Below are 56,203 nucleotides of genomic sequence, written 5' to 3' on the forward strand. Positions count from 1 at the left end.
CATTCACCCCGGGGACTCCGTCCAGGAAGCGCTCGACGGCTGCGCACCGGGCGCGGTGCTGCGCCTGGCGGAGGGGACCTACGAGGGCAGCCTGGTGATCGGCCGCCCGGACGTGGCGCTCATCGGCGCGGGCGCCGGCCGCACGGTGATCGTGCCCGGTGCCGTCGCGCCCAGTGCAGTGCCGGCACTGCACGACGCGCCCGCCGACGTGGTCAGCGGCATCACCGTGCACGACGTGTCCGGTGTGACCGTCGAGGGCCTGACCGTGCGGGGCTTCTCCGGGGCGGGCGTCTACGCGCACACCGCCACCGGCTTGCGGCTCGTCGACGTCGAGTCGGCCGGCAACGCGGTGTGGGGCCTGTACGTGCGCGAGTCGGCCGCGGTGGAGGTGTCGCGCTGCCGTGCGGAGGGCAGCCAGTACGGCGGTATCGCGCTGGCGTTCTGCCCGGCCGCCGACGCGGTGATCGCCGACAGCGAGAGCACCGCCAACGCGTTCGGCGTGTTCGTCGACAACTCCAGTCGCGCGCGGGTGCTGCGCAACCGCTGCCACGGCAACGCGGCGGGTGTTCTGCTGCTGCACCAGACCTACGAGGGTGAGCTGCCCGGCGGCGTCGCCGACGTGCTCGTCGCGGACAACGACATCACCGGCAACACCCTGGCCTCCGGTGGCGACGAGCCCGGCGTGCTCGGTTTCGCCGGACCGCCGATCTCCGGCGTCGGCATCGCCGCCATCGGCGTCCAGCGCGTCGCGGTCGTCGGCAACCGGTTGCACGGCAACGAACCCACCGGTCCGTCGGTCATGGGCGCCGCGCTGGTGCTGGCCTCGTCCGCGGACTGGGGCGGCTCCGACTCGACCGACAACTCCTTCGAGTGGAACACCATCACCGGCAACAGCCCGTTCGACCTGCAGATCGGCACCGACCCCGGCAACCAGCGCTTCCGCAACAACGTGGTGGGCGCCTCCCAGCCGGAGCGGATCGACGGGTGCGGATCTTGATCGAGAGGACGACATGACGCCTGCGCTGGTGTGCGAGCGCCTGGTCAAGCGCTACGGCGACAAGACGGTGGTCGACCGGGTCGGCTTCCACATCGACGAGGGGGAGGCGTACGGGTTGCTCGGTCCCAACGGGGCCGGCAAGACCACGACCATCTCCATGCTCGTCGGGCTGCTGCGCCCGGACGAGGGTTCGGTGCGGGTCGGCGGCATCGACGTCGACGAGGACCCGATCGCCGCCAAGCGGCTCATCGGGTACGTGCCGCAGGAGATCGCGCTGTACCCGGAGCTGACCGCCAAGGAGAACCTGCGCTACTTCGGCAGGCTCCACGGCCTGCCGCGGCGTGAGCTGACCTCGCGCATCGGCGAGGTGCTCGACCTGGTCGGCCTGACCGGTCGTGGTGACGACAAGGTGGACACCTACTCCGGCGGCATGAAGCGGCGCACCAACATCGCCGTCGCCCTGCTGCACCGGCCGCGCCTGCTCATCCTCGACGAGCCGACGGTCGGCGTGGACCCGCAGAGCCGCGTCGCGATCCTGGACCGCGTCGAGGCGCTGGTCGGCGAGGGCATGAGCCTGCTCTACACCTCCCACTACATGGAGGAGGTGGAGCGGGTGTGCACGCGGGTCGGGATCATCGACCAGGGCCGCGTGGTCGCCGACGGGACCAAGCGCGAGCTCGTCGCCGAACTGGGCGGCACGGACCGGGTGGAGCTGACGCTGGACGGTGACGTCACCGCGGCGTCCGAGAAGCTGCGTGCCGTGGAAGGCGTGTCCGAGGCGGTGGTCACCGGGTCGTCGTCGATCCGGTTGCTCGTCGCCGACGGGCGGCACCTGCTGCCCGCGCTGCTGGCCGCCGTCGGTGACGCGGGAGCGGTGACCGGTGTCGAGGTCGTCGAACCCGACCTCGAAGCGGCGTTCTTGCACCTCACCGGCAGCACCCTGCGGGACTGACGTGGACCGGGCTAGGGATGGGCGAAAACCTTGGGTAAGAGCACTTTGCGTGCCCTGCTGGTCGTGGGCGGCCATGAGCTGCGGTCGCGGCTGCGGGACGGCACGGCGCCGTTGATCGCGCTCGTCGCGCCGATCCTGCTCGCGACGATGTTCGGGTTGGCGCTGGGCGGTGACGACGACCCGCCGCTCAAGGCGACCATCGGCGTGGTCGACCTCGACGGCGGTGAGTTCCCGGCGAGCGTGCAGCGCGAGGCGCTGAACACCGACGAGCTCAAGGGCGTGCTGACCTTCCGCCAGTACCCGGACGAGGCTGCGGCGCGCCGTGCGGTCGACGGCGGCGAGTCGGGTGCGGCCCTCGTGTTCCCCGCCGGGTTCAGCGAGGGCGTCGGCGCGGGCCGCGGCGGGCAGGTGGCCGTGCTGGAGTCACCCGAGTCGCCGCTGGCGGGTGTGGTGGCGCGCAGCATGGTCGACCGGATCTCGGCCCTGGTCGAGGCCAGGACGCTGGCCGTGCGCGCCTCGCTGGAGGCGGGCGTGCCCGCTGACCGGGTGCAGCTGTTCGTCGAGGAGAACGGCAAGGCCGGGCCGGCGCTGTCATTGGTCGGCGACCCGGTCGCGGGCGGGCGGGTCGACCTGGCTGTGCACTACGGCGCGGGCATGGCGGTGATGTTCGCGTTCTTCGTCGTCGGCACCACCGCCCGCAGCCTGCTCAGCGAGCGGCAGAACGGCACGCTCGACCGGATGCGCGCCGCCCCGGTGCCCCTGTGGACGGCGCTGGTGGGCAAGAGCGCGGTCGGGTTCGGGCTGGCGCTGGTCAGCATGTGCGCGACCTGGCTGTCGTCCGTGCTGATCTTCGGCGCGAGCTGGGGCAACCCACTCGGGGTGTTCGGGTTGCTGCTGGCGCACGTGTTCGCGGCGACAGCGATCGTGATGCTGGTGGCCAGCCGCGCGAAGACCGATGCGCAGGCCGACGGCTACACGCTCGGCGTGGCGTTCGTGTTCGCGTTCCTGGGCGGCAGCATCGTGCCCGTCTACAACCTGCCGGAGTGGCTGCGCGGCATCTCGCTGATCACGCCCAACGGGTGGGTGTCGGCGGGCCTGTCGGAACTGGCGGGCACCGGCGCGGGCCCGTCCGCCGTGCTCGTGCCGATCGCCGTGGTCACCGGCATCGGCGTCGTCGCGGGCACGGTGGCGTTGCTCGGCTTCCGCAAGGGCAGGTTCGCATGAGTCCCCGTCCCGTCACCGCGCTGGTGCTGGCCAACCTGAAGCGCCAGCTGCGCGACAAGGTCGGCATGTTCTTCATCGTCGTCATGCCGTTCGTGACGATCGTGTTCGTCGGTCTGGCCCTGGGTGGCGACGCGGCGGACGCGAAGCTGCCGGTGGCCGTGGTCGCCGACACCTCCGACCCGGTGTCGGCGGCCGTGGTCGCCGAGCTGGAGTCCGACCAGGCGCTGGAGGTGCGGCGAGCGGAGTCCGCGCAGGAGGTCCGCGACGACGTCCGCCGCGGCGAGCTGGCCGCGGGGCTGGTCGTGACACCGGGCGACACCGAGCTCGAACTGGTCATGACCCAGACCAGCGGCAGCGGCATGGCCGCGCGCAGCGAGATCGACGTGGCGGTCGGCAAGGTGGCGGCGGTGCTGGAGGCGACCCGCGCGGCACGGGCGGCGGGCGCGTCATCGGAGCAGGCCGAGCAGTACGTGCGCAAGGCGAAGGAGGAGTCGGTGGCCGTCACCGTCGCCTCGACAGGAGGCGACGAGCCCGCCAAACCGACCGGCTTCGCCTACACCGCACCCGCGAACCTGCTGCTGTTCACGTTCGTCAACTCGATGGCCGTCGCCGCCGCACTGGTCGAGAGCCGCCGCATCGGCATGGTCCGCCGCTCCCTGGCCGCACCGGTGCGGCGGAGCCAGGTGCTGCTGGGCGAGGCGCTGAGCCGGTTCGCGGTGGCGCTCGCGCAGTCCCTGCTGATCATCGTGGTGAGCCGGTTCCTGTTCGACGTGCGGTGGGGCGACCCGCTGGGCGTGGGCGTGGTCGTCGCACTGTTCTGCCTCATCGCCACGGGCGCCGCGATGCTGGTCGGCGCCTTGGTGCGCTCACCGCAGCAGGCACCGGCCATCGGTCCCCCGGTCGGCATCGTGCTGGGCATGCTGGGCGGCTGCCTGTGGCCGCGCGAGGTGGCCGGCGAGGTGCTGGGCACGATCGGCTACCTGTTCCCGCACTCGTGGGCGATGGACGCGCTGCTCACCCTGTCCCGTCCGTCGGCGGGGCTGGGGTCGGTCCTGGTCGAGGCCGGGGTCCTGGCGGGCATGGCGGTGGTGGTGCTCGGTGTCGCGCTGGTGGTGTTCCAGCGACGGGCGCTGGCGTCGGTCTAGACGGGTGGGGTGTCGCCTCGGGCACCGGGACGCTCCCGGCGGACGGGTGGCCCGGATCTTGGCCGGCCTGCGCCGGTTCGGCCCTGTCGACCAGGTGCCGCGGGCACGACAGGAGGCCGGCCCCCGCGAGGGGTGCCGGCCTCACGCCGTCAGTTCGCCGCCAGGTCCCAGCCGGTCCAGCCGTGCCCGATCTGCGTGCCGACGCCGAACCCGCCGGTCCCGGTGCCGATCCACTGCCAGAGCGTGTTGTCCGACGTGCGGATGGCCACGAGGTCGGCTTTGCCGTCGCCGTTGACGTCCATCGACGTCATCTGCCGGAACGCGTTCCAGCCCTGCCCGACCTGCACCGCGGTGGCGAAGTCGGCGCCGCTGCGCTTCCAGAAGAACAGCTCACCGGCGGTGTCGGTCGCCCAGATGTCGCCGTCACCGTCCCCGTCGGCGTCCGCGGCGGTGTGCCGGAACAGCGAAGCCCAGCCCGCACCCACGAGGTCGCGCTCGGCGAACCTGCCGTTGCCGCGGCCGACGTAGAGGTACATCTTGCCGCCGTCGCGGGCCAGGATGTCGGTTCGGTTGTCGCCGTTCACGTCGCCGAACGCGACGTTCTCCATGGACGCCCAGCCGGTGCCGACGGTCGCCGCCGCGGCGAAGGTGCCGTCGCCGCGGTTGTTCCAGTAGTAGAGCGTGCCGTTGCTGATGGCCCACAGGTCCGCCCAGCCGTCGGCGTTCGAGTCGCCGATGCCGATCCGGGTGAACTTCCCCCAGCCCACGCCGAGTTGCACGCCGGCCGCGAACCCGCCGCCGGCACGGCCCTTGTAGATCCACGCGTTGCCGTTCGGGTCCACCCCCAGCGCGTCGTCGTACTTGTCGCCGTTCACGCTCTTGGACGCAAGCACTGGCGCCGGTGGAGAGCCGATGGCCGCGCGGGCGTCGTCCACGAACTCCTTGTAGCGGCCGGACTTGTAGGTCGACCACGGCGTCCAGTCCGTGCCCTGGTCGGAGATCCGGTACGCCTCCCGCGCGTTGCACGCGGCGTTGTAGGCGCAGGAGTCGCTGACCTCGGGGTGCCAGTAGTCGTTGATCTGCCAGAGGCCGCGGTCGACCGAGCTGTGGCTGTCGCTGTTCACGTACCGGGCGAGCGGGTCGCACCGGGACTCCGCCATGCCGACCGCCACCGCGACGACCAGCTTCTCACCGGTGAACCCGGCGGTGCGGCCGTTGGACACGCACAGGTCGATGTCACCGGCGGCCTGAGCGGGCAGGGCGAAACAGGTCAGAGCGGCGGCCGTGGCCAGGAGTCCGGGCAGGATGCGCACGTCAGTTCACCGCCAGGTCGAAGCCGGACCAGCCGTGGCCGATCTGCGTCGCCCTGCCGAACCTGCCCGCGCCGCCGCCCAGCCACTGCCAGAGCGTGTTGTCCGACGTGCGGATGGCCACGAGGTCGGCCTTCGCGTCGCCGTTGACGTCCATCGACACGACCTGGCGGAAGCCGTTCCAGCCGCTGCCGACCTGCTCGCCCGTCGCGTAGCCGCCGGAGTCCTTGCGCCAGAAGAAGAGCTCGCCCGAGCCGTTGGTCGCCCAGATGTCGCCGTCGCCGTCCGCGTCGGCGTCACCGCCCGTGTGCCGGGCGTAGCCCGACCAGCCCTCGCCGAGCAGCGACCGCGCGGAGAACGCGCCACTGCCCTGTCCGGTGTAGACGTACATCTTGCCGCCGTCGCGGGCGAGGACGTCGGTCTTGTTGTCCCCGTTGATGTCCACGAAGGACACGTACTCGTAGGCGTTCCAGCCGGGGCCGATCACGCGGGCCACGGCGAACGTGCCGTCGCCCCGGTTGTTCCAGTAGTGCAGCGAGCCGTCGCGGATTGCGAACAGGTCGGCCCAGCCGTCGGCGTTGGAGTCGTTCACGGCGATGCGCGAGAAGTCGTTCCAGCCGGTACCGATCTGGACAGCGGCGTCGAAGCCCCCGCCCGCCCTGCCCTTGTAGAGCCACGCGTTGCCGGAGGGGTCGATGCCGACCGCGTCGTCGTACCTGTCGCCGTTGACGCTCTTGGCCGCGCGGTTGACCGTGCCGCAGTTCTGGCTGACGTACGTCTCGGTGCCGCCGGCGTAGTCGAACGGGTCGCCGTGGAACGAGGCCGGCCGGATGTAGTCGGGATAGCTCTGGCCGCTTCCCCGGTTGCGGAACTCGAAGTGCAGGTGGGCGGACAGGCCCGAGGTGTTGCCGTCGGTGTTGCCGACCGTGCCGATCACCTGGCCCTGCCGCACGGTGTCGCCGTCGTGCACCGACTTCTTGTCGAGGTGCGCGTACAGCGTCGAATAGCCGCCGCCGTGGTCGATCTCCAGGTAGTTGCCGTAGGCGGAGGTCTCGCCACCCTCAGCGCTCACCGTGCCCGCCGCCGCGGCGAGCACGGGCTCACCGAGGTCCTCGTTGCCCGAGGTGCCGGACATGTTCCAGTCGATCTCGTTGTTGCGGTGCGCGCTGCTGGCGCCGGAGTTGCCCACCCATGACGTGCCGCAGATGAACGGCAGCTCGAGTGCGGGAGCGGCGGCCTGGGCGGTGGTGGGCACGAGCACCAGCGCGGCGACGGTGGCGGCGACGCCGGCGACCGCGCTGCTGATTCTGAGTAACATCGCGCAATTTCCGTTTCTTCCGGGAGATGAATCCCTGGATTACACGGAAATGACCTACACGGACCCTACACGCGGCAGATGGCGGTTCCCGCGGAGCAGGCCGCAGCGCTCAGCCGGTCCACGGGCGACCACGCGTGTCGATCACGGTGACGTCCCGCGGAACGCCGAAGGCGACGAGCAAGGCCTTCGACCTCGAGACCTGCAAACAGCGTCAGGCTCTGACCTACCTCTACGCAGGCCCTAGTCCCCCTGGTCGCCCCGCCGCTGACCGCGGCGGTGGGCCGCGCGGGCGATCGCGTGGCTGGACACGGGCGAGGTCAGCGCGATGAACACGATCGCGAGCACGGCGAAGGTGATCGTCGCGGCGTCCTCGGTCGCGACCGAGGACGCGAGGATCGCGATCACACCGGGACCGGTGGCCAACCCCTGGGCGTGCAGCTGGCCGTAGGTGCCGGGCAGCCGCAGGACGCCGACGAGGCTGATCGTGAGCAGCACCAGACCGAGCAGCAACAGCACACCGCCGACCACGTCGAGCACGACCGAGATCATCCGAACGGCCCTCCCCTGTCGAGGTACCGAGCCGTGGCCACGGTGGCGACGAAGGACATCAGGGCGAGCGCCACCGCGGCGTCGAGGTAGTACGGCTGGTCCCTCACGAAGCTCAGCAGGGCCAGCAACGCGATGACGACCACCGCGAGGAGGTCGAGTGCGACGATCCGCTGGAGCACGTCACGGGCGCGGGCCAGCACCAGGCCGCCGGCGACCAGCAGCAGTGTCACCCAGATGAGGGCGGGGACGATGACGAAGGCAGGCATGGGCGGTCAGGGGAACACGCGGCGCTGGCGCCGCTCGTAGGAGTCGGTCTGCGCGGCGATCACGGCATCGGGATCACGCGCGTCGAGCACGTGCAACAACATCGTCCCCTTCCGCTCGTCGATCTCGACGACGACGGTGTCCGGCACGAACCCGACCCTGATCCCCCAGGCCGCCGCCGCGGACGGCCCGCTGGGCGGTATCGGCACCTCGACGAGGCCACCGTGCGGCAGACCTCGCCCGACGAGGCACCGCACGGTGTCCCACGTGCCCTTCGCCAGGTCCACGACCGTCCCTCCGATCAGCGCCGGCACACCGGCCAGCCTGCGCGGCAACGACGAGCTCGGCGCCGGCTGCGACGAGCTCACCCTGGCGGCTGCCACCACCACCAGGGTCGAGAGCACCAGGCCGGTGGCGACGTCCCCCGGATGCAGGCTCGTCAGCACCAGCAGGTAGATCGTGGTGAGCACGACGACACGGACCAGCAGTGCGAGCATCCCTACCTCCCTCGTCATCCCGGGGCACCGGCCAGCAGGGCGTCGACCGCCTGACCGCTGAGCGCGAGCAGCGGTTCCGGCCACAGGCCGGTGGCCAGCACGAGCAGGGCCAGCACGGCGGTGATCAGCCGCTGTGGCAACGGGCTGCGCGCACCGGCCAGCGGCGGACCTTCGCGCCAGAAGCGGCGTTGGTAGACCTGGAACAGGTACACCAGCGAGAGCACGCTGCCGGCCACGAGGAGCACGACGAGCGCGACGCTGCCGGCCACGACCCCGGTGCGGAACAGTTCGAGCTTGCCGACGAACCCCGCTGTGGGCGGCACCCCCGCCACGCTGAGGGCCCCGATCGCGAACGCGGCAGCGACCAGCGGCCCGCGCGTCCCGGAGGCCAGGAACAGCAACGCCTTGTTCAGCGAGTTGACCACGCTGTAGAGCACCGCGGCGGTCAGCCCGACCGGTCCGCCCACCCCCAGGGCGACGAGCACGTACCCCACCTGTCCGATCGCGGAGTAGGCCAGCATCTCGGCGGTGTCGCCGCGACCGATGGCCAGCACCCCGCCGTAGACGATCGACACGGCACCCAGGACGGCGAGCGCCACTCCCGTCAGCCGCAGCTGTTCCGGGAAGATCCCGGCGCCGAAGCGCAGGAGGCCGTAGGCGCCGATGTTCGCCACCGCACCGCTGAGGATGGCCGCGACGGCCGGCCGGGAGCCGGCGTAGACGGTCGGCAGCCAGAAGTGGAACGGGAACAGGCCCAGCTTCACGCTGAACGCGATGAAGAACCCGGCCGCGATGAGGATCGCGGCGTTGGGGTTCACAGTCAGCATGCGCTGGGCGACCTGGTCCATCGCGAGGGTTCCGGTCACCCGGTACGCACCGGCCACGGACAGCAGGAAGATGAACGAGCCCAGGAGGTTCACCGCGGTGAACACCAGCGCGGCCCGCAGCTGGCGCCGTTTGCCCCCGTAGGCGCTGAGCGCGTACGACGCGGTCATGGCCAGTTCGAAGAAGACGTAGAAGGTGAACACGTCGGCCGTGACGAACAGACCGGTCAGCCCGGCGGCGAGCAGCACGACCAGACCGGGGAAGGTCCGTGACCGCACCCGGCCGATCGCCTCGTGCGCCGCGCCGGCCAGCAGCACGAGCACCGAGAGCCACGCGAACGCGACGCCCAGTGCGTCCGCGCGCAGCACGATGCCGACGCCGGGCGCCCAGCCACCGGTGACGACCTCGCTGCCGCCCCCGGTGAACACCTCGACGGCGAGGACGCCCAGCACGGCGAGCGTCACCAGGAGCGACACGACGGCAAGCCAGGTCACCACGCGCCGGCGCCCGTCGAACGCGACGAGCAGGACACCCGACACCCACGGCACGAGGAGCGCGACCGACATCAGCATCAGCGGACCAGCCCGTCCTCGGTGTGCGGCTCCCACTCCTCGTCGGGTCCGTTCTCGACCTCCTCGCGTTCGGCCCGCCGTTCCGCTTCCAGCCCGGCGTCGTGCTCGGACTCGGTCGCGGCCAGTTCGTCCTGCTCGGTGGTCCGGAAGACCACGATGGCCCGGTGCACCAGGGCGAACAGCATCGCCACCGTTGCCAGGCCGATGACCAGGGCGGTCAGCGCGAGCGCCTGGGGCAGCGGATCGCTCACCAGGTCACCGGGCCGCACCGCGATCGCCGCCTGACCTCGGCTCAGGCTCGACGCGAGCAGCGTGACGACGGCGCACTGCGAGATCAGCATGATGCCCGCCACCATGCGGATGAGGTCCCGTTTGAGCAGCAGGTAGGCGCCGGAACCGAACAGGACGGCGGCGGTGAGGGCGAAGGCGAGGATCACCGCGTGCGCTCCCCTCTCGGCCGGGCCAGGTGGTGCACCAGGATCGTCAGCACACCGACGACCAGCAGGAACACCCCGATGTCGAACAGCAGCGGGGTGAACAGCTCCAGTGCGCCGATCTTGACGACGTGTTCTCCTGGGCCGGGGCGGTGCGACACCGGCGGCCGGCCGAGCGCGAGGGGGAAGAACCCGCTGGCGAGAGCGAGGAGCAGACCACCCACGGCGAGCTTCGGCGCGTGGCGCAGCAACGGCAGCGCGGACTCCGCCGCCTCGGCCCCGAGGGCCACGTAGACCAGCGAGATCGCGAGCGCCACGATCACCCCGGCGGCGAAGCCGTCACCCACCTCGGCGTAGCCCTTGACGATCAGCGCGGCCGCGACCACGACGCTGGGGCCGGGCAGCCGCCGGGCGACCACCCGGACCACGGAGTCCGGGGTGTCGTCGTCGTCACCGGGGCTCACCACAGCCGCCCGCGCCGGATCAGGGTGGCCACGCCGACCACCGCCGCGAGCAGGACCGTGATCTCCACCAGGGTGTCCAAGCCGCGGAAGTCGGCCACGATCACCGTGACGACGTCGCCGCCGTGCGCGTCCGGTGTGAGCCGGATGTGCTCCGCGGACACGCTGTCCGGCGCCGGCTGGGACAGGAAGCCCCACACCGACACGAAGACGGCGAGCCCTGCGACGGCACCCGCGAGTGCGTCGCGCCGGCGTCGCCTGCGCAGCGGGACGGCCGGGTCCCGCACCGGGTGGGCGTCGGGCATCCTGGCCAGTGCCGCGACGAAGACCAGGGTCAGCATGGTCTCGACCACGACGGCGACCAGCGCGACGTCCGGGGCGCCGAGCAACGCGTACTGCGCCGCCAGTGCGAAGCCGACCACGGACAGGGCCAGCGCCACGGCGATCCGGGAACGGGACCTGGCGATGACCGCGGTCGTGACGACGACCAGCCCGAGCAGCGGCAAGATCACCCAGTCGACCCCCGCGACCGGGCCGACGACGTACGCGCCCGCGGTGGGGGTGGCCGCGAACGCCAGTCCGATCAGCACACCGGCCGGAACGAGCACCGCGGCGATGCTGGTGCGCAGGTCCCGCACCTCGCGGTCGTGCAGCACGGACGACAGCCGGTCCAGCCCGTGCAGCGCCGCCTCGTAGGCCCGTCTCGGTCCCCACCGCTCCCCCGCCGCGGCCACGGCCAGCGACACCCGGCCCGTGACCCGGGGCAGGGCCAGCAGCAGCCCGCCCAACCCCCACGCGGCGAGCGCCATCAGGTTCTCCGGGCGCGCGTCGAGGTGGTAGGCCGGGGACAGGGCGACCTGTTCTCCGGCAGAGACCCCTGCCGCGTCCTCCGCCAGCCGCGCGAACGGTTCCACCACCACGCCACCGATCACCGCGATCACGGCCAAGATCGCGACGGGGGTGACGAGCAGTCCGGAGGAGGTGACCACCTCGCCGCGCCGAGGCCCGAGGAACAGCGCCGTCCAGAACCGGCCGATGTAGGCGAACGTCAGCACCGCGGCGAGAACGGCCAGTGCGGCGGTCATCGGTCCGTGCTCCAACGCCGCGGTGAAGAACAGCTCGTCCTTGAAGAACCCGACTGTCAGCGGCAGCGCGGCCAGCGTTGCCGACGCGGCTCCGGCCGCGACGGCGAGCACGGGCATGCGGCGGCCGAGCCCGCCCAGCCTGGACAGCCGGTCCTCGCCGGTGGCCGTCGTGACCGCGCCCGCGGTCATGAACAGAGCGCTCTTGGCCACGCCGTGCGCCAGCACGTAGAACGCCGCGGCGCCGTTGCCCGCGGCTCCCCCGATGCCGTACATCATGACCACGTAGCCGTACTGCGAGATCGTGGAGTACGCGAGCACCTGCTTGAGCCGGTCACGCCGCAGTGCCAGCACCCCTCCCACGACCACCGACGTCGCCCCGACGACCAGCAGGCCGGTCAGCACGGCCTCGGTGCGGGCCAGCAGCGGGTGCACCCGGCCGATCACCAGCACACCGGCCGCGACCATCGCCGCCGAGTGCAGGTAGGCCGACACCGGGGTGGGCGCCGCCATCGCCCTGGGCAGCCAGAAGTGCAGCGGGACCTGGGCGCTCTTGGCCAGCGCTGCCACCGCCAGCAACGCGCCCGCGACGGCGGTGGTCGTCGAGGAGTCGTTGTGCGCCAGCAACTCCGGGATGGAGAACGTGCCGTGCCGCGCGTAGAGCAGCACCGCGGCCACGAGCATCGCCACGGCCGCGATCACGGTGACGAGCAACGCCATCAACGCCGAGGTCCGCGCTTCGCGATCAGCCCGGTCGAACCCGATGAGGAAGTACGAGCACACCGCCGTCAGGTCGAAGAACACGAACACCAGCACGAGGTCCTGAGCGGTCGCCAGGCCCACCATGGACACGGCGAACAGCAGCATCCACGGCCAGAACCGCCACCGCTCCACCACCGATCGGCGTTGGTGCTCCAGGTGCAGGGTCAGGTAGCGCGTGCCGTAAGCGAAGACGAGGGCGCCGACACCGGTGGCCAGCAACCCGTACAGGGCGCTGAGACCGTCGAAGGTGAAGCTCAGCCGCAGATTCAGGCTCGGGGCCCAGGGGGCGGAGAACCCGCCGCCTCCGGCCAGCCAGCCGAGCAGGCACAGCACGAACCCCGCGGCCGCGGCGGCGCAGGCCGTCCACCCCTGCCAGTCGGCAGCCGGCTCGGCACGGGTCTCGCCGTCGTCAGGTGGTGCCGCGCCTCCGCTTCGCACGGTCACGGCAACTCCTTCCGCAGGCGGCGGACGCTCCCGACCGTACTGGGTCCCAGACGGGTGCGCATCCGCTGTGAGCGCGTGTTGCCCGGTACCAGAGCCTGTGCCAATGTCGAGTCATGGACGTCCCGGTGCGCAGGCGTGACTTGCCAGGGCTGGGCAAGCTGTTCGAGATCGGCTGCACGAGCGGTGGCCGAGTCGCTGTCGTCGTGCAGAACAACGGCACGCGTCACCTCTACACGTTCGAAGAGGACGCGGAGGCGGCCAGCAGTGCCGTGCAGCTCGACGAGCTCCAGGCGCGGACGCTCGGTGCCGTGCTCGCCGGTGTCTACTTCGAACCGGCCGGTGGCAACCACGACGCACCCGCCGTGTTCGGCGCGGTGGCGATCGACTGGCTGACCGTGGAGCCGGAGGCCCGGTCCCTGTCGGTCAGCGAGCTGGGGCTGGACGGCCACGCCTCGGCGACGCTGGTCGCCATCGTGCGGGGCGAGCAGACCGTCATGAAACCGGAGGGTCACGAGCTGACGCGCTCCGGCGACCAGCTCCTCATCGTCGGGCACCGCGCCGACATCGCGGAGGTCCGCGCCAGGCTGCTCGGCGCCGCACAGGGCTGAGTCCGCGGCCCTACCAGTTCGCCGGTGGGTCGCTGGCCGGGAACGAGTCGCGGCCCCACACCTCGACGAGGTCGACCACCGGCGGGTCGGCGCCGATCACCGCGACCGGGCAGCGAGCGCCGTCGACGACCTGCTGGCTGACCGAACCGAGCAGCATCCCGCGCCACGCGCCGCGACCACGGGTACCGATGACGACCAGCCGCGCCGCCGCAGAAGCGGTCACCAGCACGCGCTCGGCGGGACCGTCTTCGACGGCGGTGACGACGTCGAGGTGCGGATGTGCCCGGCCGACCGCTTCGCGCCCCTCCTCCGCGATGTTCCGCGCGGCGAGGAGCCGCCGGTCGGAACCGTCGCCCGCGGACACGTCCCCGCCCGTGGCGGTGACGATCAGCAGCCCGCTCGACGTCGCGGCGGCGTGGTCCGCGGCGAAGCGCAGTGCCGCGGCGGCTTCCGGCGAACCGTCGAACCCGGCCACCACCTCGGGTGTGGCACCGGCGGGCCGGGGGCGGCCGTCGGACCTGACCACGACGACGGGGCAGCGGGCGCGGGCCGCGACCGAGAAGGCCACCGACCCGAGGAGCACCGACAGGGCCCGGCCGAACCCGCGGCTGCCGACGACCAGCAGCCCGGCGCTCGCGGCGGCGTCGGCCAACGCGTCGGCCGGCGCGGTCGCCAGGGTCACGCCCGACACGTGCAGGCGGGGCTGGAGGGCCCGCGCCTCGGCCACACCCGCGGCGGTCACCTCCTCGTCGGCTTCCAGCCCGCGGGGTGACGGGTCGAGAAGACCGGGAGCAGGCCCGAGCGTCATCCCCGGGTAGTTCGCGGCGTTCATCACCACCAGCGGCACCCGCCGCCGGGCGGCTTCCTCGGCCGTCCACGCCAGCGCCACGCGGGCGTGCCGTTTGCCGTTGTAGCCGACCACGACCGGCCGCTGCCGGAGGTGACCGAGGTGCTGTCCCAAGTGGTCGGAGCTCATCGCTCACTCCCTTCTGGTGCAACAGGAGCCGGTTCGGCGGAGGTCATCCGGTCACCTGGTTCCGCTGGACGTCAGGCAGACCGATGAGTTCGGCCGGGTGGTGCCACGAGCCCAGGAGGAACGTGCTCGGTGCCGCCTGACCGGCCGACCACGACGGGACTGCTCGCCCGTGTCGTCGTGCCGGCAGGCCGGGCAGAGCCGCAGCTGCGGAATCGCCTCCAGCAGACGGAACGGGATGTCCGCGTGGCAGGTCTGGCAGCGGCCGTAGGAACCGATGTCGATGCGCAGGAGGGCGATCTCGACGTCGGTGAGCGCGATCCTGGCAGCGGCGGTGATCTGTTCGGTCACCTCGCGCAGGGCGTGGTCGCCGGGCAGGGGGGCCGGTGCGTCGAGCTCCGCGAGCTGCTCGCGCCGGAACGCCCTTTCCCGCTCCAGCCGGTCCTTCAACGCGGGCAGGTGGCCGGTGAGCCGGTTGTGTTGCGCGGTCTGCACGATCGACACGCTGTGCATGGCACGACGCACGTCAACCTCCTTCGTCGAGGACTTCGGCCGGTTGACATCAACTCTGCCCCGCGCACCCCGGGTTCGGCAGCGCGTCCGGCCGGTCAACTCGTCCGTGATCAGGTTGCCGACCGTCGGCAACCTGATCAGGCCCCGTCGATGGTGTCGTCGCCCGGCCAGCCGAGCAGCCTCGCGCCCAGCACGCTGGTGTGCAGGGTGAACCGGTGGCCGGGGTCGGTGGGGTCGTAGCCGGTCAGCGCCTTGATCCGGCCGAGCCGGTAGGTGACCGCGCGCACGGACAGGTGCAGCTGCCGAGCGGTCTCGGTCGCCACGTCCCCGGTGGCGAAGTAGGTCTCCAGGGTGGCCAGCAAGGGCTCCGCACCGCCACGGGCCTTCCGGAGCGGACCCAGGACGGCGTTCACCAGGTCGACGATCGCCGGCTGGTCACGCACCAGCACGCGGTAGACGAGCAGCTGCTCGGCCCGGATCACCGGGGTGTCCAGGTGCAGCCGCGCCGCCATCGTCAGCGCTTCGCGCGCCTCCTCGTAGGAACGCGCGATGCCGTAGGACCCCGGGTACGCCCGGCCCACGGCCACCCGCCACGGCCTGCCCCGCGGCAACCGGTCGAGCTCGGCGAGCATCAGCGAGCCCAGGTCCAGCGCTTCGGACTCCCCCGGTGCGAGCACGACCACCAGTCCGTCCTTCGCCGCGACGAGGACGTCGCGGTCGCCGAGGAGGTCCAGCACGAGGCGTTCCAGCGAGCTCGTCGCCGCGTCGGCGTCCGGCAGCCGCCGCCGCGGTGCGGCCAGCGCGACCTGGTGCGGCCGGGTCAGGTCCAGGCCGAAGGGTTCCGCGCGCTCCACGACGCCACCGACGTCGGCATCACCGCGCAGCAGGTCGTCGACCAGCTCCCGCCGCAACGCCTCCTCGCGCCTGACCATCCGGCGCCGCGCGGAGTTGTACCCGTCCGCGAGGATCGCCACCGCGTCGGCGACCGCGTGCATCACCGCCTCGGCGGCGGCACGCACGACCTCGCTGTCGGTGGAACGGGCCACCACCGGGAGTTCCCGCCACAGCCGCCAGGACGCCGACAGGTACAGCTGCACCGCGGTACCGGCCGACACCCCCAGCTCCGCGGCACGGCGCCCGAGCGCCTCGACCGCCTCCAGCTCCGAACGCCGCGGCCGGCGCCCGTTCGCGGCGGCGTCGGCGAGCAACGGCAGGAAGTCACCCAGCAGCTCGACCGGCACGTCACCCGCCGCGGCACTCACGTCCCTGGCGACCGCGGCCAGCCAGGCGTCACCGAGCTCGTCCGGGTCCGCCTTCCGGCTCGTGCGCCGGCCCTTGGGGGTCATCGAGGCACCTCGCCACACTCCCGGCGGATGCTGATCGCTTGCCGCGTCATCGGAACCCCCGACCCGTCTCGAACCCGGCCCCGCCCGTCACGCGGCCCGCGCGACGAGGTCCTGACCTCGCGCCGTGCCGACCGGCTCGACAACGCTGTTGTGGCGCAGCTGAAGCCGATCGGCGAGCTCGCGCACATCGGGACCCCCGATGTTCGCCGGCCTCCGGCGCGACCATATGGGCGTTGCCGGGCGTCGGCAAACTGATCTCGCCCCACTCGACCGACGGGCGCTCCTGCCTTTCCCCGTCCTTGCACGCATGGTGGAAGCAGATGAGCACGCACATCTCGACCACACCTCCGGAGGAAGAGCTCACCGCAATGGACACGAACACGAAGACGTCGTCGCCCGGCCGCAGGGCACCGCTCGATCACGGCAACCCCTGGAACTCGGAACGGATCATCGCGCTCAGCCTGACGCCCGGAGCACCGATCAAGCACCTGGCCGTGTTCCTGGCGTCGGGCCTCGCGTTCCTCGTCGTCGGCCTGCTCTCGGGCACGGTGTACTGGGTCCTCGGTGTCGTCATGTTCGCCATCGGGATCATCGCGCACCACATGTCACCTGTGCCGGCAGGACGCTCGCGCAAGGGTGCAGCTCCGGTACCCAGAAGGCCATCAGCGGGCAGGGCAACGGTGTCCCGACCGGCTTCCCCGCGCCGCACGGCGTCTCAGCCGTCGTGCTCGCCGGGATCAGGGCACCAGGCTCGCCGCGGCGTCGGCGAAGGTGTCGACGAGGGGTGACCGGCGGGTCGCGAGCCAGGCCAGGCACACCTGGTTCGGCGCGATGTCCTCGACCGGGATGCCGATGACGTCCTGGCGGGTGTAGAACATCGCCGTCGACCGGGGGATGAGGCAGATCCCCGCTCCGGCGGCGACCAGTTCCAGCTTCTCCTCGACGCTGTCCACGCGCGGCACCTCCGGGCGGTCCCGCTTGCGCAGTTCCAGGGCGATGTCCCGCCACTCCGGGACGGCGGCGGGGTCCTGCAGCAGGTGCTCGTCGGCGAGCTCGGTGACCGACACGGACTCCTTCCCTGCCAGCCGGTGACCGGCGGGCACCATCACGACGCGGGGTTCGGTGAACAGCGGCCGCACGGTGAGCCCGCGCTGGTCGACCGGCAACCGGACGATGCTGACGTCCACGCGGCCGTCGTGGACGACCTCCACCTGGTCGTGCCAGCTCGTGCGCAGCAGCCGGACGCTGACCTCCGGCCGGTGGCGCGCCAGCGCCCGCACCGCCGGGGTGACCACGATGCCCGGCATGAAACCGATGGTGAGCACCGGCTTCGCCCCGGCCGCTGCCGTGACGCGGCGGTGCGCGGCTTCGGCCGCTGCCAGCAGGTCGCGGGCGTCGGCGAGGAGCTGTTCGCCCGCCGCGGTGAGGACCGTGCTCCGGCGGTCGCGGACGAACAGCGCCGTCCTCAGCTCGTCCTCGAGGGCGCGGATCTGGCGCGACAGCGCGGGCTGGGCGATGTGCAGCCGCGCGGCGGCCCGCCCGAAGTGCAGCTCTTCTGCCACGGCGACGAAATACCGCAACCTGCGCAGGTCGAAGTCCACGTCGCTCACCACCTCCGGTCCGATCGCCCCATCATCGCAGGCCGGTGATGCCGACGCGGCATCACAGCGCGCGGAACAGGTCTTGGACGCATGCCGGGTGCCGGGGCCACCGTGGAGGAGCAGCAGAACGCGGAGGAAGGAACAGTCATGAGGGTCTTCGTCACCGGTGGGTCGGGTTACATCGGCCGCGCGACGATCGGCGAGCTGGTGCGCGCCGGGCACGTCGTCGAGGCGCTCGCCCGCAGCGACCGCGCCGAGGCGACCGTGGCCGCGGCTGGTGCGAGCGCGGTCCGAGGTGCCCTGACCGACCTCGGCGTGCTCACCCGCGCCGCGGCGCGGGCGGAAGCCGTGGTCCACCTCGCCCAGGCCACCAGCGGAGAGGAGGACCTGGCGGCCGCCACCGCGATGCAGGACGGCGTCGGCGGCGGCACCTACGTGCACACCGGCGGCAGCTGGGTCCACGGCGACACCCACGGCGTGCAGGACGAGAGCGCGCCGTGGAACTCCCCGTCGATCGTGGCCTGGCGCAAGGCCGTCGAAGACGCGGTGCTGGCCAGGGCCGCTGACGGCGGACGGCCGGTCGTCGTGCGCCCCGGCCTGCTCCACGGCGGCGACAACCGCCTGATCGACATCTTCTTCGTCCAGCCGGGCAAGGAGAACGGCGCGATCCCGTACATCGGCGACGGCGGCAACCACTGGGCCTCATCCACGTCGAGGACCTCGCCCGGCTCTACGTGGCGGCGCTGTCGGCTCCGGCGGGCTCGGCGTACCTCGGCGTGAGCGGAACCAACCCGACCGCCAAGGAGGTCGCCGAGGCCTGCGCCCGCGGCGCCGGACTCGAGGGGAAGACCGCCTCCCTCGGCATCGAGCAGGCCCGCGAGCAGATGGGCCCGATCGCCGACGCGTTCGCGCTCGACCAGGAGCTCACCCCGGCCAAGGCGCGGCGCGAGCTGGGGTGGACGCCGGTGCACACCGACCCGCTGACCGAGCTCGCCGCCGGATGAACCGGGCGGCGGTCACACGAGGTCGGCGTAGGCGATGACGTTGTCCCCGTAGTCACCGGTGGCCGAGTCGAAGGCGCCACCGCAGGTGATCAGGCGCAGCTGCGGGGTGGTGGTCTCGCCGTAGACGGAGTCGGTGGGAAAGCGGTCCTTGGGGACGCGGTCGACCCGGCTGATCGTGAAGGTCGCGGTGCTGGTGTCGTGGCGGACGACCTCGACGCGATCACCGGACTTCAGCTTGGCGAGGTCGTGGAAGATGCCGGGCTGACCGTGACCGTCGACGTGGCCGAGCAGAACGGCGGGGCCGGTGTCGCCGGGTGCGGGGCCGTGCTTGTACCACCCGGCTTGGAGGGGTTGGTCCAGCGGTGGGACCTCGGCGGTGCCGTCGGGGTTGAGCCCCAGCGGGATCAGGGTGGAGCGGGCGCCGAGGGCGGGGATGCGCACCTCGACCGGTGCCGCGGCGGACGTCGTCGGTGGTTGCGCCGCAGCCGGTTGCGCGGCTGGTTGCGCGGCCGGACCGTCGTCGCCGGAGGGCAGGAGCAGACCGGCGGTGAGCAGGCCGGCGATCAGGAGTGCGGCCGCGGTGGCGGCGATGAGCGCGCGCTTGCGGGCGGTCACGGTGCCGCCGTGCCGTCGCCCGTGTCCACGCCCCCGCGCGGGATGACGCTGACCTGCCGGTTGCCGGGCAGTGCCGCCGTCGGCGGCGGGCTGCCGGGACTGGTCGGGGTGGCGCTGGTGGTCGGGACCGCCGTGGTGGTGCCGGGCGCGGGTTCGCGGATGATCACGTTGGTGCAGTCGGTGACCTTCCCCCGTCCCGCGTGGTCGGTGCCGTGGGCGGTGACGCACAACGGGTGGTTGCCCACGTCCAGCGGCGGGGTCTCGACGGTGTAGCGGACCTGGCGCGGACCGGGTTGGGGCAGCGCCGGGGTGATGTCGGTGATCGGCAGCTCCGGCCCGCCGTCCACGGTCAGCGTCAGACGCTGCAGCTCGGAGGGGAACAACGTCCCCAGCACGGCCGGCAGGTCCCCCACCTCGGAAGCTTTGACGCACGTGCCACCAGTGGCGTCCGCCATCCGTTTGAGGCTGCGCGGGCCGTTGCCGCACTCGGCATCCGGACCGAACGCCACGGTGTGGATGTCCACCCGCTCCGGCACCTGGGACAGCGCGCCCTCGAAGTTCTCCAGGGCGTGGTTGTCGCGGCCGTCGGACAGGAAGATCATGAGAGATCGGGGCTCCGTCGTCGCGTTCGCGGCCTCGGTGCCCGCCCTCAGACCGGCGGTGAAGTTGGTGCTGCCGTCCTGCCACTGCAGGGCCGCCAGCGCGTTCTGGAACTGCGGACCGGCGGCCTGCCCGGTCCAGAAGACCCGGCCGGTGGTGGAGAACGCGGCGAGGCCGACGGTGCCGACGCCCAGGTACGGCTGCTGCGCCACCTCCCGGTGGAACTGCGCGACGGCCTGCTTCTCCGCGTCCCACCCGGCCTGGCTGAGGCTGCCGGAGCTGTCCAGCACGTAGACCAGTGACGTCCTCGGCGTCGCGGTCCTGGTGCCGATCGACGCCGTGCCGACCACCGTGGTGGTGCCCTTGGGGATCACCGTGTCGGGCAGCGGCGTCTCGATGTCCACCGCGATGCCGATCCCACCGGGCAGCGTGCCGTCCACCGCACTCGCCGGCACACCGCCGGCCACCACCAGCACAGCGGCGGCCACCCCGGCTCCAAGCCTTCTCATCCGTCATGTCCTCACGTCGCGGAATTCGCCCTCCTTCAACGAGCCCGCGACGTATGCGGATATCCGCCGAACGGGTGTATTTCACGCAACACGCAAAAGGGCACCACCGCTCACGCCTGCAGCGAGGAGAGCCAGCGGTTTTTCGCTCATTTGGCGCCCTATTGCGGGATTACAGTGTGATCGGGCCAGGTCCCGGACGTGAGGAGGACTCGATGGAAACAGCAGGTCTGTTGTCAATGGTGCGGCGGTCCCTGACGGGCGCCGTGGTCGCGGTCGTGATGGCAGCCGGACTCGTCGCCACAGCGTCCACGGCCCAGGCAGCGACCGAGCTGCTGTCCTGCACGGGCAGCGGCGCCAACACGTACCAGCCGGGGGTCACCGCGCAACCCGGGGTCGTCGCCATCAACTCCAGCGCCGACTACGGTTCCTGCGTCTCCACCGGGTCCCCCACCATCACCTCCGGCGGGTACGCGATCGTGGCCAACGGCCTGGTGTCCTGCTTCGGCGGCGGTGTTTCCATCACCGTGACCATCACCTGGAACACCGGCGAGACCACCACCGTGGCCGCAGTCGGGCTCGTGGTGCTGCGTCCCGCGAACGAGGTCGTCGTGGTCTACCAGGGCACGGTGACCGCGGGCAGGTTCACCGGGGCCACCGTCGTGATGACCGCGGCGCTGCTCAACACCACACCGGCCCAGTGCTTCACCCCCGAAGGCGTCACCGGCACCAGCGGCCCCGCGAACATCACCATCACCCAGCTCGCCTGACCCGCCTGCGGACAGCGTTCCAGCACAAGCCGTTCAGCCGATTGAGAGCGGATGAGCGAATCGCAAAACTGGATTCGCTCATCACCATTTTCGGAGAACGGGAATCCTCATGCGTCTGCGTTCATCGATCGTCGCCGTGGTCGGCGGGCTGCTCGGCGCCGCAGGGCTGTTCCACGTACCCGCTTCGGCGTCCGCGGTGGACGTCAACTGCGCACTGGGCACCCAGGTCGGCACCTACTCCCCCGGCATGACGCTGCTGCCCAGGCACATCGACTTCACCGCCACCGGCACGCTGGGCGGCTGCGTGTCCCCCAGCCATCCCGAGATCACCGGAGCGACCTTCACCTCACTGGTCAGCGGCACGTTCAGCTGCCTGGCCGGCTCCACCACCCACACCTCGGCCTACCACTGGAACACCGGGCAGAGCAGCACCGTCCGAGGTGGCTTCGAGGTCAACCTCAAGCCCGGCGGCACCACGGTGCTCGTCCTGACCGGCACCGTGGTCGACGGACTGTTCGCAGGCGCGACCGTCGTCCAGACCAAGGTCCTGCCCGCCACCGACCTCACCGCCTGCCTCACCCCTGAGGGCTTGACCAGCGTCAGCGGCACGGTCACCTTCACCGCAGTCCTCTGAGCTGCCGAACGCCTGGTACCTCCTCTGCCACACGCATGGCCCGTACTCCGGCGAAGTGGCGCTCGCCGGAGCACGGGCCAGGTGGTGCAACGGATCACGCCCGGCGCATCACCGCGTGCAGAGCCCGTTGCAGACGTACAGCCAGAACGCGCAGCAGTCCGTGATGAATGCGCAGTTGTGCAGCTGGTACTCGCAGTGGTCACTACCGGGGCACTCGTCGTGGCACTGGTCCGAGCAGGAGCAGGTGACGTCCAGGTCGTCGTCCTCCTCCACCGGGGAGGAGACCGGGTCTTGCACGGGACCGAGCGTGATGAGCATGGCGTTCGCCTCGTCGCGGCCGAACTGCCGGATGGCCTTCTGCCGCAGTTCCCGCAGGGTTCGGTCGAACTTCGAGCCCGGTTCGGGAACGGAGGTGAAGGTGCACTCGTCGCGCACGATGGCCGTCGCCCGGTCCAGCACTGCGGTTCCGGCCGGGGTCAGTCCTGCGGCGTTCGCACGGTACTGGCTGAGGTGGTCCAGCCAGAGCTGCCGCTTCGTCTCGGGCGGGAGGTGCGGGTAGATCTGCCTGCGGTAGGTCATCGGGTAGGTGGAGAAGTCCGCGTACTGGCGCGGCAGCCGGTGCATGTTCGCCTCGACCCACGCCCGCGACTTGGACCGGCCGCTGCGGGCGAACGCGGGTACCTGCCCGGTGACGGCCAGGCCGGCCACCACGGCGGCACCGACGCCGAGTTGCAGGAACTGCTTGCGCCCCATCACGTCGCCGGTGCCTTCGGCCGGAGGTGCCGCGGAGACGCGGAGCTGTCCGAAGGCCCGGACCACCCGGACCGTCGAACGCAACCCCAGCCGTCGCACCAACGGCACGGCCATCGCCCGGCCCACCCATGCGCGGACCTCGTCCCCTTCGACCCGGAGGAGCGTCGGTGCCCACGGTGCCTCCGCACCCAGGGCCTGTTCCCGCCAGCGCAGAACGTCCGGGTTGCCCAGGGGGCGGACTTCGAGCTTTCCCTCGCAGGCCCGCTCGACCAACCGGGAGATCTGCCGGCACTGCCCGCAGGACCCGTCGAAGGCCAAGATCAAACGTGTTCGTGGTTCGTTCATCGTGCTAACCCCATCGTCGGCATGTCGCCTCGGCGCAGGGAACGTTCAGCGCCCCCTTTCACAGGCAGGGGTGGGCACAACCGCTGATTCCCCGGAGCAGCAACCGTTTGCCGGACTGACGTCGGTAGGTTGATGATCACCGCAACGGACCGACGTTCCACCGAGACCGGGTTCATGGTTACTTCGCCGATCTTGGTTTGTCCACGAACAGTCTTTGTTCATGACGCGGCGGCGTTCTTCACGTTCGACGACGGGATTTGAACAAGCCTCAGTTCAGCACGAACGTCCTGATGCTGCGGGCCGGCAACTGGGCGTTGAAAGTCCCGTTGGACACGGTGAAGTCGTTGTAGTGCGCGAGGGTCGCGGTCGCGCTCGTCAGCCAGGTCGAGACCGTCGCCGAACCGGTGTCGCGCAGGGTGAACACGTGGTCCACCGGTGACGTGTTCTTGTTGATGGCGACGATCACGATCCGTGTCCCGCTCTTGAACGCCGAGATGTAGACGTTCGACTGCGGGTTCGCGGTCGCGGTGATCCGGGAGTAGCCGGGGCGCACCCACTTCGAGAAGTGCGCCATGTTGGCGCCGCGCTTGCTGATCTGGCCGTCCTCGCGCATCGGGCCGTACGAGCGGCGGATGTACCACCACACATAGGTTTGGAAGCGGCCGTCCACCAGCGCGCGGTGGATGTTCTCCCCCACGTCGAGCGCCTGCGGCCACAGGTCGGCGGAGTCGGTGCTGTTCGGGTGGTAGACCTCGGTCATCCACAGCTCCTTGCCGCCGCCCTTCTGCTGGAACAGCGGGTAGGGGAGGTCCGCGGGGCGGGTGCCGTAGAGGTGCGCGCCGATGATGTCCACGTTCGCCAGCGCGGCGGGGTCGTTGAGGATGGGGTCGGTGAGGTTCTTGCGGTATTGGAACGACTCGGGGGCGATGACCCTGGCGTTGATCGAGCCCGCGTTCTCGCGGAGGAACCTGACGATCTCGGCAGGGGTCCACGCCGTCCATTCCTGGGCGTAGTCCGGTTCGTTCTGGACCGAGATGCCGTAGAGGTTCACCCCGTTGTTCGCCATGAATGCGACGAAGTCGTTCAGGTGCTGCGCATAGGCGCCGTAGGAGGAATACCGCAGACGTTTACCGCCGGAGAAGGTCTCGGTCATCGACGCAGGCGTGTTCCACGGCGACGCGATGACCTTGGCGCCGAGCTCGACCGCGCGCCGGGCCGTGGCGACCTCGCGGCTCCAGTTGGCGCGGTCCTCGTGGACGGGGATGCGCAGCACGGTGAACCCGAGCTGGCCCGCGCCGTTGCCGAACGCCGTCTCACGCTGGGCGGCAGTCAGATCACTGGTCCAGACGGTGTGGTTCATCCCGCCGAAGCCCAGGATCGTCTGCTGCACGTTCGACGGTTCGACGACCACCGAGGTGGCTGCCGCGGCCGGCGTCGCCCCCGCCGCCAGCACCGGCAGCGCGGCGCCCGCCACCAGCAGGGTCCGTCGCCGCACGGGCTGCGAACCCGCGGTGTCCGAGTGGTTTCGACGCTCTGCCATGACATCTCCAGGAAGTCGGCCTCAGGTGATTGGGAGCGCTCCCAGAATCAGTCCTAACAGTGGCGTAACACACAGTCAAGTCGAATGTCGTTCGATTGTGTCGAATTGCGGAGAAATTCAGCGCGGTGATTAGTCGATTTACGATTCGGCGATGGCGAGTCCTGGCCGAGGTCGCGGGCGGCCGGCACGACCGGTCCCGATCGTGCCGGCCGCGCGGAGGACCTAGGAGCAGCCGACCCGTGACGCCGCCATCACGACGTCGTCGAACCACAGCGTGTCGTCACCGCTGCCGTAGCTCTCCCAGCCGAGCCGCAGATCGGTCAGTGCGGGCTTCCACCCGCTGCGGCGCAACCACTGCGCGTCGACGTCCGGAGTGGACACACCGTCCACGCGCAGACCCGGCACCTCGGTGCCGTTGACCCAGGTCCGCAGTTCCGAACCGGTGATCCCGAACTCCACGCAGGTCCACCGGTCCACCGCCAGCGGGGTGCTCTGGGCGACCCCGTTGGGGCTCTGCTCCGGCAACGTGGCGTCGTCGGACTCGCGGTTCCACTGCAGGGCGCGGTTCTGGCCGCCCATGCGCAGGTCCTTGCCGCCGTCGGCGGTGTCCTTCATCGCCGCGAACGTCACGTGCGCCTCCGGCAGCGCGGTGGTGTGCCGCACGTAGAACCGGGTGTACAGGCTGGATCCGGTCGTCTTCCTGGGCGTCGCGAGGAACACGTGGTTGCAGTAGCCGGCGCGGCCGTTGACGCGGATCGACTTGCCGCCGCTGCGCGCGGTCGAGCTGTCGACGGTCGCGGTGCCGGTTCCCTGGCAGTTCGGGAACGTCAGCGACCAGTCACCGGCCGGCGTCGTCCCCGTCTGGTTCTCGAAGCCGTCGCAGAACGCGCCGCTCGGGCAACCAGGGGGCGGTTCCTGCGAGGTGGTCGTCGTTGTCGTGGTCGTAGTTGTCGTTGTCGTCGTCGGTGGGTTGGTGTCGTTGCACCGCACGCCGTTCAGGGTGAAGTCCACCGGTGTTTCGTTGACGCCCTGAAAGGTCCCCTGGAATCCGAACTGGACGGACGCCCCGGTCGCGATGCCGCGGTTGAACGCCTGGTTCCGCGCGGTCACGACCTTGCCGGACTGCGTGACGTCGGCGCTCCACCCGGAGGTGACGCGCTGGTCGCCGGCGAAGGTCCAGGTCAGCGTCCAACCGTCGATCGGGGCGCTGTTGTTGGTCACCTTGACCTGGGCGACGAAGCCGTTGCTCCACTGGTCGACCTGGTACCCGACCGCGCACGCCGGCGCGTCGACCGCCTGGACTGACACGGGGTTCGTGATGATCACGGCCGTCATGGCGGTTGCCACCGCCGCCGCCATGATCGCGAGACCGCTCTTTCTCCGGCGCATGTGCTGCTCTCCTGTCGTGGTCGACCGATGGCGGCGGTGAAGGCGTGCATCGCGGCAGCTCTCGCTGTTGTGGTGCTGCTGGCGGAGAAAGCGAGCGCGGACCACAGAGTTCGCCCTTCTTGAGCGATAAAGCAAGGCCCATCCGGGTTACCGGGACGCCGGAGTCGGCCGTATCGCTCTGCCGCACCGGCCAGTTGCCGCATCCCGTGCCCGCTGACTGGCCTGGCGCGCTGCCCTGGCGACCCTTGCCACTGCCGGCCGCGGTCACCACCGGCCTTCAGAACAGGCGGCCGTCCTGCTCCGGTGGAGGTTCTTCGAGGTCGAGCAGGTAGCGCTTGCGGCTCAGCCCGCCCGCGTAGCCGGTGAGGCTGCCGCGGGCGCCGACCACGCGGTGACAGGGCACGATGATGCTGATCGGGTTCCACCCGTTGGCGTTGCCCACCGCCTGAGCGGCGCCCGGATCGCCGAGCTCTGCGGCCAACTGGCCGTAGGTCCGGGTCTGGCCGTACGGGATCGACGTCAGCAGCGCCCACACGCTCCGTTCGAACGCCGAGCCCTGGGGCGCCAGTTCGAGGTCGAAGCTCCGCCGCTGCCCGGCGAAGTACTGGTCGAGCTGCCGGCGGGGCTCGTCGAACGCCGAGGGATCGGCGTCACCGAGGTCGCCGAGGCGCGGAGGTCGCAGGTGGCCGTCGAAGTAGAGGCCGATCAGGGCCGAGCCCTCGCCGACCAGGGTCAGCGGCCCGACCGGTGAGTCGACGACGGTGTGGTGAACGTGCACGGTGAATCTTGGCCTGGTGCACCATGTCCTGCCAAACACGCTGCTCGCCGGACTGCGCCTCCACGAACTCGTCAGGTCACTTCTTCGACGGAATCAGTCCCGCGCGGAACATCGCGATCACGGCGACGACGACGACCACGACCATCGGCAGGTAACGCAGCCAGAACTGGCCGGTCGCCTCTTCCAGAAAAGAGCCCGCCACACCTGCCAGCGCCCCGGCCAGTAGCAAGCCGAGCACGGCGAACGCGCGGTTCCGTCGACTGGACACCTTCATGTCGGGATGATCTCCATTCGTCATCGAGCCCGTTTGCTGATCAGGTTGTACCGCCCCATCAGCACGGGTGGCCTCACGCCGGTCGGGTTTCCAGCCTGGTCGTAGCTGAACCCGGTCGGCTGCGCACCATGTCCAGCAGCGCCTTCTGACCGGTGCGGGTGCCGGCGATCGTCGGGCGGGTCCGTCCGCGCTCAGCGGCCGTTCTCCAGCACCGACTCGACCAGCTCCAGCACGTGGTCGACGTCGTCGGCGAGGTACATCAGGTCCACCAGCACGTGCCGGACCTCGGTCTCCGCCTCCACCCGCCTGATCAACGCGGCCACGTCGGCCACCGCGGTGGCGGAGCGGACCGACGGGTAGATCCGCAGGATCACGTCCAGCTCGGCCGGGTCGCGGCCCGCCTCGGCCGCCATGCCGCGGATCGCCGCCAGCGGGCGGTTCACCGCCGCCTCGACGTCGGTGGTGCGGGGAGGCACCAGCGCGGGCAGCCACCCGTCACCGCGCAGGGCCACCCGGCGCATCGAGGCGGGCGCGAACGCCGCCAGGTAGATCGGCGGGCGGCGCACCGGTTTCAGCGCGGCACGGGTCGCGGGCAGCGTCCAGTGCCTCCCCCGGTACTCGGCCGGGTCGGCGGTCCACAGCTGCTCCAGCACGTCGAGGGTCTCGTCGAGGCGGGTGCCGCGTTCGGACATCGGGACGTTCACCGCCTCGAACTCCTCCGGCGACCAGCCGATCCCCAGGCCGGGCACGAGCCGGCCGCCGCTGAGCACGTCGAGCGAGGTCAGCACGCGGCCGAGCAGCGCGGGCGGGTACCACGGGGCGTTGAGGACGTTGCTGCCGATGAGCACGCGTTCCGTGGCCGTGGCGGCAACGCTCAGCAGCACGAACGGGTCCAGGACGGCACGGAACTCGTCCGGGAAGCTCTCGGCCCCGTTGTGACCGGTCGTGGGGTTGACCGGCGACAGCAACCGGTCGATCACCCAGAGGCTGTCCGCTCCCAGCCCCTCGGCCGCGCGGGCGAACTCGGCCACCCGCGGCGCCTGCCAGGCCACCCCGCCCGCCTGCGGCAACGTGAAACCGATCTTCACAACGCCCCCGAGCTCGACAGCGACGCGGCCATCAGCGGTTCACCGAGTCGCGCACGTAGTCGCGCAGCGTGCGCGGGGCGCGGCCGAGCAGCCTGGTCATGGTCTCGACCTCGACGGGGTCGGTCCCGATCGGCGCCGCGCTGAGCAGCTCGAAGCTGCGGATCCAGTCCACGAGCTTCTGGCCGGAGAGCCTGCGCTCGAACGCCTTGCGCCACTCGGGGTCGGCACCGGTGTAGACGACCTCGCGGCCGAGTGCCTCCGCCCAGATCCGCGCGCTCTGCTCGCCGTTCAGCGACTCCGGCCCCAGCAACTGGTAGGCGCCTGCCTCGAACCCGGGGTCGGTGAGCGCGTTCGTGATCACCTCGGCGGCGTCGCGCAGGTCGATCCGGTTGACCCCGCCGGGGTGCAGCGGCGTCGGGAACACGCCCGCCTCGATGTCCGCGCGGAAGACCTCGTCGTTCTGGTCGAAGTTGGTGAGGCTGAACATGGCGGGCCGGGTGTCGGTGCTCGCCAGGAACGCCGCGAGCGCCAGCTTCGGCCCGTAGGCCGGGATGGCACGGCTCGCCGCCGCACGCGCCTCGTCGTCCTCGACGTGGAAGCCGCCGAACGCCAGGCGGGCACCCGCGCGCTGGGCCTCCTCACCGAAGATCGTGGCGATCTCGACCTCGTTGGTCTCGTGCGGCGACACGTAGAACGCCGAGTCGACGCCCTTCAGCGCCGCCGCGACGGACTCCCGGTCGGCCAGGTCGCCCTGCACGACCTCCACGGTGCCGGGCAGGTTCGCCCGTTCCTTGTTGCGCACCAACGCACGCACGTCCACGTTGCGGCGCACGGCCTCTTCCAGGACAAGGCCGCCTACGGTGCCGGTCGCTCCGATGATCAAGGTCTTCGTCATGACGCACTCCGTTGATTGAAAGTCAGTGACTTGTAATCAATGAATACCGTCTCGCTGACTTCGAGTCAACGAGCTGTTAGCGTGGAGCTCATGACCCGCGCCGCCTCCGCCGCCGCCACCAGGGAGAAGGTCCTGGCCGCCGCACGTGAGCTGTTCATGACCTCGGGCTACGACGACGTCAAGGCCGCCGACATCGCACGGGCGGCCGGCGTCGCGCACGGGTTGGTGTTCCACCACTTCGGCAGCAAGCAGGGCCTCTACGGCGAGGTGCTGTGCGCCATCGGGGCCGAGGTGCTCAACCTGCACGTCAGCGACCCGGCCGTGCCGCTGGGCAGGCGGATCCGCCAGTCCCACAAGGCGCACCTGACGTACCTGGCCGCCCACCGCGACCTGGCGCTGAACCTCTTGCTGCAGCCGTGGGGCGTCGAGGAGTCGTTCGACCGCGTGCGCGACGACGGCAACCGGAAGCTGTGCGAGAACCTGGGACTGGACTTCGCACGACCGGCGGTCAGGGCCGTGATGCGGATGTACACGACGGCGGCCGACCAGCTCGCACGCGACCACCTGTTGAGCGAGCACGCGTTCGACGTCGACCAGGTCACGGAGATGCTCATGACCGTGCTCGCGGGCGCGCTGCGGGCGGCGCGGATCGCCGACCCGTCGCTGGAGGTCGAGAAGGCGCTGGAGGAACTGGCGCAACCCTAGCCCGACCGCCGCGGGCAGTGGCCCAGCACAGCTCGACCAGTAGTGGACCTGCCGCCCCGCACGACCTCACCCGAAGCTGGAACGCACTTCCACGACCCGGTGAGGACGAGCGATGAGCGATGACGAACGGCCGGCGCACGACGAGGACAAGACCGTCAGCCGCCGCCGGTTCCTGTACCTGACGGGTGCGGGCGGTCTGGTGCTGGCGGTCGCGAGGGCCGGCGGGACAGGACCCGGCGAGACGACGGCGGACGTCGCACTCACCGCCACCGCCACCCGCACGCTGCACCTGAGGCGCCGCGAGGACGCCCTCAACCTCAGGATCGACCTGTTCAACGCCGACCTGGCGGCGAACGGGACGGAGCTGCGCAAGGTCGCCGCGGGCAGTGCGTTCATGGTGGTGCACTTCCCGCCGCAGGCCGTGCTGGAGAAGCAGCTCGCCGCTCCGCTGACCAGTGGCGACCTGCCGCTCGCCACCAGGGTCGCCGGACCGAGCCGGCTGGCCTTCGACATCACCTCCGCCCTGCCGATGGCCACGACGGTGGACGCCCTGCTGGCGTGGGCCGCGTTCACGCCGCGGCTGACCGCGACCGCCACCGCCACGCAGACCGCGTCCGCGCTCGTGGCGCCGATCGACACCGAGACGGCGCTGGAGATGCCGTGGCGGGTGCTGCTGTCCCCCGACGAGAACCAGGGGTGGCGGCACTCCGCGGGACCGGTGACGCGCAACGGGTGGACCGAGCTGTGGCACACCCGGCTCGCGGCCAAGACCGGTCAGGAGAACGCCGAGGCCCGTGCGCTGCGGGCGATCTGGCTCGCGGACCCGCAGATGGCGTCGTGGGTGCGCACTCCGTCGTCAGTGCCCGAAGCCGACGACGTCCTGCACGTGCTCGGGCCGAGGCAGCGGTTCGCGCTCGTCCGCCTGAGCGCCGATCCGACGCTGCGCACCGGGCTCGACCCGTCCCTGCCCAAACCCGTCGAGGCCACCGGGGTCGCGTTGAGCAGCCTCGGCGCGACCTTCGAAGCCGAGGGGACGTGGAGGTACCCGTCCACGAGCTCGTTGCAGCTCAAGGGATGGCAGCACAGGGCCAGTCTCGGACGTGACCACCTGGTGCGCACCGAGAACGCGGGATTCCTGTTCCCGTACGGACATCGCGCCTCGCTGGTCGACGTCGCGGAACGCCGGTTCGGGCGCAGGCCCAACCCCGACGGCACGCCCGGACCGTGGTACGCCTACCTGCACCGGACCCAGCACATCGTCGTGCAGCAGACGAGACGCACCTACTGGGCCGACACCACGCTCGCACGGCGCGGGCGCGAGGTGCCGTTCGCCGCGATCGAGGTCCTCACGCGCATCACCCCGCCGCTGGCCACACCGCAGGACTTCGCCGGCGGTCGGATCGCCACCTCGTTCATCCCGAAGGCAGCGTCGGCATCGACGACGCCGCTCCCCTTCCACCTGCGCGGCGTCGACCACGACGGGCAGGAGGTCGACTTCACCGTTCCGGTGCTGTTCGTGCCGGACTCCACGACCACTTCGCAGAACGCGGACGACCTGCTCGACGCGATCCACACCGCCTACAACACCCGCACCACCACCGAGGTCCTCGCCCTGCGGACCGCGGAGACGGGCGGGCACAAGGTCGCGCTGGCGCACCGCGGCACCTACCCGCCCGGCAGCACCGCGAGCAACGTGGACCGGATCGTGTTCGGCTCCGCGAAGACGACCGGCCAGGTTCCGTTCCACCCCGTGCTGGAACGGGCCGTGGTGCGGTTGCCGGAGGTCGCCGCGCTGACCGGCGGGGCGGTGGGGGCGACACCGTTCGAGTACGCCGAGGCCTACCTCGTCAACGGGATCGACCACTCCACGAACAACCCCGGCGGGGTCTACCTCGCGCTGCACCCGGCAGCGCCGCAGACACCGCTCGCGTTCTCGGCCGCCGCCACCGGTGGCATGGCGACGCCGAGCGGTGACATCAAAGCCATGTCCGCTAAGAACGGTCCGGTCACCGTCGTGCCGGTCGACGCGGCCAAGGAGGTGTACGACCCGGCGAAGATGTTCGGTGACGTCACCAAGGCCAAGGTGCTCGGCGGCGTTCCCGTCAAGGACCTGCTGCCCGCGCTCACCTCACCGCCGGCGTCCATTCCGGACAACGCCCCCAGGATGAGCCACCGGCTGCGCGACGACATCGGCGCCCACGAGTGGACCATGCTCTGGACGCCGAAGATCGAGGCGGGACCCAAGGCGCTGCCGGTGTTCGAGCCGCTGGGGACGACCGACCCGCTCACCGTCCTCGCCGTCTACACGCACCCGGTCGACGCGGGCGTCGAGTCCGGCTACCGCGTCAACGCCGAGCTGCGCGACTTCGCCCTGCACCTGTTCGGCACCACCGGGCCGCGGCGGATCATCTCGCTGGAGTTCGACTTCCTGCGGTACTCCTCTGGCAGCGGCAGCAAGACGGCCGTGGACTGCGGGCTGCGCGAGGTCAGCTTCCACAACGCCTTCAAGTACGTCGAGGAACTGGCCGAGCTGTGCTCGTTCCTGGGCAGCAAGCTGGAGATCACCGCGGGCACCGGTGGCGTCGAGGCGGGGCTGCGGTTCGCGGTGCCGACGATCCCGCTGGGAGTGCTGCAGATCAGCGAGCTGACGGTGCACGCCGCCGTGGCCATCCCGTTCGACGGCAGCGCGGTGCGGGTGAACTTCGACCTGAACACCCGCGAACGGCCGTTCTCGTTGCGCATCTTCGGGTTCACCGGCGGCGGCTACGCCGGGGTGGCGCTCGGGGCCGACGGTCTGGAACGGCTGGAGGTCGGCTTCGTCTTCGGCGCGGCGCTGGCGCTCGACCTGGGCGTCGCCAGCGGCGGCATCGAGGCCCTCGGCGGCATCTCGTACCTGCTGGAGAAGGTCGAGGTCGTCGAGAACGGCACCGAGGTCGTGCGCCAGCAGGCCGGTCTCGCTGCCTACCTGCGGATGCGCGGCAGCCTGCGGTTCCTCGGCCTGGTGTCCGTGTCGGTCGAGTTCTACCTCGGCCTCACCTACCAGGAGAAGGCCGACGGCAGCTCGGTGCTCGTCGGCGAGGCGAGCATCACCGTGTCCATCGAGCTGTGGCTGTTCAGCGAGACGTTCACCGTCCGCACCCGCCGCGAGTTCGCCAAGACGCCCGCACCGTCGGCCCGGCGCGCGGCCCTCGCCGCCGCACCCGAGCTGCCGGCCCACCCGTTCGGCGCCGCCTTCACCCAGCAGGACTGGGCCGGGTACTGCGCCGCGTTCGCCCCCGTCGGAGCCTGATCATGAGCAAGCAGACCATCACCTGGACCGTCCTGCCCGGCGGGGTCACCACCGGCCTGGACCTCGTCCGGTTCTCCGTGCACGTCGCGCCGCGGCTGCTGCCCACGGCCGGCTCCGCGCAGCTGAGCGCCTTCCCCGACTGGACCGACTGGCCCGCCAGGGTGGCCGCGGCGGCGTTCCAGCTGGAGTTCCCCGGTGTCCTCGACCAGAGCGGCAGACCCGTGCGCGCCACGGCCAGACGCGTGTCCACACCGGTGAGCCGGCACTGGACCGCGTTGTTCACGCCCACTTCGCACGTCCAAGGGCACGCGCTGACCCGGTTCGCCCGCCGGCGCATCCGCTCCTACCCCACCCAGCACGTGCGCGACTTCGTGCACCAGCGCTACGGGCGGTTCGGCGCGCGGTTCCCCGAGGAGTTCCCGACGCTCGACGAGCTCACCGCCAGCGACGCGTTCGGTGCCGTCGGGTTCGAGTTCGACGGCGACCACTCCGGACCCGGCCTGGACCGCAAGCAACGGCTGCGCGACCGGCTGGAGGCCCTGTTCAGCCTCGACCCGCAGGACCCCGCGCGGTGGGCGGTGCCGTTCCGGCCGGGCGACGCCTCGACCGCCGACGGTGTCGCGCTGACGTTCCTGCAGGCCGAGCGGTTCCACCGCAGGCGCGCGCCGGTGACCGGCGACCTGCCGCCGCTGGCCGCGCCGAAGCTGGACTTCCACCAGGCCGTCGCGATGACCCGCGAGCACCACCACCTCCAGCGGCTGTTGGGACTGGTCCTCGACTTCGAGTCGGCCGATCCGGCCGTGCTGAACCTGGTGCGCGGCAACGAGCGGGTCACCGGTGTCCGGGTGGTCACCGACCTGAAACCGTTGCTGGGCAGCGAGTCCGAGGTGCACGTGCGGCCGCTGATGCGCTGCCGGATCGGCAAGGGCGCACGGCACGTGTTCGCCGCGAGCCCGCTCGACACCGACAGCGACCTGCGCGACGGGCTGCTGCGGGTCGGCGAGACCGACCGGTTCGCCGTGGTGCAGGTCGATCCCGACGCCGCGGCGCTGGCCGTGCGGCAGTTCGCCGACACGGTCACCCGGCTGCGGGTCGAGCGCGGCGGGCAGGTGGTCAAGCGCAGTGCGACCACACCGGACGAGCACGCGCTGCCGGCGTTGCGCACGGCCGGCTTCTCGGTGGGCCGGCTGTCGCGGGCGGTCCGGCTGGCGCAGAAGGTCGAACGCGGCCGGCAGGTCAACGACGCGGCGTTCACCTCCGGCGGTGACAAGATCACCGACGACGTCGAGCTCACCGCCGACGACGTCGTGCGCGGCTACCGGTGGGACGTGCGCGACGAGACCGCCGGCCAGTGGTTCTCCCTGATGTGGCGCGACGGCGCGTACGTGTTCGTGCGCAGCGGTGACGAGAACGTGAAGGTGCTGGAGGAGACGGCCGCGCAGACCGCGCCCACGACCTCCGGTGCCGGCGGCGACGAGGACCTGTACCTGCAGGAGTCGCTGGTGCACTGGGCGGGCTGGAGCCTCGCCGTCGGCCGGCCCGGCAAGTCGCTGGCCGGCGACAACGGGCTCGCCGACGGCAGCGGGTCAGCCGACCCGGACTTCCCGTTCCGCACCACGTTCGGTGCCCGTGCGCTGCCGCGGCTGCGGTTCGGGCGCCGCTACCGGCTGCGGGCGCGGGCGGTGGACATCGCCGGCAACTCGCTGACCACCGAGCAGGCCGACGCGCTCACCGACTCGGCGCTGAGCACCGCGGCGGAGACGTTCCGCCGGTTCGAACCGGTCTCCGCTCCCGAGGTGCTGCTGCGGTCGGTGCCGGGTGCGGCCGAGTCGCTGGAGGTGATGGTGCTGCGCGGCAACACCGGCAGCGACACGAACGTCGGCACCGCCGACCGGCACGTGCTGCCGCCGCGCACCACCGTCCAGGTCGCCGAGCAGCACGGCATGCTCGACCGGACCACCACCGGCCGGCCGGTGGACGCCGTCGCCTACGCCGACCTGGCCGCACGGGACGCCGCCGTGCTGGAGCAGCACGCCTCGGCGCGCACCCTGCCGGCACCCGCTGACCGGCACTGGTACTACGACACCGACCAGCTGCCCGTTCCCCACCTGCCGGAACCGCTGGCGCGGCGCATCCTCGTGCGCGGACTGCCCGGCGCCACCACGTCCACGACGATCACCGCGGCCGACCCGGCGACGTGGCCGAACGCCAAGGGTTTCCGCATCCGCCTCCAGCAGGGCACGGCGGGCTGGTCGTGGAACGGGACCGACCGCGTGCTGACCGTGCGGCTCATGCCGGGCGACAGCTACCGGCTCCAGCTCTCCGCTCAGTTCGACGCGGCCGACCTGGACCTGATGGCGCTGTGGCCGCTGGTCGAGCAGGGCGCTGCCGAGTGGAACGCCGCCCACCCCGGCAACCAGGTCAGCGTGACCGCGCTGCGGCAGTCGGTCGTCGGCGGCCGGCACTGGATGTTCACCCCGGCCAGGACGCTGACGCTGACGCACGCCGTGCGCACCCCGCTCGCCGTGCCGGGCATCGGCTCCGTCACCGCCCGGCGGCCGGTCGAGGGGCAGGCCGGCTCGACGCACGTGGTGCTCGGCCCGTCCGTGCAGGTCAGCCGCAAGAGCACCAGCAGCGTGGAGTTCGCCGGAAGCTGGCGGATGCCGGTGGACGACGGCGTCACGGAACCGGTGCCCGACCGCACGTTCCGGGCCGCGCCGATCACCGTGCCGGTCAGCCAGGTGCCGGGGCCGGCCCCGGCGACGGAGACCCTGGAGTTCCAGGCACGGCACGAGTTCGGCGACACCAAGCACCGGCGCGTGCGGTACGAGGCGCGGGCGGTGACCTGCTTCAGCGAGTTCTTCCGCGAACGCAGGGAGGTCGCCTTCAGCGGCACGCAGCACACCCTCGGCGTGCCGATCGACCCCGCCCACCTGGTCGTGGCCGACAGGGACACGCACCGGCAGTACCGGCAGGCCCCGCCGGGGAGCAGCCCGGAGCACGCGCCCGGCGACTACGTGGTCACCGACGCGGCCACCGGCACGTTCCGGCGCACCAACGGCGGCAGCCTCACCACGGGCCGCACGCTGGAGGTGTCGTTCGTCCGCCCGGACACGCGCAGCGCGCCTGCGGTGCTGGAGCAGAACATCCCCAGCACCGCCCGTCCGGCCGCGCCCAGGATCCGCCAGGTCCTGCCGGTCTTCCGCTGGGAGAACCCGGCGCCGGGCCAGAGCGTGCGGCGCGGCGGCGGGCTGCGGGTGTACCTGGAGCGGCCGTGGTTCTCCAGCGGTGACGGGGAGAAGCTCGCCGTGCTCATGTGGCCGGACACGGTCAACGACGCACCGGAGCACCTGCGCAACGTCGTCACGGCCTGGGGCGCCGACGCGGCGATGCACTCGACCGTGATGCCCGACGACGTGACCGCGAGCTCGTTCCCGCAGGCCGCGATCTACGGCACGGGCATGGCGGTGCCGGAGTTCCCGGACACCCAGCTGAAGTTCGCCGCGTACGACGTGGCCTACGACTCGGCGCGCGGGCTGTGGTTCTGCGACATCCGCATCACTCGCACCGGTGACGACCCGCTGAAGAGCTACTTCCCGTTCGTGCGCCTGGCGTTGGCCCGCTACCAGCCCAGCTCGATCCCCGGCCACCACCTGTCCGCGGTGGCGACCGCGGACTTCACCCAGCTCGCACCGGACCGGGCGGTCGTGGTCACCGGCAGCGGTTCCACCCGGACCGTGCAGGTGACCGGCCCCGGTCCCTCGCTCACCCACTCGGGCCGTCCCAACGAGGTCAGGGTGACCGTGGAGCGGCAGCTCGACGGCGTGACCGACCCGGTGCTGCGCTGGCAGCCCGCCGGCGGCGGCTTCGCCACCACGATCTCCACCCCGGTCAACGACAGCGGCGTCCACACCTGGACCGGCACGGTCACGCTGCCCACCGGGGCCGGGGCGCTGCGGCTGGCCGTCGAGGAGTTCGAGGTCCACCGCGACGGCAACGGCGGCACCGCCGCCACCCGCCTGGTCCACACCGACACCGTCGCACTGTCCTGAAAGGAGTGTGCCGTGCCACTGGGCATGACGGAGATCCTGCTCGTGCTGCTCGTCGTGGTGCTGCTGTTCGGCGCGAGCCGACTGCCGAAGCTGGCCAGGTCCATCTCGGACGCCCGCAGGGAGCTGCGCCGCGGCGGCGATGACGACAGCAAGTCCTGACACGGCACGGCGCCGTTCCCCTCCGCAGAGGGGAACGGCGCCGTGCCTGCTCGTCTCAGGCGCTGCCACCGCCCTCGCCGCCACCGCCCTCGCGCTCGGCGTCCTGCTGCGCCACCGGGTCGGCACCGATCACCGCTGCCGCCGGTCCCGCGGTGACCGCGAATGCCGCGGCCAAGGCCAGTGCGGCCGCCAGAACTGCTTTGCGGACGTTCATGAGAACCCCTCCCCTTCGTTCTTCCTGCGTTCGCCGCGCGGACTGCGCGGGAGTCGTCGAGCGGCCCGCACTACAGGCCGCACGCCCGGTCGGTGACGGCGTGGTCGGCGCGCAGCACGGTGGTGAGCGCGTCCAGTGCCGTGCGCAGCGCCCGGTCGGACAGGTGCCCGTGCCCGAACACCAGTGCGTTGCCCGCCGGGCGGCCGGGCAGGTGGTAGGCCGCCAGCACCGGCACCACCACGCCGCGCAGGCGCAGCTCGGCCTGCACCTGCGCGGCGCGGACGTGGTCGGGCAGGTGCACCACGACCACGCCCGGCACACCCGGTGCCGCGAGCCGCAGGGGCGCGAGAGCCGCGCGCACCAGGACGTCCTTGCGGGCGAACGACCGCTCCAGCCGCCGCAGCCTGCGCGTCACGTGCCCCTCGGCCAGCAGGTGCGCCATGGCGGACTGCGCCACGGCGGAGGGCTGGTCGTGGCCGCGGCGCACGCTGCGCGTCACCTCGTCGGCGCGGCTGCGGTGCACCAGCACGTAACCGACGTGCAGCGACGGGTCGAAGACCGTGCGGAAGTCGCCCACCACCACGACCCGCGGGCCGGCCAGGTGCAGCAGCCTCGGCAGCGGTGCCGCGGACGGCGCGATGTGGTCCACCGCCACCGCCACCACGTACCCGTCCTCGCGCCGGGCCCAGTCGGCCAGCTGGCCGCGGCGCAACGCGGGCAGCACCGCGCCCGCGGGCACCTGCCCGTCAGGTGAGACCACGACGGCCGTGCAGGACGGCGGCACCACACCGGTCCACTGGCCGTCCCGGTCCGCGGGCAGCGCCACGGCCGTGGCCCCCGCGTACTCGACCGCCTGCCCCAGCGCGGGCGGTGCCGGGTCCTGCACCGCGACGCGTCCGCGACCGGCCAAGGCGGCCAGCACGTGCTGCACGCCCTGCGGCACACCGGTGGTGATCAGCACCTCGTGGTCGTCCGCCACCAGGCCGCGCGTGCGGCGCAGGTGCTCGACCACCGCCTGGCGCAGCTCCGGCAGCCCACCGGCGGGCAGGTCGCACGTCAGCGGCGGCTGGAAGCTCGCGTGCCGCCACGCCGCACGCCACGCGGCCAGCGGGAAGTCGTCGCGGGTGGCCTGACCCGGCGTGCAGTCGACCAGCTCGGCACCGGCCTTCGGCGCGGGCAGCGTGCGCACGGCGGCCGTGCGGCCCGCGACGTAGGTGCCCGAACCGCGGCGGCTCTCCAGGTAGCCGCGCGAGTAGAGGATCTCGTAGGCCGCCAGCGCCACGCCGCGCGAGACGTCCAGCCGCTCGGAGAGCGTCCGGGTGGACGGCAGCCGGTGGCCGCTGGCCAGCTGACCCCGGTCGACCGCCGCGGCGAGCTGGTCGGCCAGCTGTTCCTGCAACGGCCTGCCGGTACCGCGGTCCAGCCCGATCGGGACCGTCAGGCTCTCCTGGTCGCGCATCGTTCCCCCTGTCCTGCGAACGCCTCCCCGGCCGCGTCCAGACCGACCCGCGTCGCCTCGACGATCCGCTCGAAGGGCACCCCGGCCCTGCGGAAGGTCAGCTCCAGGTGGTCCGGCGTGCCGCCGCCGAAGAGGCCGAAATAGGTGTCGTCGCCCGGTATCGCCAGGCAGCAGACGAACGCCGTGGTTCCCCTACCAGCGGCCACCACGGAGCACATCGCCGCGGCGACCTCCTCCGCGGCCGCGCCGGGCAGGTAGCACTCCACCAGGAACAGCTGACCCGCCGGCTCCGTCGTCATGCGGTCAAGCCTGCGGCGGGGACACCCCTGCGGGAATCGGGGAACGACCCCACAGTCAGTCCCGCGGCTCCCGCAGGAACCCCAACCGGCTCAGCTCGCGCCGGGTGCGCACACCGGTCTTGCGGTAGATCCGGCTCAGGTGCGCCTCGACGGTCTTGGTCGTCACGTACGCCGCCGCGGCCGCCTCGCGGTTGCTCAGCCCGCCGGCCACGAGCCGGGCGATGTGCAGCTCGGTCGCGGTCAGGCCGTGCTCGTCGTCGCGGCGCAACCCCAGCCGGCTCAGCTCCGTGTCGGCCTCGGCCGCCCACCGGCGTGCGCCCAGCCGTTCGAACTCCTGCCTGGCGGCCAGCAGCAGCTCCCGCGCCAGGAGCTTCTCCTTGCGGCGCCTCATGATCCGGCCGCGCACGAGGTCGGCGCGGGCCCGTTCGAAGGGCATCGGCAGCTCCGGCGCTGCCTCCGCCGCCTCCTGCGCGCCCGCGAGGTCCCCGCGCGCCATCCGCACCAGGGCGGCGGATCGGGCGGCCACCGCGGTGACCCACGGGCGGGGCGCGCGGTCGCGGCGCAGCTCCAGGTCCGCGAGCAGCGCCTCGGCCTCCGCGACCAGCCCCAGCTCCGCGCTCACCTCCACCAGGTCGCCGTACAGGGAGCTGAGCGGGAAGTCGCCCAGCCCGACCGCCGCGCACAGCTCCAGCGCGGCGAGCAGGTGCTCCCTGGCCGCCGCCGGTTCGTGCCGGGACAGCTCGGTGAAGCCCAGCACGGCCCGCAGGTGCACGGTGACCCACGAGTCGTCGAGGTCAGTGGCGATGCGCAGCCCCTCCGTCGCCGCCTCCCAGGCCTCGTCGTGGTCGCCGCGGTGGGCGTCGACGAGGGCGCGGGTGTAGAGGGCGTAGGCGACCCACGGTCGTTGTCCGGTCTGCTCGGCGGCGTCGACGGCTTCCGCTGCCTCCGCGGCGGCCAGTGACCAGTCACCCAGCCAGACGTCCAGCTCGGCCAGGTGCACCAGCTCGTGCACGGCGATCGCCTCGTCGCCCCGGTCCAGCGAGGCGCGGCGCGACAAGGCGAACTCCTGCCGCCCGCGCACCGGGTCGGTGTACTTGGCGACCACGCGCAGCAGGCTGCGGGCCGCCCGCGCGTCCCGGTTCTGGGCCGTCGGCGAGACCAGCTCCGCTGCCCGCCGCAGGTAGTCGTGGTGCAGGCCCAGTCCGGCGAGCAGCTTGTAGTAGGCGCTGCTGACGAGGATGCACGCCACCAGGTCGTCGGGCGCCTCCTCCTCGTGGCCGGTGATCTCGTCGAGCGCCTGGTGGGTGTTGCGGTAGCGCTCGGCGGTGTCGTTCTGGCAGAACAACGACCGGCGCAGGTACGTCGTCGCGCGCAGCACCGGGTTGTCCCCCGCGCAGGCCAGCGCCTCGTCGCTGAGCGCGGTCGCCTCCACCGGGCCGCCGCCGAAGAACACCGCGACCGCGAGCTCCAGCAACGCCACCGCGCGGTGCGGGCCGGCGGGCAGATCGGCCACGGCGGCCTCGAACAGCTCGCGGGCCCGTTGCGCGTCCCCGGCGGAGAACAGGCACTGCGCGGCGGCGACCCGCAGCCCGGCCCTGCGTTCCGGTTCGGTGACGTGACCGGCCGCCAGCTCCCACAGCCGGGCCGCGTTCTCGAGCGCACCGCGCTGCTGGGCCAGGTGCGCGGCCTCGCCCAGGGCGTCGGCCACCTCGGGAGCGGGGCCGCTCGCCCCGAACGCCAGGTGCAGGGCGCGGGTCTCCGGGTCGTCCAGCACCTCCGCGAGCCGCCGGTGCACCCGGCGGCGGCGCCCGTTCGGCGCGGCCGAGTAGACGGCGGACCGCAGCAGCGGGTGCGTGAACCGGACGGCGCCCGCCAGCACCTCCACCACACCGTGGTCCTCCGCGTCGGCCAGCGCCTCGTCCGCCGACTCGGCGTCGCCCATCGCGCGGGCGACCAGGTCGACGGTGGGCTGCGCCAGCGCCGAGGCGTAGAGCAGGGCCTCCCTGCTGTGGGCGGGCAGCGCGACCATCCGGTCGGTGAGCAGCTCACCCAACGCGCGCGGGGTCGGCAGCGGAAGTCCTGGCGCACCACCGTCGTCCAGCACACCGGCGAGCTCCAGCGCGTAGAACGGGTTGCCGCCGCTGGCCCGCTGGAGGCGGACGAGCGTGGGCCGGGGCAACGGCGCACCGACCGCACCGCGCACCAACCGGTGCAGCGCGCCGATGCTCAACCCGCTCAGCCGCAGGTGCACCAGGTGGTCCTGCCCGGCCAGCCCGAGCGGCACGGCACCGCCGTCCCCGTCGCGCACGGACACCACGACCGCCACGCGTTCCTCGGCCAACCGGCGCACCACGTACGCGAGCACCCGGCCGCTGGACTCGTCCAGCCACTGCACGTCGTCCACGGCCAGCACGAGCGGTGCGGCGGCGGCCAGCGAGCGGACGACGTTGAGCGCGGCCAGGCACACCGCACGCTGGTCACCCGCGCCCTCGTCGGCCTGGCGGCGCAGCAGCGCCACCTCCAGCGCGGTGCGCTGTGGTTGCGGCAGAAGCGTGAAAGCGCTGTCCGGCAGGCGGTCGAACAGGTCGACCAGACCGCCGAACGCCAGCTGGGCCTCCGACTCGACCGGACGGCACGACAGGACCGTGCAGCCGCGCTCCGCCGCGTCGGCCAGCACCCGCTCCCACAGCGCGCTCTTGCCGATCCCCGCCTCGCCGGACAGCAGCAACCGCGCGGTGCGCTCCTGCGCCCGTGCGAGGACCTCCGCCGCCGCAGCGAGTTCGCGCTCCCGTCCCACCAGCTGCGAACCGGCCACGCTCCCCCTTCCGCCCGCCACAACGGTAATGGCGCCGGTGATCTGCCGCGCGGATTTTTCGGCGACCTCCCGCAGTGGTCCACCCCTTCCGCGGGGGCAGTGGGCCTGTCCGGTCCGGCGTCGCGCGGCGATCGTTGTGCTCCCAAGCACTTTCGACGCACGAGGAGTGGTGAGCGATGTCTGCAGCGAAGGCGCGTGCCCGATGGGTGACCGCACTGGTCGTGCTCACCGCGAGCGGCCTGGTCACCGGCGCCCCGCCGGGAGCGCACGCCGCGCGAGGACCCGAGGCCTGCGCGCTGAGACCGAACCCGCACGTCTCCGACCGGCACCAGTGGCGCAGCTGCGTGTCCGTCTCGGCCGGGCTCGCCGCCCTGCCCGCCGTGGGCGAGTCCGCGGTGCTGACCGTGGAGGTCGCCGCCCAGTTCGCCCGCCCCGACGTGCGCGTCGAGGTGGACCTGCCGGCGGGCCTTGAATGGGAGCAGGTGCCCGCGGGCCTCGGCAGCCGCCAGGTCACCCCGGCCACGCCCGCCGACCGCGGTGGGGTGCGTCGCGCCGAGGGCGGCACGGCACTGGCCGCGGGCGGCACCCAGCGGTTCACCGGCCGGGTCAGGGCCACCGCGGCCGGTCCCGCCGACATCGCGGTGCGCGCGGTGTCCGCCGGTGACGAGCACTCCCCGATCCCCGCCGACCACGTGTACCTCACCGTCGCCGACCGCGGCGGCAAGTCCTCCCCCGGCATGGCGGGCTCCGCGCACACCACCACCGCACCGGCCGTGGTCACCGCCGGTCGCGTCGCCCCGCAGCTGACCCACCGCCCCGCCGCCACCACCCCCGCCAGGCCCACCGCTCAGGTCGAGGGGACCACCGCACTGGCCGGAACGGCCTGCGTCACCGGCGGCTGGGCCTACACCGACAACCTCGCCGTCGTCCGCAGCTCCCCCAACTACGGGGTGCAGGTGTGGGACCGCGACGTCAACGACGCCCACGACCTGCTCGGCGTGGTCGCCACCGACGGCGCGGGCAACTACTCCGTCTGCTTCGACAACACCGACACCGACGGCGGTCTCGCCAACGGCGGCCAGGACATCTACGTCCGGTTCGTCGCCGAGAACAACATGTGGCGGGTGCAGGAGACCGGCACCGGCACCGTCTACTCCTACGACAGCCCGGTCGCGGCCAACCTCGCCACGGGCACCACGCACAACTTCGGCCAGCTCCAGCCCGGTGACCCGCTGCACCAGCGCGGTGTGCAGGCCTACGACGCCATCAACGACTTCTGGAACTGGAAGCCGGGCGCCTGCTGGGACGCCAACGACGCCGGCGGCGCGACCTGCCCGCGGGTGGTCGTGAACTGGCGCTGGGACTCGGTCACCGGCACCTACTACGACCCGCCCACCCGGCAGATCCACCTGATGGCCAACGACCCGAACTCCCGCGACGTCACCGTGCACGAGGCCACGCACTCGGTGATGGACGACGTCTACGAGTTCAGCCCGGTGCCCGGCGCCGGTGGCCCGCACGGCGTCCACACCCACGGCACCGCGGGCCTGGCCTGGGTCGAGGGCTTCGCCGAGTGGACCCCCGTGCAGGTCTACAACGACCCGGTGTGGAACTGGGCGGACGGCAACTGGATCGACCTGGAGAGCGCCACCTGGGGCTCGACCTGGAACCCGTGGTGGGGCAGCTTCCCGTGGGAGAACGGCGACACCGTGGAGGGCCGCGTCGCCGGCGCGCTGATCGACCTGTCCGACAGCACCGACGAGGCACCGTGGGACCGGCTGGCCGAGAGCGGCCGCAACCCCGGCAACATCTGGACGACGTTCCTGAACCACAAGTCCAACACGTTCGCCGAGTTCTGGGCCCACCGCACCGCCGACGGCTTCAACACCGCGGCCAACGGCGGCCTCGCGTCCCTCTACCAGAACACCATCGACTACACCTTCCGCGACCCGCTGGCCAACAACACCGCGGTCTCCCGGCCGACCCCGGTGCCGCACAACTTCTCCTTCAACACCACCACCAATGCGTGGTCCGTGGTGGCCCTGCGCTCACCGGCGGGCGCCGACTACGACCTGCGCGTGTACGACGACAAGGCCCAGACCGTGCAGAAGGGCGCGAGCCTGGCCGCCGGTGTCGTGGACTTCGTGGCGATCAACTCCAACTCGGGGACGACGCCGCTCGGCGACTTCTACCCGCGCGTCAACGCCTCCTCCGGCACCGGCGGCTACAGCCTGGAGCTGGCCCAGGGCTCGACCACGTTGCCCGCGGCGTCCGCGCAGTCCATCGCCATGTCCAGCACCAAGGTCGTGGCGGTGCGCGACACCAGCCTCACCGCGGGCGTGCCGGTGACCATCAAGGTCACGCCGGGCAGCGCCTCGCAGGACGCGGAGCTGTTCCTCGTCGGTTCGGTGGCCGGCCAGTCCGCCACCTACGTCCGCAGCCGCACCAGTGTCGCCGCCGGTGCCGCGGTCGGCGGTCCCGGCGCGGTGGAGACCATCACGTTCACCCCGCCGGCCACCGGCTGGTACGGCGTGGTGCTGGTGAACAAGGCGGGTAGCGGGACCTACACCCTGCAACGCCTCTGACCGCACGGTCGTGACGCGGGCCAGGACCTCCTGGCCCGCGTCGCCGCCGGAGCCGGCGTCGTGGAGCGCACCGGCAGCACCCGCCGGCGCTACGCGCCCGGGATCGTGAACTCGCCCTGGTTCAGCGTGCGCGGGTGGAAGTAGGCGGTCTGGACCTCCGCCGCCGTGTTGTTGCCGCGCAGGTGCTCCGACCAGATCATGAAGTAGCTCCACCGGGTCTGGGCGTCCAGGAACGCCGCGCTCGGCGCCTTCCCGGTCTCGGCGAGGGCGATCGGCTTGCCGGCGGCGATGTTCTGGACCTGCTGGTAGTCACCGGAACTGGGCAGGCCCTTGTACCAGACGTCGAGGGACACGACGTCCACGTACTGCGCGCCGGGGTAGTACGCGGCCCAGTTGCCGGCGGGGTTGTCCTGGACGTTCCACACCCAGATGAGGTTGTCGAGCCCCTTGCCCACCAGGTGGTCGCGGGTGATCTTGTAGAGCTTCGCGCTGCCCTCCGGTCCCGGCCGGTTGCCCCACCAGTTCCAGGCCTCGTTCATCTCGTGCAGCGGCCGGAACAGGACCGGCACACCCGCGTTCTTGAGCTGCTGCAGGTAGGGCACGACCTCGTCCAGGCGGCGCTTCCAGGCGTTGTTGAGCGCGGTGCCGCTGGTGACCACCTCGGTGAACTGGCTCTGGCCGATCTGCGTCTTCACCCCGCCGTCGAACTGGCAGGTGCTCGGGCCGGTGGGCGTGCACACGTGCCAGGTCAGGGCGACCAGGGACCCGTTGGCCCACTCGACCTTCGCCTGGTCGACCACCCGCTGCCGGTTCGCCACGTCCTCAGGCCGGAACATCAGGTCACCACCCCACAGTCCGGGGTACTGGCCGGTGATGTCCTTGACCTGCTGGGTGTACTGGCCGGGGTTGCTCGCCGGCTCCTTGTTGTGCTGACCGGACACGACGTACCGGCCGGTGACCGAACCCAGGTAGTCGATCACCTGCTCCCGTGACGACCTGGGGAACGCCTGCGCCGGCGGTGACACCGTGGCCAGGGCGGTCAGGACAACAACCAATGCCGTGCCGAAACGCTGCGGCGCTGTCTTCGTGTGTCGCACTCGCTCTCCTCCTCGTCGACCCCGCACCTCGTCGGGCGGGACTGCGCGGTGGCTGCGGCGGCGAGCCGATGAACTAAAGCGCTTTATTTGTTTATCTGGTCGAAGATAGACGCGTTCGCTGGCTATGTCCATCGAACGCTTTAGCTACCTGCTAGGTTGAGATCACCAGCCAACGAGGAGGTCCGGGGTTGAAGCGGCCGACGATCTCCGACGTCGCACGCCGCGCGGGCGTGTCGATCAGTGCGGCGTCGTTCGCCCTCAACGGCCGCCCCGGCGTCTCCGACCGCACCCGCCAGCGCGTCCAGCGCGCTGCCGACGAGATCGGCTGGCACCGCAACAGCGCGGCCCGCGTCCTGTCCGGCGGCACCACGAACGTGATCGGCCTGGCACTCCCCCGCCCCGCCACGACCCTGGGCGTGGAACCGTTCTTCATGGAGCTCGTCAGCGGCATCGAGTCGGTGCTGGCCGCCCCCGGCTACGCGCTGATGATGCAGGTGGTGGCGAACGCCGACGCCGAGCTGGACGTCTACCGGTCCTGGTGGGGCGGCCACCGCGTGGACGGCGTGATCGTGGTCGACCTGCGCGCCGACGACCCCCGCATCCCCCTGCTGGAAGAACTGGCCCTGCCCACCGTCGTGGTCGGCGGCCCCACGGGCACCGGCACCCTCCCCCACGTCTGGGCCGACGACGCCGCAGCCGCCACCGACACCGTCGGCTACCTGGCCGCCCTGGGCCACCGCCGCATCGCCCGCATCGCCGGCCTCCCCGACCTGCTCCACACCCGCCGCCGCGACGAGGCGTTCCACACGGCAGCCGCGTCGTGCGCCCTCGACTCGGCCGACGTCGTGCACACCGACTACACCGGCCTGGAAGGCGCGCAGGCCACCCGCCGGCTGCTCAGCTCCCCCACTCGCCCGACGGCGATCCTGTACGACAACAGCATCATGGCCGTGGCGGGCATGTCGGTGGCCGACGAGATGCGGCTCTCCGTTCCCGCGGACCTCTCGGTCGTGGCGTGGGACGACTCGCAGCTGTGCCAGGTGATGCGGCCGGCGATCACGGCGCTGGCCCGGGACGTGGCCGGGTACGGGGCGCGGGTGGCGCGGTTGATGCTCGACGTGATCGCCGGCGGGGACGTGGAGGGTGCGGTGGAGGTGCCGGCTCCTCGGCTCGTGCCGCGGTCGACGACGGCGTTCGCGCAGCGCGGCCTGAGTCCCCGCTGAGTGCCTGTTTTCCCTATGCCCAGCGGGGAAACGCTCCGGTGTCGAGGTCGAATAGATCCAGTACACGACCCACGGTGTGGTCCACGACGTCGTCGAGCGTCCGCGGGCGGGTGTAGAAGGCCGGCACCGTCGGCGCGATGATCGCACCGTTCTCAGTGGCCGTGGCCATGTTCCGCAGATGCGTCAAGGTGAGAGGCGTCTCCCGCACCATCAGGACCAGACGCCGACGCTCCTTGAGCGTGACTTCGGCTGCCCTGGTCAACAAGGTGTCGCACACACCGGTGGCGATCTGCGCCAGCGACTTCACGGAGCACGGAGCGACGATCATGCCCCTGGTGCGGAACGAACCACTGGAAATCGCGGCTGCCATGTCGGAGGGGCTGTGGTGGACATCCGCAAGCGCGGCGATCTCACGCACCGACAGGTCGCATTCGTAGGGCAGCGCCTTCCGGGCACCGACGGAGATGACCAGGTGGGACGGTATCTCCAACGTTCGCAGAACCTGGAGCAGACGGATTCCGTAGATCATCCCGCTGCCGCCGCTGATCCCGACCACCACGGGCAGGTCGCGGCCGCGATGAAGCTCGTCCAGGTGGCGACGGTGCTGCCCGTTGACACTCAGCTCCCCCATGGTCATGCGAGCGAACCTCCGTTGCCTGCCCGGCGGTCGCCGTACAGGTCGACGAGGACCTTGTGACGCAGCTCCACCGGGTAGTTGTCGGCGAACGCGGTGCTCCGCGACGCAAGTAGGTCAGCAGGGGTCAAACAGTCCAGCACTTCGACCGGGCCGCGTGCGGCCTTGCGTTCCGCGTCGTCGTAGGACACGACCCCCGCCGGGATCCGCTGGTCGGTGACGACCTGACGTCCGGTGGCAGGGTGGCACCGGGTTGCCCAAGCCCACATCAGATCGCGGTGGTCGGACAGCTCGATGTCCTGATCCAGCACCATCAGCCTGTTGATCCACCAGCCCGCGTGAACGGCGCCAGGTGCCTTGCACACCTCCAGCACGCGCCGCGCCAACTCGGACGAGGTCGCCTTGGTGCGTTGCCGCCAGTCCGGTGCAACCGACACCGCGAGCATGGTGCATCCGCTTTCTGGAACGACCCAGGCGGACGTGATCGGCAGTCCGGCTGACCGCAGCTCGTTCAGGAGGACGGCGGCGATGGCGGGTCCGCAGATGGTGTGGTCCTCGTCCACGGGTTTGCCGCCGCAGACGACCGGCAGGATCGGGTCGTTTCGATGAGTGATCGCGGTGATGTGGTAAACCGGGCGCAACTTAGTACCTGAGCCGAGATAGCCGTGGTACTCACCGCTCGGTCCCTCCGGCCAGGTCTCGTCCATGTCCAGGTAGCCCTCGATGACAAGCTCCGAGGAAGCGGGAACGTCGACGTCCACCGTCTTGCACCGCACGGTCTTCATCGGCTCGCCGAAGTAACCACCGAGGAAGTCCGCCTCGTTCACGCCGTCGGGCAGCGGCATCCCGCCCACGAACAACGCCGCGGGCGGTGCTCCCTGCACGAGTGCGAACGGCATCGGCTCGCCTCGCTCCTGCCACATCCGGCGGATGACGTTGTTGTGCTGGTCCCCGCTGACCACACCCGTCATGCGCCGACCGTCGATCAGCATGGCGCGGGCGACCGACCAGTTCGTCCACTTCCGGTCAGGGCTGTTCAGCACGAAGATGCCCAGCGTGTTTATGTATCGGCCACCGTCTCCGACGTGCAGCAGCGGAACCGGCAGGTCGGTCAAGTCCGCGTCGTCGCCGAGCAGGACGTTTTCCTGACAGGGCGCCTCTTGCACCACGACCGGGGCAATCGGATCGTTGCGCAGTGCGGCGGCGAGCTCTTCGACGATGCGCGGACCGGGTGTCGCCGGGTCCAGCCCCAGCGCGACCGCGACTCTGGCCATCCTGGCACCGGGATCAGAGCTGTAGGCCAGAGGAGCGCCGGCCACGCGGTACCCGTCGTGGCCCAGGATGTTGGTGAACAACGGCGCCGGAGCACACGTCTCACTGCTGTGCCGGATGATCGCGCCGATCTCCAGGTCCGTGTCGACCTTCCAGTCGATCTCGCGCAGATCACCGAGCTCGTCCAACACTTCCAGGTAGTCGCGAAAGCTCCTGGAGCCGTTCCTCGGCTCGGGACGGATGGCCACGGCTGGTTCCCCCATCGTCTACAGCTCCAATTTGCGGCTGACCTCTGGACGCCCTGGCAGAGCACGAAGCAATTCCCGAGCTCACAAGAACGGGGTCCACCCGAGCCTGGAAGCTCCGGTGCGGATCGTCTCGATGCGGTTGACGACCTCGGCCAAGGTTGCGGGGCTCTGATGGGCGTTCTGCGCAAGCCATGCGATCAGCTCGATCTCAAGCGCATCCGCCAGCACCTCGTATCCCTCCCAGTCCTTCACGTCGAATCCGTATCCGCCGACGAAACCCCGATATTCGGCTGCGGTGTGCCACCCGAGTCGGTGGTGGTACAAGGCCACGGGCATGAGATCCAACTCCCGTGGTCCTACCGCCAAGGTGTCGAGATCTCCCAGAACAGGTGCTCCACGGTGGTCCAGGAAGACGTTCCACACGTTCGCGTCGCCGTGCACGACGCCTTGAGGGAGGGCGAACGAGAGGTTCTCGTACCTGGCCGCCAGGTCGTTCAGGAGGCCGTTGACGAACAACAGGTCCTCTTCGCTCAGTGCTTTTGCGCGATCGAGGCAGGTGCGTGCACGACGAAACGGGTCGGCGACTGGAAGATCAAGTTCCGGAGGTGCTTCCAGGGCGTGGAGATCGCGCAGCAAGCCGGCCAGGTCAGCAGGGCTGCCATGGTCGTTTTTCGTACTCGCTGATTCCCAGAACGTGACGACGTGCCCGTCCAAGAAAAGGGGTTGGTCGACATCGAGCGCGCGAACAGCAGGAACGGACATCCGCGCGAGCCACCGGGCGGATCGCACTTCCCGGTCCACCTGGGCGGCCTGGGCACTGCTGCGGCTGATCCGTGCTACGACAGAGCGTGATCGCAGCCAGAACACGGCGTTTTCGCCGAGACGTATGAGCTCCGCGTCGCCGGAGTCCAGGTCGATTGTCGAACAAGCCGCCTTCAACACGCCCTGAGCCTGCTGAGCGTCGAACGGGTCATCCATCACAGGTAGCCACCTCGGCACCGATCACTCCGGATCGGACTCCTGCTGCCACGGTCGCGCGGTGTGATGGCGATCGATCGGGGCACAGCCCGAGAGCAGTTGCGAGCTGACGGAGGTCGGTCAAGCCCCCGGTGCCGTCATTGGACCTGTTCAGCCACACACCGTGCAGGCCTGCGGAGTCCGCGGCCTGGGCATCGCTGAGCTTCTTGTCGCCGACGTAGGCGACGACGGCAGGGAGATGCCCCATCTCCGCGCATGCGCTCTGAAAGATCAGAGGATGAGGCTTCGACACACCGGCGGTGTCCACTCCGACGATGCAATCAAACCGCGCAAGCAGCCCGGTGCGGCGAAGTTTGACTCTGGTGTACACGGAGTCGCTGTTGGTCACGATGCCCAGCGGAATGTCCCCCAGTGCCGCCAACCCGTCGAGCACATCGGGAAACAGGGTCAGCGACGCTTCGTAGTGCCGGCGATAGCCCAAGAACCAGTCGTACGGATCGTCCAGCGGGGACAGTTCCAGCCAATCGATCATCGCGGCCGCAAGGGCGGTCGCCTGCCCGACGTAGTCGATCAGGCCAGCGAGATAGCGATCGAAGTAGTAGCCCTGCAACTCACCGAACCTCGCTACCGCGGCGGCGGGATCGCAGGCCACGGCCAAAGACTGCAGGTAAGCGGTGATTCCGCCGCGTTCGGCTTTCCCGTAGTCGATCAGGGTGTCGTCTACGTCGAACAACACGGCTTCGATCATGAGACTTACCGCCGCACGAATATCTTGGAGGGCTCCACCCGCACCACTACCCGTTCCTCGCCGCGCTGCGATGCCCAAGGCTTGCCGCAGTAGGCGAGCGACAGTTCGTCGATCAGTTCCATCGCGCCGTCGGGCGTGATCGTGACCGTGCCCTGTACGTGAACGTAGCTACGTGGGCTTTCGGGATCAAACGCCATTACGCTCACCCTCGGGTTCGCTCGCAGGTGGCGGATCTTGACCCGGTTGCTGGCCGCGGAGAACAGCAACCGACCGTTGTCGTACTTGATCCAGACAGGGCTGGACTGCGGGTACCCGGCCGGACTCACGGTGCTGACCGTTGCAATGATCGGCGCTCGGAAGAGGCGTTCCATCTCGTCAGGCTGCAAAGAGGCGGCATCGAGCTCTCCGACCCCGTACGACGGTTTGGACATCGAACCTCCTGAACCAAGATGTGTCGTCTGCTGCAGCGAACTGTTCGTCCGATGCAGGCAGCCACGATGTGTTCGACTTCCGAGTCGGCCGGCGTGCGAGCTCACCGGTCCGACGAGCGCAATTCGCCTCCTGGAATCACGGCGGTGACAGGGATTCCCTGTTGGGTGCGGACAGTGAACCAAGCGACCCAAGACGTGTCCAGAACTCATTCCAACTCTCGGAACATCTTTCTGAACGAGTCGAGTCCTCACCACACGCTGTCGGCACCCGCAGGTCCGTCGTGTCGCTCATGCGAGTCGGGCGCGGCTAGAAGTTCCTCACAGATTGGTCAACTGTGGTGACTCAACGTTCATGGCCATCGACATTCACGAGGCGTCCCTCGGTCTGGCCACCTGTGCGATCCGCCACGACCGGCCAGGCACGCCGGGTCGAGTGAGTCACTTAGCTGGACAGCTCAGCCGTTGCCTCGGCGATGAGTTCCACCGACTCGCCCTCGTTCAGCGCCAGCGTGCTGAGAGCTTCGAAGTGCCGAACGCACTTCTCCGTCAAGCCCACGTCCTCGACGTACTCGCCCTTGATGAACGACTCGAAGTACGCGACGTCGCTGTGCTGGCGGTGCGGAAAGCTGAGCAACGTGAACGACCCGCCCGTCACCGGGCAGGCACCCGCAGCGCGCGGCACGACCTTGATCGAGACGGTCTCCAGCTCGCTCAGCTCCATCAGGTGCAGCAGCTGCGCCTTCATCACTCGCGGACCGCCAACGATCGTCCGCAGCACAGCCTCCGGGAACACCGCCCGCACGACGATCGGATCTCTGTCACGAAGCCGCCTCGCCCAAACTTCCCTGATCGCGGCGTGCCTCGCACCACGGGCAGGGTCGTCGGCATCCACCACGATGCTCGCGTGGCCGGGAATTTGGAGCAGCGAGGGCACGGCATCCGGCGCGAAGACACCCAGGCCTGTGGCCTCACCCACCAGCGCCGGAAGATCCTCGGCTGGGTCGAACAGCACGACATCGTCGGTGACCGCACGGACCAGATTGGCATGCTGTGCCTGCTTGGCGACGATCTGCCACTCCAGGGCCGGCACCTGGTAGACGTAGCCGAGCGCCATGATGTCCAGGACCGCGGACGGCTGGATGGCGTTCTCCATCATCGAAAGCTTGGCACTGCTGAAACCCACCAAGCGACCGGCCTCGGTCAGGCTGAGCTGCCGTGCATCGCGCCACGCAGCGAGCTGCCGCCCGATAGCGCGTTCGAGCGCCGTGGCCCGGAAGTCCTTTGGCATCGCGGTCTATCCCAGACCTGCCGCAATGCCCAGCTCCTCGAACGAGACAAAGCTGCAATCCTGGAGCACGCGGAACGAGGACGCCGCGACCATCCAACCAGTCAGCGGGTCACCGTAGACGAGGTGCTCGATCTTGATCGGCTGCGGCGCGAACACGCCGGGCCGGTACAAGGTGCCACGGACTCCCATGACGCTGTACTCGCGAACCCGCACTGCGACAGCACCACGACGAAGCGCAGGACAGCGCTGCAACGAGATCTCTGTGCATGGAACGCAGATGGGAGGTTCCACCGACGCCATGTCTTCAGGCCAGTCCGGTCCCTCGGTCTCCCGGTGATCCCGCATCAACCACAGGACACCGTCCGACGTTCGGTCAGCCGGCTCGGCACAGACCTGGCACAGCAGTTCCTTCATCGCCCGTCGCTGCCGTGCCGGATGGACCCGCGCGAAATCGGGTTTGCCTGCACCGTGGCGCTCGGCGACCTTCATCCACAGAACGCCGTGCTCATCGCGGTAGCCCGGCAGCTCGTTCACGTAACCGACTCCGTGGCGGTCGGGGCGCACGACCACGCTGCACTGCAGGTTCTGTTCAGCAGACCACGAGGTTACGTGTGGTGCCACGGTGAGACTGCGCTGGTCGGTTTTCGTCATCTCTCCTGTGCTTTCGTTCGTGCCGCTGGTTCGAGACGGTCGTCAGATCGACGACGAAGTTCGCTGAACAAGACCGCTAACTCGCCTGGCGGCGTTGCCGCTGCAATCGCAGTGGCCGCTCTGCCGAAGCCCGCGGCATCTCGTTCGCGAGCGCACGCGATACTGCCGCCCGGAACGACAGGAGGCCATGCTCTGCCGCGTTCAACTCCCTGCAATCCAGCGCCGAAGTCACCACCACGGCAGCTCGGGCCAGAACCGTGGCCTCCGCTGGCGTCAGATCCACGACAACAACGACCGCCACAGCCATCACCCACCTTGTGCGTTCCCATGGACATCGGCGACAGGTTGTTCACCGCCAGATGGTTCTCTCCAGGAAAGTGGGACCCGAGTCATTCGACCAGAGCATCAAGTGCGCAGTTCGGTCGCAGTCCGTGCGCATCTTGTACGCATATCTGGCTTGACCTGCAAGAATGCGCGTCCGCTACCGTAGGGTGGAGGCGACGGAGAGGACGTCGATGAGCCCAAAACGCGACGCGTTGATCAAAGCGTGCGAGGACGCCGGTTTCACGATCGACTCCCTGGCTGAGGCTTTGGAAGTTGACCGTTCAACCGTCGCACGGTGGCGCTCAGGCCAGAGACCGCAGGCACGGCAACGAAAGCGGCTCGCTACCGCGCTCGACCTGTCGCTTGCGGATCTCGACGCCGTACTCGCCCAGACCACCCCAGACGGCGCGACCGCTGTCTCGGTCATCTGGCCCGCCCAGCCGTCCACTCAGGACACGCTGTTCGCACGTCTCGACCAAACGCGCAGCCTCGTCGACGGCACCCTCTCGAAAGGACTCGGTTCGATGGGACGCCTGGAGCTGATCGAAGAACGGATCGTCGACTGGATCGACAGCTACACCCACACCCCGCCCGCCGAGATGCTCGACGACCTGATGCCGGACCTCCTCGAAGTACGCGAGCTGGCCGACGAGCGGCAGCCCGCAAAGGTGCAGGAACGGTTGTCCACGGCAACCGCGGTGCTCAGCCTGTTGAACGCGGACGCCTTGATGAAGCTCGGTCAGGTCACCCGCGCGCGCTCCTGGTACGGCACCGCTCGTCTGGCCGCTGACGACACCACCGACGGCCTTCTGCGAGCGCAGGTTCGCGCACAGGAAGCAATGCTCCCGTACTACTACGGGCGTCTGGAACGCACCGTCTCCCTGGCGCAGAAAGCTCAGACGCTCGCCGCGGGTGCGGTCAGCAGCGCCACCGCTCTCGCCGCGGCCGCCGAAGGGCGCGCACTCGCGCGGCTCGGCGACGCCGACGGCGCCGAACGCGCGATGGCCACCGCCCAGCGTCTGGCTGACCAGCTCGACACACCATCGACTGACGCCGCGTTCGAGTTCAACGACAAGCGGTTGTTGCTGTACTTGTCCGGCACCCTGACCTACCTCGGCGAGTTCGACCGCGCTCGTCAGGTGCAGCAGGAAGCCCTGCACCGCTACCGTGCCGATCCGACGCTGGTCATCGACCCGGCGCTGATCAAGCTGGACCAGGCCGTCGGCGAGGCTGCCGACGGCGACATCGACGACGCGTGCGCGCTGGCGGTGAACACGCTTCTCGAACTTCCTGGAGAGCACCGGACGCGAATCGTGCTGACACGCGCAACCGATGTCGTGAAAGCCATACCAACACAGCGGTGGCAGCGTCCCGCAGTCAGTGAGCTGCGCGAACTCGTGGCGCCGGTCAGCAACAACTGATGGCGGCGATCCACGAACTCCCACGCCTGACTGAATCCACGTTCGAACCTGATCGCACCGCGCTCGTCGCGGCCGAGGCGAGCCGGCGGGCTGGTCTCGACCCGGCTGGGATGGTCTTGCTCAGGCATCAGACGAACGCCGTGTACCGGCTCGTCACGGCACCGGTGATCGTGAAGGTCCTGCGCCCGAACATCCGGCACACCGAGAACGTCGTCAGGCTGGTGCGCTGGCTGTCCGAGCGGCACGTTCCCACGCTGTCGCTGCTCGACATCGAGCAGCCGCTGGACATAACCGGCTGCGCAGTGACCTTGTGGCCTTACCTCCCCCAGAACCGCGAGATGTCGGCCGGCGAGATCGCTGAGCCGCTCTTCTCGCTGCACAGACTGACAACAGCGCCGATCGAATTGCCGCAACTTGATGCCCTGGGTGCGATCCGGCGCTCCATCGACTCCAGCACGATCGTGTCGGCTGCTGAGCGAAACCGGCTGGAGCGACATCTCAGCGACGTCACCTCTCGGCTGCAGCAGGTCGAGCTCAGCGAGCCTCGCCTCATCCACGGCGATCCCCAGCACCGCAACACGTTGTGGGACGAAAGCGGTCAGGCGGTCCTCTGCGATTGGGAAAGTGCGGTGTTCGGCCCCGCGGAATGGGACCTCGTGACGATCGAGGTCCACTGCCGCAGATTCGGGTTCCCTCCGGAGCAGTACGACAACTTCTGCGAGCGCTACGGACGTGACGTCCGGGAGTGGGACGGCTACGAGGTCTTCAGGGATCTCCGCGAGCTGAGGATGATCACCACGAACGCGCGGAAGTCCGCGCCGGGAACCCCGCAGGCCGCAGAGGTCACACGACGGATCGCTCAACTGGGTGACGATCATGCCCAGCCGTGGAGCATCCTCTGACCGTGGGACGAACCCTGGTCGGTCAGTCGGACAGATGCAGCGGTGCCGCGCTCAGTGCGCCGGCGAGAAGGTCGTCGAGCAGATTCGGGAGGCTGGCAGGCAGGAGCTTGTCGGTGCACTGGTGGAGTTCTGGCGCTGACCACCAGCGGCGCTCGATCAACCCGGCTTTCTCGTTCTCGGTGGGCTTGAGCGCGACCTTCGGCTCGGTGTCGGTGATGCGGCCGAGGAACACGTGGTCCTCGCGGTGGTGGTCGCGGCCCTTGTAGTGGAAGCGGGATTCGCGGATCCACAGCTTGTGGCCCAGCGACGGGATGATGATCCCGGTCTCCTCCGCGACCTCG

At 70.7% G+C, this 56,203-nt stretch carries 53 protein-coding genes (2 of these 53 running past the window's edge); 18 read left to right on the plus strand and 35 right to left on the minus strand.

The window, feature by feature from the left end:
- The 4 genes in view from ACZ7CF_RS40580 to ACZ7CF_RS40595 are tightly spaced (at most 30 nt apart) and all read left to right on the plus strand, a layout consistent with a single transcriptional unit that may run on beyond the window.
- On the plus strand, window positions 1-997 hold the 3' portion of the coding sequence (locus ACZ7CF_RS40580) for a right-handed parallel beta-helix repeat-containing protein (RefSeq protein WP_470372349.1). The gene continues 32 nt to the left of window position 1, outside the view; only the last 997 of its 1,029 coding nucleotides appear in the window; the start codon falls outside the window, past its left edge; the stop codon is at window positions 995-997.
- Between the two features lie 13 nt (window positions 998-1,010).
- A complete protein-coding gene (locus ACZ7CF_RS40585; RefSeq protein ID WP_360393474.1) occupies window positions 1,011-1,949 on the plus strand; it encodes an ABC transporter ATP-binding protein in 939 nt (312 codons plus the stop codon).
- A gap of 30 nt (window positions 1,950-1,979) precedes the next feature.
- The gene (locus tag ACZ7CF_RS40590; protein ID WP_360393471.1) at window positions 1,980-3,173 is read left to right on the plus strand and encodes an ABC transporter permease; all 1,194 of its coding nucleotides are present in this window, start codon (window positions 1,980-1,982) and stop codon (window positions 3,171-3,173) included.
- Window positions 3,170-4,318 (plus strand): ABC transporter permease, encoded by a 1,149-nt coding sequence (locus ACZ7CF_RS40595; protein WP_360393469.1) that lies wholly within the window; start codon window positions 3,170-3,172, stop codon window positions 4,316-4,318. Before ACZ7CF_RS40590 ends, ACZ7CF_RS40595 begins: the two co-directional genes overlap by 4 nt.
- Window positions 4,319-4,467: 149 nt before the next feature.
- On the opposite strand, the gene ACZ7CF_RS40600 is transcribed toward ACZ7CF_RS40595, so the two are convergent.
- From ACZ7CF_RS40600 to mbhE, 9 genes are all read right to left on the minus strand, one after another.
- Window positions 4,468-5,631 carry an FG-GAP-like repeat-containing protein gene (locus ACZ7CF_RS40600; RefSeq protein WP_360393466.1) on the minus strand — a complete coding sequence of 388 codons (1,164 nt, stop codon included), beginning with the start codon at window positions 5,629-5,631 and terminating at the stop codon, window positions 4,468-4,470.
- A gap of 1 nt (window position 5,632) precedes the next feature.
- The gene (locus ACZ7CF_RS40605) at window positions 5,633-6,946 is read right to left on the minus strand and encodes a peptidoglycan DD-metalloendopeptidase family protein (protein ID WP_470372350.1); all 1,314 of its coding nucleotides are present in this window, start codon (window positions 6,944-6,946) and stop codon (window positions 5,633-5,635) included.
- 240 nt (window positions 6,947-7,186) lie between these two features.
- Window positions 7,187-7,495 (minus strand): monovalent cation/H(+) antiporter subunit G, encoded by a 309-nt coding sequence (gene mnhG / locus ACZ7CF_RS40610; RefSeq protein WP_360393461.1) that lies wholly within the window; start codon window positions 7,493-7,495, stop codon window positions 7,187-7,189.
- Window positions 7,492-7,761: an MrpF/PhaF family protein gene (locus tag ACZ7CF_RS40615; protein WP_360393459.1), complete on the minus strand. Its 270-nt coding sequence runs from the start codon at window positions 7,759-7,761 to the stop codon at window positions 7,492-7,494. The genes mnhG and ACZ7CF_RS40615 overlap by 4 nt, the downstream gene beginning before the upstream one ends.
- Before the next feature lie 6 nt (window positions 7,762-7,767).
- Window positions 7,768-8,256, minus strand: a complete 489-nt coding sequence (locus tag ACZ7CF_RS40620) for a Na+/H+ antiporter subunit E (RefSeq protein WP_470372351.1) — start codon at window positions 8,254-8,256, stop codon at window positions 7,768-7,770.
- A 14-nt stretch (window positions 8,257-8,270) separates the two neighbouring features.
- Entirely contained in the window at window positions 8,271-9,647 is a 1,377-nt protein-coding gene (locus tag ACZ7CF_RS40625; RefSeq protein WP_470372352.1) for a complex I subunit 5 family protein, read from the minus strand.
- Between the two features lie 5 nt (window positions 9,648-9,652).
- The gene (locus tag ACZ7CF_RS40630; protein ID WP_470372353.1) at window positions 9,653-10,090 is read right to left on the minus strand and encodes a sodium:proton antiporter; all 438 of its coding nucleotides are present in this window, start codon (window positions 10,088-10,090) and stop codon (window positions 9,653-9,655) included.
- Window positions 10,087-10,551: an MnhB domain-containing protein gene (locus ACZ7CF_RS40635; RefSeq protein ID WP_360393448.1), complete on the minus strand. Its 465-nt coding sequence runs from the start codon at window positions 10,549-10,551 to the stop codon at window positions 10,087-10,089. Before ACZ7CF_RS40635 ends, ACZ7CF_RS40630 begins: the two co-directional genes overlap by 4 nt.
- On the minus strand, window positions 10,548-12,836 hold the full coding sequence (gene mbhE / locus ACZ7CF_RS40640) for a hydrogen gas-evolving membrane-bound hydrogenase subunit E (RefSeq protein ID WP_458431586.1): 2,289 nt from the start codon (window positions 12,834-12,836) through the stop codon (window positions 10,548-10,550). Before mbhE ends, ACZ7CF_RS40635 begins: the two co-directional genes overlap by 4 nt.
- Window positions 12,837-12,949: 113 nt before the next feature.
- Here mbhE and ACZ7CF_RS40645 point away from each other — a divergent pair, with 113 nt between their 5' ends.
- Entirely contained in the window at window positions 12,950-13,444 is a 495-nt protein-coding gene (locus ACZ7CF_RS40645) for a cation:proton antiporter regulatory subunit (RefSeq protein ID WP_360393443.1), read from the plus strand.
- Between the two features lie 10 nt (window positions 13,445-13,454).
- Here the strand turns inward: ACZ7CF_RS40645 and ACZ7CF_RS40650 are convergent, their stop codons facing one another.
- The 3 genes from ACZ7CF_RS40650 to ACZ7CF_RS40660 all read right to left on the minus strand — a co-directional run bounded on the left by ACZ7CF_RS40650 (window position 13,455) and on the right by ACZ7CF_RS40660 (window position 16,276).
- On the minus strand, window positions 13,455-14,420 hold the full coding sequence (locus tag ACZ7CF_RS40650; RefSeq protein ID WP_470372354.1) for a universal stress protein: 966 nt from the start codon (window positions 14,418-14,420) through the stop codon (window positions 13,455-13,457).
- Between the two features lie 51 nt (window positions 14,421-14,471).
- A complete protein-coding gene (locus tag ACZ7CF_RS40655; protein ID WP_470372355.1) occupies window positions 14,472-14,942 on the minus strand; it encodes a TraR/DksA family transcriptional regulator in 471 nt (156 codons plus the stop codon).
- A gap of 125 nt (window positions 14,943-15,067) precedes the next feature.
- Window positions 15,068-16,276 (minus strand): PucR family transcriptional regulator, encoded by a 1,209-nt coding sequence (locus tag ACZ7CF_RS40660; RefSeq protein ID WP_470372356.1) that lies wholly within the window; start codon window positions 16,274-16,276, stop codon window positions 15,068-15,070.
- A 320-nt stretch (window positions 16,277-16,596) separates the two neighbouring features.
- Here ACZ7CF_RS40660 and ACZ7CF_RS40665 point away from each other — a divergent pair, with 320 nt between their 5' ends.
- Complete coding sequence (locus ACZ7CF_RS40665; protein WP_470372357.1) at window positions 16,597-17,064, plus strand: hypothetical protein; 468 nt, start codon at window positions 16,597-16,599, stop codon at window positions 17,062-17,064.
- Here ACZ7CF_RS40665 and ACZ7CF_RS40670 read toward each other — a convergent pair.
- A complete protein-coding gene (locus ACZ7CF_RS40670; protein WP_470372358.1) occupies window positions 17,014-17,886 on the minus strand; it encodes a LysR family transcriptional regulator in 873 nt (290 codons plus the stop codon). The genes ACZ7CF_RS40665 and ACZ7CF_RS40670 overlap by 51 nt on opposite strands.
- A gap of 138 nt (window positions 17,887-18,024) precedes the next feature.
- Here ACZ7CF_RS40670 and ACZ7CF_RS40675 point away from each other — a divergent pair, with 138 nt between their 5' ends.
- Together ACZ7CF_RS40675 and ACZ7CF_RS40680 are read left to right on the plus strand one after the other, a co-directional pair.
- Window positions 18,025-18,657 carry an NAD-dependent epimerase/dehydratase family protein gene (locus ACZ7CF_RS40675; RefSeq protein WP_470372359.1) on the plus strand — a complete coding sequence of 211 codons (633 nt, stop codon included), beginning with the start codon at window positions 18,025-18,027 and terminating at the stop codon, window positions 18,655-18,657.
- Window positions 18,654-18,881 (plus strand): hypothetical protein, encoded by a 228-nt coding sequence (locus tag ACZ7CF_RS40680; protein ID WP_470372360.1) that lies wholly within the window; start codon window positions 18,654-18,656, stop codon window positions 18,879-18,881. Before ACZ7CF_RS40675 ends, ACZ7CF_RS40680 begins: the two co-directional genes overlap by 4 nt.
- Before the next feature lie 12 nt (window positions 18,882-18,893).
- On the opposite strand, the gene ACZ7CF_RS40685 is transcribed toward ACZ7CF_RS40680, so the two are convergent.
- Window positions 18,894-19,496 (minus strand): class F sortase, encoded by a 603-nt coding sequence (locus ACZ7CF_RS40685; protein WP_470372361.1) that lies wholly within the window; start codon window positions 19,494-19,496, stop codon window positions 18,894-18,896.
- Window positions 19,493-20,605 (minus strand): vWA domain-containing protein, encoded by a 1,113-nt coding sequence (locus ACZ7CF_RS40690; RefSeq protein WP_470372362.1) that lies wholly within the window; start codon window positions 20,603-20,605, stop codon window positions 19,493-19,495. Before ACZ7CF_RS40690 ends, ACZ7CF_RS40685 begins: the two co-directional genes overlap by 4 nt.
- A gap of 212 nt (window positions 20,606-20,817) precedes the next feature.
- On the opposite strand from ACZ7CF_RS40690, the gene ACZ7CF_RS40695 reads away from it, so the two are divergent.
- Together ACZ7CF_RS40695 and ACZ7CF_RS40700 are read left to right on the plus strand one after the other, a co-directional pair.
- The gene (locus ACZ7CF_RS40695) at window positions 20,818-21,372 is read left to right on the plus strand and encodes a hypothetical protein (RefSeq protein WP_360393418.1); all 555 of its coding nucleotides are present in this window, start codon (window positions 20,818-20,820) and stop codon (window positions 21,370-21,372) included.
- Window positions 21,373-21,481: 109 nt separating this feature from the next.
- Window positions 21,482-22,006, plus strand: coding sequence for a hypothetical protein (locus ACZ7CF_RS40700; protein ID WP_360393415.1), 525 nt, complete (start codon window positions 21,482-21,484; stop codon window positions 22,004-22,006).
- Window positions 22,007-22,114: 108 nt separating this feature from the next.
- Here the strand turns inward: ACZ7CF_RS40700 and ACZ7CF_RS40705 are convergent, their stop codons facing one another.
- The 7 genes from ACZ7CF_RS40705 to ACZ7CF_RS40735 all read right to left on the minus strand — a co-directional run bounded on the left by ACZ7CF_RS40705 (window position 22,115) and on the right by ACZ7CF_RS40735 (window position 29,068).
- Complete coding sequence (locus ACZ7CF_RS40705) at window positions 22,115-23,104, minus strand: bacteriocin fulvocin C-related protein (RefSeq protein WP_470372363.1); 990 nt, start codon at window positions 23,102-23,104, stop codon at window positions 22,115-22,117.
- A 268-nt stretch (window positions 23,105-23,372) separates the two neighbouring features.
- Window positions 23,373-24,644 carry a glucuronoarabinoxylan endo-1,4-beta-xylanase XynC gene (xynC, locus tag ACZ7CF_RS40710; RefSeq protein ID WP_470372364.1) on the minus strand — a complete coding sequence of 424 codons (1,272 nt, stop codon included), beginning with the start codon at window positions 24,642-24,644 and terminating at the stop codon, window positions 23,373-23,375.
- A 222-nt stretch (window positions 24,645-24,866) separates the two neighbouring features.
- The gene (locus ACZ7CF_RS40715; RefSeq protein ID WP_470372365.1) at window positions 24,867-26,033 is read right to left on the minus strand and encodes a cellulose-binding domain-containing protein; all 1,167 of its coding nucleotides are present in this window, start codon (window positions 26,031-26,033) and stop codon (window positions 24,867-24,869) included.
- A 277-nt stretch (window positions 26,034-26,310) separates the two neighbouring features.
- Window positions 26,311-26,811: a methylated-DNA--[protein]-cysteine S-methyltransferase gene (locus ACZ7CF_RS40720; protein WP_470372366.1), complete on the minus strand. Its 501-nt coding sequence runs from the start codon at window positions 26,809-26,811 to the stop codon at window positions 26,311-26,313.
- Window positions 26,812-26,887: 76 nt separating this feature from the next.
- Window positions 26,888-27,085 (minus strand): hypothetical protein, encoded by a 198-nt coding sequence (locus ACZ7CF_RS40725; protein ID WP_470372367.1) that lies wholly within the window; start codon window positions 27,083-27,085, stop codon window positions 26,888-26,890.
- A 191-nt stretch (window positions 27,086-27,276) separates the two neighbouring features.
- Window positions 27,277-28,173 carry a TIGR03619 family F420-dependent LLM class oxidoreductase gene (locus ACZ7CF_RS40730; RefSeq protein ID WP_458431570.1) on the minus strand — a complete coding sequence of 299 codons (897 nt, stop codon included), beginning with the start codon at window positions 28,171-28,173 and terminating at the stop codon, window positions 27,277-27,279.
- A 31-nt stretch (window positions 28,174-28,204) separates the two neighbouring features.
- A complete protein-coding gene (locus ACZ7CF_RS40735) occupies window positions 28,205-29,068 on the minus strand; it encodes an NmrA family NAD(P)-binding protein (protein ID WP_470372368.1) in 864 nt (287 codons plus the stop codon).
- A gap of 90 nt (window positions 29,069-29,158) precedes the next feature.
- On the opposite strand from ACZ7CF_RS40735, the gene ACZ7CF_RS40740 reads away from it, so the two are divergent.
- The 4 genes from ACZ7CF_RS40740 (at window position 29,159) to ACZ7CF_RS40755 (ending at window position 37,273) form a co-directional block, all read left to right on the plus strand.
- The gene (locus ACZ7CF_RS40740) at window positions 29,159-29,773 is read left to right on the plus strand and encodes a TetR/AcrR family transcriptional regulator (protein WP_360393390.1); all 615 of its coding nucleotides are present in this window, start codon (window positions 29,159-29,161) and stop codon (window positions 29,771-29,773) included.
- A 112-nt stretch (window positions 29,774-29,885) separates the two neighbouring features.
- On the plus strand, window positions 29,886-33,062 hold the full coding sequence (locus ACZ7CF_RS40745; protein ID WP_470372369.1) for a hypothetical protein: 3,177 nt from the start codon (window positions 29,886-29,888) through the stop codon (window positions 33,060-33,062).
- Between the two features lie 2 nt (window positions 33,063-33,064).
- Window positions 33,065-37,114, plus strand: coding sequence for a hypothetical protein (locus ACZ7CF_RS40750; protein ID WP_470372370.1), 4,050 nt, complete (start codon window positions 33,065-33,067; stop codon window positions 37,112-37,114).
- Between the two features lie 12 nt (window positions 37,115-37,126).
- Entirely contained in the window at window positions 37,127-37,273 is a 147-nt protein-coding gene (locus ACZ7CF_RS40755; protein ID WP_360393382.1) for a twin-arginine translocase TatA/TatE family subunit, read from the plus strand.
- 55 nt (window positions 37,274-37,328) lie between these two features.
- On the opposite strand, the gene ACZ7CF_RS40760 is transcribed toward ACZ7CF_RS40755, so the two are convergent.
- From ACZ7CF_RS40760 to ACZ7CF_RS40775, 4 genes are all read right to left on the minus strand, one after another.
- Window positions 37,329-37,487, minus strand: coding sequence for a hypothetical protein (locus ACZ7CF_RS40760; RefSeq protein ID WP_470372371.1), 159 nt, complete (start codon window positions 37,485-37,487; stop codon window positions 37,329-37,331).
- 70 nt (window positions 37,488-37,557) lie between these two features.
- Entirely contained in the window at window positions 37,558-38,946 is a 1,389-nt protein-coding gene (locus ACZ7CF_RS40765; protein ID WP_360393377.1) for an aminotransferase-like domain-containing protein, read from the minus strand.
- Window positions 38,925-39,245, minus strand: a complete 321-nt coding sequence (locus ACZ7CF_RS40770) for a hypothetical protein (RefSeq protein ID WP_360393374.1) — start codon at window positions 39,243-39,245, stop codon at window positions 38,925-38,927. The genes ACZ7CF_RS40765 and ACZ7CF_RS40770 overlap by 22 nt, the downstream gene beginning before the upstream one ends.
- A gap of 55 nt (window positions 39,246-39,300) precedes the next feature.
- Complete coding sequence (locus tag ACZ7CF_RS40775; protein WP_470372372.1) at window positions 39,301-42,060, minus strand: ATP-binding protein; 2,760 nt, start codon at window positions 42,058-42,060, stop codon at window positions 39,301-39,303.
- A 176-nt stretch (window positions 42,061-42,236) separates the two neighbouring features.
- Here ACZ7CF_RS40775 and ACZ7CF_RS40780 point away from each other — a divergent pair, with 176 nt between their 5' ends.
- Window positions 42,237-44,645: a hypothetical protein gene (locus ACZ7CF_RS40780; RefSeq protein WP_470372373.1), complete on the plus strand. Its 2,409-nt coding sequence runs from the start codon at window positions 42,237-42,239 to the stop codon at window positions 44,643-44,645.
- Between the two features lie 89 nt (window positions 44,646-44,734).
- Here ACZ7CF_RS40780 and ACZ7CF_RS40785 read toward each other — a convergent pair whose 3' ends face one another.
- A complete protein-coding gene (locus tag ACZ7CF_RS40785) occupies window positions 44,735-45,742 on the minus strand; it encodes a glycosyl hydrolase (protein WP_470372374.1) in 1,008 nt (335 codons plus the stop codon).
- A gap of 188 nt (window positions 45,743-45,930) precedes the next feature.
- Here ACZ7CF_RS40785 and ACZ7CF_RS40790 point away from each other — a divergent pair, with 188 nt between their 5' ends.
- Window positions 45,931-46,965 (plus strand): LacI family DNA-binding transcriptional regulator, encoded by a 1,035-nt coding sequence (locus ACZ7CF_RS40790; RefSeq protein WP_470372375.1) that lies wholly within the window; start codon window positions 45,931-45,933, stop codon window positions 46,963-46,965.
- A 13-nt stretch (window positions 46,966-46,978) separates the two neighbouring features.
- Here ACZ7CF_RS40790 and ACZ7CF_RS40795 read toward each other — a convergent pair whose 3' ends face one another.
- The 7 genes from ACZ7CF_RS40795 to ACZ7CF_RS40825 all read right to left on the minus strand — a co-directional run bounded on the left by ACZ7CF_RS40795 (window position 46,979) and on the right by ACZ7CF_RS40825 (window position 53,215).
- Window positions 46,979-47,602 (minus strand): UbiX family flavin prenyltransferase, encoded by a 624-nt coding sequence (locus ACZ7CF_RS40795; protein WP_360393361.1) that lies wholly within the window; start codon window positions 47,600-47,602, stop codon window positions 46,979-46,981.
- Window positions 47,599-49,134, minus strand: a complete 1,536-nt coding sequence (locus ACZ7CF_RS40800) for a UbiD family decarboxylase (RefSeq protein WP_470372376.1) — start codon at window positions 49,132-49,134, stop codon at window positions 47,599-47,601. Before ACZ7CF_RS40800 ends, ACZ7CF_RS40795 begins: the two co-directional genes overlap by 4 nt.
- Window positions 49,135-49,200: 66 nt before the next feature.
- The gene (locus ACZ7CF_RS40805; protein ID WP_470372377.1) at window positions 49,201-50,097 is read right to left on the minus strand and encodes a phosphotransferase; all 897 of its coding nucleotides are present in this window, start codon (window positions 50,095-50,097) and stop codon (window positions 49,201-49,203) included.
- A complete protein-coding gene (locus tag ACZ7CF_RS40810) occupies window positions 50,090-50,845 on the minus strand; it encodes an HAD family hydrolase (protein ID WP_470372378.1) in 756 nt (251 codons plus the stop codon). The genes ACZ7CF_RS40805 and ACZ7CF_RS40810 overlap by 8 nt, the downstream gene beginning before the upstream one ends.
- A 5-nt stretch (window positions 50,846-50,850) precedes the next feature.
- Window positions 50,851-51,276, minus strand: coding sequence for a PPOX class F420-dependent oxidoreductase (locus tag ACZ7CF_RS40815; protein ID WP_458431559.1), 426 nt, complete (start codon window positions 51,274-51,276; stop codon window positions 50,851-50,853).
- 442 nt (window positions 51,277-51,718) lie between these two features.
- Window positions 51,719-52,564 carry a helix-turn-helix domain-containing protein gene (locus tag ACZ7CF_RS40820; protein WP_470372379.1) on the minus strand — a complete coding sequence of 282 codons (846 nt, stop codon included), beginning with the start codon at window positions 52,562-52,564 and terminating at the stop codon, window positions 51,719-51,721.
- A 6-nt stretch (window positions 52,565-52,570) separates the two neighbouring features.
- Complete coding sequence (locus tag ACZ7CF_RS40825) at window positions 52,571-53,215, minus strand: hypothetical protein (RefSeq protein WP_470372380.1); 645 nt, start codon at window positions 53,213-53,215, stop codon at window positions 52,571-52,573.
- A gap of 515 nt (window positions 53,216-53,730) precedes the next feature.
- On the opposite strand from ACZ7CF_RS40825, the gene ACZ7CF_RS40830 reads away from it, so the two are divergent.
- Both ACZ7CF_RS40830 and ACZ7CF_RS40835 read left to right on the plus strand, forming a co-directional pair.
- Entirely contained in the window at window positions 53,731-54,960 is a 1,230-nt protein-coding gene (locus ACZ7CF_RS40830) for a helix-turn-helix domain-containing protein (protein WP_470372381.1), read from the plus strand.
- Window positions 54,960-55,862, plus strand: coding sequence for a phosphotransferase family protein (locus tag ACZ7CF_RS40835; RefSeq protein WP_458431554.1), 903 nt, complete (start codon window positions 54,960-54,962; stop codon window positions 55,860-55,862). The genes ACZ7CF_RS40830 and ACZ7CF_RS40835 overlap by 1 nt, the downstream gene beginning before the upstream one ends.
- A 22-nt stretch (window positions 55,863-55,884) precedes the next feature.
- Here ACZ7CF_RS40835 and ACZ7CF_RS40840 read toward each other — a convergent pair whose 3' ends face one another.
- Window positions 55,885-56,203, minus strand: the 3' portion of a protein-coding gene (locus tag ACZ7CF_RS40840; protein ID WP_470372382.1) for an NUDIX hydrolase. 170 nt of this gene lie beyond the right edge of the window; 319 of the gene's 489 nt are visible here — the last part of the coding sequence; its start codon lies off the right edge, out of view; its stop codon occupies window positions 55,885-55,887.

Source organism: Lentzea sp. NPDC036955 (assembly GCF_055608005.1).

Coding starts and splice junctions, on each gene's coding strand:
- mnhG (WP_360393461.1), bottom strand. CDS start 7,495: ATGATCTCGGTCGTGCTCGACGTGGTCGGCGGTGTGCTGTTGCTGCTC.
- ACZ7CF_RS40765 (WP_360393377.1), bottom strand. CDS start 38,946: ATGCGCGACCAGGAGAGCCTGACGGTCCCGATCGGGCTGGACCGCGGT.
- ACZ7CF_RS40615 (WP_360393459.1), bottom strand. CDS start 7,761: ATGCCTGCCTTCGTCATCGTCCCCGCCCTCATCTGGGTGACACTGCTG.
- ACZ7CF_RS40835 (WP_458431554.1), top strand. CDS start 54,960: ATGGCGGCGATCCACGAACTCCCACGCCTGACTGAATCCACGTTCGAA.
- ACZ7CF_RS40820 (WP_470372379.1), bottom strand. CDS start 52,564: ATGCCAAAGGACTTCCGGGCCACGGCGCTCGAACGCGCTATCGGGCGG.
- ACZ7CF_RS40695 (WP_360393418.1), top strand. CDS start 20,818: ATGGAAACAGCAGGTCTGTTGTCAATGGTGCGGCGGTCCCTGACGGGC.
- ACZ7CF_RS40760 (WP_470372371.1), bottom strand. CDS start 37,487: ATGAACGTCCGCAAAGCAGTTCTGGCGGCCGCACTGGCCTTGGCCGCG.
- ACZ7CF_RS40725 (WP_470372367.1), bottom strand. CDS start 27,085: ATGAAGGTGTCCAGTCGACGGAACCGCGCGTTCGCCGTGCTCGGCTTG.
- ACZ7CF_RS40705 (WP_470372363.1), bottom strand. CDS start 23,104: ATGAACGAACCACGAACACGTTTGATCTTGGCCTTCGACGGGTCCTGC.
- ACZ7CF_RS40595 (WP_360393469.1), top strand. CDS start 3,170: ATGAGTCCCCGTCCCGTCACCGCGCTGGTGCTGGCCAACCTGAAGCGC.
- ACZ7CF_RS40740 (WP_360393390.1), top strand. CDS start 29,159: ATGACCCGCGCCGCCTCCGCCGCCGCCACCAGGGAGAAGGTCCTGGCC.
- ACZ7CF_RS40605 (WP_470372350.1), bottom strand. CDS start 6,946: ATGTTACTCAGAATCAGCAGCGCGGTCGCCGGCGTCGCCGCCACCGTC.
- ACZ7CF_RS40660 (WP_470372356.1), bottom strand. CDS start 16,276: ATGACCCCCAAGGGCCGGCGCACGAGCCGGAAGGCGGACCCGGACGAG.
- ACZ7CF_RS40750 (WP_470372370.1), top strand. CDS start 33,065: ATGAGCAAGCAGACCATCACCTGGACCGTCCTGCCCGGCGGGGTCACC.
- ACZ7CF_RS40745 (WP_470372369.1), top strand. CDS start 29,886: ATGAGCGATGACGAACGGCCGGCGCACGACGAGGACAAGACCGTCAGC.
- ACZ7CF_RS40620 (WP_470372351.1), bottom strand. CDS start 8,256: ATGCTCGCACTGCTGGTCCGTGTCGTCGTGCTCACCACGATCTACCTG.
- ACZ7CF_RS40830 (WP_470372381.1), top strand. CDS start 53,731: ATGAGCCCAAAACGCGACGCGTTGATCAAAGCGTGCGAGGACGCCGGT.
- xynC (WP_470372364.1), bottom strand. CDS start 24,644: ATGGCAGAGCGTCGAAACCACTCGGACACCGCGGGTTCGCAGCCCGTG.
- ACZ7CF_RS40715 (WP_470372365.1), bottom strand. CDS start 26,033: ATGCGCCGGAGAAAGAGCGGTCTCGCGATCATGGCGGCGGCGGTGGCA.
- ACZ7CF_RS40675 (WP_470372359.1), top strand. CDS start 18,025: ATGAGGGTCTTCGTCACCGGTGGGTCGGGTTACATCGGCCGCGCGACG.
- ACZ7CF_RS40815 (WP_458431559.1), bottom strand. CDS start 51,276: ATGTCCAAACCGTCGTACGGGGTCGGAGAGCTCGATGCCGCCTCTTTG.
- ACZ7CF_RS40805 (WP_470372377.1), bottom strand. CDS start 50,097: ATGGATGACCCGTTCGACGCTCAGCAGGCTCAGGGCGTGTTGAAGGCG.
- ACZ7CF_RS40645 (WP_360393443.1), top strand. CDS start 12,950: ATGGACGTCCCGGTGCGCAGGCGTGACTTGCCAGGGCTGGGCAAGCTG.
- ACZ7CF_RS40650 (WP_470372354.1), bottom strand. CDS start 14,420: ATGAGCTCCGACCACTTGGGACAGCACCTCGGTCACCTCCGGCAGCGG.
- ACZ7CF_RS40625 (WP_470372352.1), bottom strand. CDS start 9,647: ATGTCGGTCGCGCTCCTCGTGCCGTGGGTGTCGGGTGTCCTGCTCGTC.
- ACZ7CF_RS40735 (WP_470372368.1), bottom strand. CDS start 29,068: ATGACGAAGACCTTGATCATCGGAGCGACCGGCACCGTAGGCGGCCTT.
- ACZ7CF_RS40585 (WP_360393474.1), top strand. CDS start 1,011: ATGACGCCTGCGCTGGTGTGCGAGCGCCTGGTCAAGCGCTACGGCGAC.
- ACZ7CF_RS40690 (WP_470372362.1), bottom strand. CDS start 20,605: ATGAGAAGGCTTGGAGCCGGGGTGGCCGCCGCTGTGCTGGTGGTGGCC.
- ACZ7CF_RS40700 (WP_360393415.1), top strand. CDS start 21,482: ATGCGTCTGCGTTCATCGATCGTCGCCGTGGTCGGCGGGCTGCTCGGC.
- ACZ7CF_RS40665 (WP_470372357.1), top strand. CDS start 16,597: ATGAGCACGCACATCTCGACCACACCTCCGGAGGAAGAGCTCACCGCA.
- ACZ7CF_RS40800 (WP_470372376.1), bottom strand. CDS start 49,134: ATGGGGGAACCAGCCGTGGCCATCCGTCCCGAGCCGAGGAACGGCTCC.
- ACZ7CF_RS40795 (WP_360393361.1), bottom strand. CDS start 47,602: ATGACCATGGGGGAGCTGAGTGTCAACGGGCAGCACCGTCGCCACCTG.
- ACZ7CF_RS40770 (WP_360393374.1), bottom strand. CDS start 39,245: ATGACGACGGAGCCGGCGGGTCAGCTGTTCCTGGTGGAGTGCTACCTG.
- ACZ7CF_RS40780 (WP_470372373.1), top strand. CDS start 42,237: ATGTCTGCAGCGAAGGCGCGTGCCCGATGGGTGACCGCACTGGTCGTG.
- ACZ7CF_RS40825 (WP_470372380.1), bottom strand. CDS start 53,215: ATGACGAAAACCGACCAGCGCAGTCTCACCGTGGCACCACACGTAACC.
- ACZ7CF_RS40810 (WP_470372378.1), bottom strand. CDS start 50,845: ATGATCGAAGCCGTGTTGTTCGACGTAGACGACACCCTGATCGACTAC.